This window comes from Vallicoccus soli, assembly GCF_003594885.1.
Classification (GTDB): domain Bacteria; phylum Actinomycetota; class Actinomycetes; order Motilibacterales; family Motilibacteraceae; genus Vallicoccus; species Vallicoccus soli.
Genome location: NZ_QZEZ01000003.1, coordinates 228,527 through 285,385, shown reverse-complemented (window position 1 = coordinate 285,385; position 56,859 = coordinate 228,527). Strand labels below are relative to the sequence as shown.

At 77.1% G+C, this 56,859-nt stretch carries 54 protein-coding genes (2 of these 54 only partly in view); 24 read left to right on the top strand and 30 right to left on the bottom strand.

Translation table 11 applies throughout. The annotated features are described in order from the left end of the window. Positions 1 to 216: the final stretch of an aldehyde dehydrogenase family protein gene (locus D5H78_RS09480; protein ID WP_218566431.1), read on the top strand. Its footprint begins 1,245 nt before the window's first position; only the last 216 of its 1,461 coding nucleotides appear in the window; its start codon lies beyond the left edge, outside the window; it ends in the stop codon at positions 214 to 216. Positions 217 to 226: 10 nt separating this feature from the next. Continuing rightward, positions 227 to 1,006, top strand: a complete 780-nt coding sequence (locus tag D5H78_RS09475) for an SDR family NAD(P)-dependent oxidoreductase (RefSeq protein WP_119950183.1) — start codon at positions 227 to 229, stop codon at positions 1,004 to 1,006. A 165-nt stretch (positions 1,007 to 1,171) separates the two neighbouring features. Here D5H78_RS09475 and D5H78_RS09470 read toward each other — a convergent pair whose 3' ends face one another. After that, positions 1,172 to 1,852 carry a TVP38/TMEM64 family protein gene (locus D5H78_RS09470; RefSeq protein ID WP_165865682.1) on the bottom strand — a complete coding sequence of 227 codons (681 nt, stop codon included), beginning with the start codon at positions 1,850 to 1,852 and terminating at the stop codon, positions 1,172 to 1,174. A 67-nt stretch (positions 1,853 to 1,919) separates the two neighbouring features. Between D5H78_RS09470 and D5H78_RS19080 the strand changes: the two genes are divergently transcribed. Continuing rightward, a complete protein-coding gene (locus D5H78_RS19080; protein WP_133412030.1) occupies positions 1,920 to 2,138 on the top strand; it encodes a hypothetical protein in 219 nt (72 codons plus the stop codon). Here D5H78_RS19080 and D5H78_RS09465 read toward each other — a convergent pair. Continuing rightward, positions 2,135 to 3,061, bottom strand: coding sequence for a universal stress protein (locus D5H78_RS09465; RefSeq protein ID WP_119950181.1), 927 nt, complete (start codon positions 3,059 to 3,061; stop codon positions 2,135 to 2,137). The genes D5H78_RS19080 and D5H78_RS09465 overlap by 4 nt on opposite strands. Further along, complete coding sequence (locus D5H78_RS09460) at positions 3,058 to 4,470, bottom strand: amino acid permease (protein WP_119950179.1); 1,413 nt, start codon at positions 4,468 to 4,470, stop codon at positions 3,058 to 3,060. Before D5H78_RS09460 ends, D5H78_RS09465 begins: the two co-directional genes overlap by 4 nt. On the opposite strand from D5H78_RS09460, the gene D5H78_RS09455 reads away from it, so the two are divergent. Further along, positions 4,469 to 5,989, top strand: a complete 1,521-nt coding sequence (locus D5H78_RS09455) for a DUF2252 domain-containing protein (protein ID WP_119950177.1) — start codon at positions 4,469 to 4,471, stop codon at positions 5,987 to 5,989. The two genes, D5H78_RS09460 and D5H78_RS09455, sit on opposite strands and share 2 nt — an antisense overlap. A 39-nt stretch (positions 5,990 to 6,028) precedes the next feature. Here D5H78_RS09455 and D5H78_RS09450 read toward each other — a convergent pair whose 3' ends face one another. The 3 genes from D5H78_RS09450 to D5H78_RS09440 form a co-directional block, all read right to left on the bottom strand. Next, entirely contained in the window at positions 6,029 to 7,420 is a 1,392-nt protein-coding gene (locus D5H78_RS09450) for a sulfatase-like hydrolase/transferase (protein WP_119950175.1), read from the bottom strand. 72 nt (positions 7,421 to 7,492) lie between these two features. After that, entirely contained in the window at positions 7,493 to 8,113 is a 621-nt protein-coding gene (locus D5H78_RS09445; RefSeq protein ID WP_119950173.1) for a LysE family translocator, read from the bottom strand. A gap of 80 nt (positions 8,114 to 8,193) precedes the next feature. Further along, positions 8,194 to 11,502 carry an ATP-binding protein gene (locus D5H78_RS09440; RefSeq protein WP_165865681.1) on the bottom strand — a complete coding sequence of 1,103 codons (3,309 nt, stop codon included), beginning with the start codon at positions 11,500 to 11,502 and terminating at the stop codon, positions 8,194 to 8,196. A 185-nt stretch (positions 11,503 to 11,687) separates the two neighbouring features. Between D5H78_RS09440 and D5H78_RS09435 the strand changes: the two genes are divergently transcribed. Beyond that, positions 11,688 to 12,551: an ATP-grasp domain-containing protein gene (locus D5H78_RS09435; RefSeq protein ID WP_119950171.1), complete on the top strand. Its 864-nt coding sequence runs from the start codon at positions 11,688 to 11,690 to the stop codon at positions 12,549 to 12,551. A gap of 65 nt (positions 12,552 to 12,616) precedes the next feature. After that, a complete protein-coding gene (locus D5H78_RS09430; protein ID WP_119950168.1) occupies positions 12,617 to 14,392 on the top strand; it encodes a thiamine pyrophosphate-requiring protein in 1,776 nt (591 codons plus the stop codon). Between the two features lie 19 nt (positions 14,393 to 14,411). Here the strand turns inward: D5H78_RS09430 and D5H78_RS09425 are convergent, their stop codons facing one another. Then, positions 14,412 to 16,379 carry an acetyl/propionyl/methylcrotonyl-CoA carboxylase subunit alpha gene (locus D5H78_RS09425; protein WP_119950312.1) on the bottom strand — a complete coding sequence of 656 codons (1,968 nt, stop codon included), beginning with the start codon at positions 16,377 to 16,379 and terminating at the stop codon, positions 14,412 to 14,414. A 5-nt stretch (positions 16,380 to 16,384) separates the two neighbouring features. Next, positions 16,385 to 17,998, bottom strand: a complete 1,614-nt coding sequence (locus D5H78_RS09420) for a carboxyl transferase domain-containing protein (protein ID WP_119950167.1) — start codon at positions 17,996 to 17,998, stop codon at positions 16,385 to 16,387. Positions 17,999 to 18,087: 89 nt separating this feature from the next. On the opposite strand from D5H78_RS09420, the gene D5H78_RS09415 reads away from it, so the two are divergent. The 4 genes from D5H78_RS09415 to D5H78_RS09400 all read left to right on the top strand — a co-directional run bounded on the left by D5H78_RS09415 (position 18,088) and on the right by D5H78_RS09400 (position 22,332). Further along, complete coding sequence (locus D5H78_RS09415; RefSeq protein WP_119950164.1) at positions 18,088 to 18,648, top strand: TetR/AcrR family transcriptional regulator; 561 nt, start codon at positions 18,088 to 18,090, stop codon at positions 18,646 to 18,648. After that, positions 18,645 to 19,181 (top strand): DinB family protein, encoded by a 537-nt coding sequence (locus D5H78_RS09410; protein WP_165865680.1) that lies wholly within the window; start codon positions 18,645 to 18,647, stop codon positions 19,179 to 19,181. Before D5H78_RS09415 ends, D5H78_RS09410 begins: the two co-directional genes overlap by 4 nt. A gap of 9 nt (positions 19,182 to 19,190) precedes the next feature. Next, positions 19,191 to 20,138, top strand: coding sequence for a heme-dependent oxidative N-demethylase family protein (locus D5H78_RS09405; protein ID WP_119950163.1), 948 nt, complete (start codon positions 19,191 to 19,193; stop codon positions 20,136 to 20,138). 67 nt (positions 20,139 to 20,205) lie between these two features. Continuing rightward, positions 20,206 to 22,332 carry a PhoX family protein gene (locus D5H78_RS09400; protein WP_119950161.1) on the top strand — a complete coding sequence of 709 codons (2,127 nt, stop codon included), beginning with the start codon at positions 20,206 to 20,208 and terminating at the stop codon, positions 22,330 to 22,332. Between the two features lie 129 nt (positions 22,333 to 22,461). On the opposite strand, the gene D5H78_RS09395 is transcribed toward D5H78_RS09400, so the two are convergent. From D5H78_RS09395 to D5H78_RS09385, 3 genes are all read right to left on the bottom strand, one after another. After that, positions 22,462 to 23,907: an MFS transporter gene (locus D5H78_RS09395; RefSeq protein WP_218566429.1), complete on the bottom strand. Its 1,446-nt coding sequence runs from the start codon at positions 23,905 to 23,907 to the stop codon at positions 22,462 to 22,464. Next, entirely contained in the window at positions 23,904 to 25,316 is a 1,413-nt protein-coding gene (locus D5H78_RS09390; protein WP_119950160.1) for an NADP-dependent succinic semialdehyde dehydrogenase, read from the bottom strand. The genes D5H78_RS09395 and D5H78_RS09390 overlap by 4 nt, the downstream gene beginning before the upstream one ends. A 68-nt stretch (positions 25,317 to 25,384) precedes the next feature. Further along, positions 25,385 to 26,605: a multidrug effflux MFS transporter gene (locus D5H78_RS09385; protein WP_218566428.1), complete on the bottom strand. Its 1,221-nt coding sequence runs from the start codon at positions 26,603 to 26,605 to the stop codon at positions 25,385 to 25,387. An 83-nt stretch (positions 26,606 to 26,688) separates the two neighbouring features. Between D5H78_RS09385 and mgrA the strand changes: the two genes are divergently transcribed. Beyond that, positions 26,689 to 27,729, top strand: a complete 1,041-nt coding sequence (mgrA, locus tag D5H78_RS09380; RefSeq protein ID WP_119950158.1) for an L-glyceraldehyde 3-phosphate reductase — start codon at positions 26,689 to 26,691, stop codon at positions 27,727 to 27,729. A gap of 18 nt (positions 27,730 to 27,747) precedes the next feature. On the opposite strand, the gene D5H78_RS09375 is transcribed toward mgrA, so the two are convergent. Next, positions 27,748 to 29,478 carry an alkaline phosphatase D family protein gene (locus D5H78_RS09375; protein WP_218566427.1) on the bottom strand — a complete coding sequence of 577 codons (1,731 nt, stop codon included), beginning with the start codon at positions 29,476 to 29,478 and terminating at the stop codon, positions 27,748 to 27,750. 100 nt (positions 29,479 to 29,578) lie between these two features. On the opposite strand from D5H78_RS09375, the gene D5H78_RS09370 reads away from it, so the two are divergent. After that, positions 29,579 to 30,460, top strand: coding sequence for a DUF72 domain-containing protein (locus tag D5H78_RS09370; protein ID WP_119950155.1), 882 nt, complete (start codon positions 29,579 to 29,581; stop codon positions 30,458 to 30,460). 31 nt (positions 30,461 to 30,491) lie between these two features. Then, positions 30,492 to 31,103 (top strand): GNAT family N-acetyltransferase, encoded by a 612-nt coding sequence (locus D5H78_RS09365; RefSeq protein WP_133412029.1) that lies wholly within the window; start codon positions 30,492 to 30,494, stop codon positions 31,101 to 31,103. Positions 31,104 to 31,119: 16 nt separating this feature from the next. Here the strand turns inward: D5H78_RS09365 and D5H78_RS09360 are convergent, their stop codons facing one another. Continuing rightward, entirely contained in the window at positions 31,120 to 31,359 is a 240-nt protein-coding gene (locus tag D5H78_RS09360; RefSeq protein WP_119950153.1) for a hypothetical protein, read from the bottom strand. 104 nt (positions 31,360 to 31,463) lie between these two features. On the opposite strand from D5H78_RS09360, the gene D5H78_RS09355 reads away from it, so the two are divergent. Then, a complete protein-coding gene (locus tag D5H78_RS09355; protein ID WP_119950152.1) occupies positions 31,464 to 32,921 on the top strand; it encodes a M20/M25/M40 family metallo-hydrolase in 1,458 nt (485 codons plus the stop codon). A gap of 120 nt (positions 32,922 to 33,041) precedes the next feature. Further along, positions 33,042 to 33,938, top strand: coding sequence for an SDR family oxidoreductase (locus tag D5H78_RS09350; RefSeq protein ID WP_119950151.1), 897 nt, complete (start codon positions 33,042 to 33,044; stop codon positions 33,936 to 33,938). A 45-nt stretch (positions 33,939 to 33,983) separates the two neighbouring features. Here the strand turns inward: D5H78_RS09350 and D5H78_RS09345 are convergent, their stop codons facing one another. From D5H78_RS09345 to D5H78_RS09315, 7 genes are all read right to left on the bottom strand, one after another. Further along, positions 33,984 to 34,796 carry a putative hydro-lyase gene (locus D5H78_RS09345; RefSeq protein ID WP_218566426.1) on the bottom strand — a complete coding sequence of 271 codons (813 nt, stop codon included), beginning with the start codon at positions 34,794 to 34,796 and terminating at the stop codon, positions 33,984 to 33,986. Next, positions 34,793 to 35,416, bottom strand: a complete 624-nt coding sequence (locus tag D5H78_RS09340; protein WP_119950150.1) for an NADPH-dependent F420 reductase — start codon at positions 35,414 to 35,416, stop codon at positions 34,793 to 34,795. Before D5H78_RS09340 ends, D5H78_RS09345 begins: the two co-directional genes overlap by 4 nt. A 66-nt stretch (positions 35,417 to 35,482) precedes the next feature. Then, positions 35,483 to 36,334: a 5-oxoprolinase subunit C family protein gene (locus D5H78_RS09335; RefSeq protein WP_119950149.1), complete on the bottom strand. Its 852-nt coding sequence runs from the start codon at positions 36,332 to 36,334 to the stop codon at positions 35,483 to 35,485. Continuing rightward, on the bottom strand, positions 36,331 to 36,936 hold the full coding sequence (locus D5H78_RS09330; protein WP_119950148.1) for a 5-oxoprolinase subunit B family protein: 606 nt from the start codon (positions 36,934 to 36,936) through the stop codon (positions 36,331 to 36,333). Before D5H78_RS09330 ends, D5H78_RS09335 begins: the two co-directional genes overlap by 4 nt. 25 nt (positions 36,937 to 36,961) lie before the next feature. Beyond that, the gene (locus D5H78_RS09325) at positions 36,962 to 37,717 is read right to left on the bottom strand and encodes a LamB/YcsF family protein (RefSeq protein ID WP_119950147.1); all 756 of its coding nucleotides are present in this window, start codon (positions 37,715 to 37,717) and stop codon (positions 36,962 to 36,964) included. Beyond that, positions 37,714 to 38,865: an NRAMP family divalent metal transporter gene (locus D5H78_RS09320; RefSeq protein WP_119950308.1), complete on the bottom strand. Its 1,152-nt coding sequence runs from the start codon at positions 38,863 to 38,865 to the stop codon at positions 37,714 to 37,716. Before D5H78_RS09320 ends, D5H78_RS09325 begins: the two co-directional genes overlap by 4 nt. Before the next feature lie 59 nt (positions 38,866 to 38,924). After that, entirely contained in the window at positions 38,925 to 40,289 is a 1,365-nt protein-coding gene (locus D5H78_RS09315) for a hypothetical protein (RefSeq protein WP_119950146.1), read from the bottom strand. 138 nt (positions 40,290 to 40,427) lie between these two features. On the opposite strand from D5H78_RS09315, the gene D5H78_RS09310 reads away from it, so the two are divergent. Both D5H78_RS09310 and D5H78_RS09305 read left to right on the top strand, forming a co-directional pair. Further along, the gene (locus D5H78_RS09310; protein ID WP_119950145.1) at positions 40,428 to 41,186 is read left to right on the top strand and encodes a GntR family transcriptional regulator; all 759 of its coding nucleotides are present in this window, start codon (positions 40,428 to 40,430) and stop codon (positions 41,184 to 41,186) included. Further along, positions 41,183 to 42,079: an EamA family transporter gene (locus tag D5H78_RS09305; RefSeq protein ID WP_218566424.1), complete on the top strand. Its 897-nt coding sequence runs from the start codon at positions 41,183 to 41,185 to the stop codon at positions 42,077 to 42,079. Before D5H78_RS09310 ends, D5H78_RS09305 begins: the two co-directional genes overlap by 4 nt. 3 nt (positions 42,080 to 42,082) lie before the next feature. On the opposite strand, the gene D5H78_RS09300 is transcribed toward D5H78_RS09305, so the two are convergent. After that, on the bottom strand, positions 42,083 to 42,688 hold the full coding sequence (locus D5H78_RS09300) for a DUF7711 family protein (RefSeq protein ID WP_119950144.1): 606 nt from the start codon (positions 42,686 to 42,688) through the stop codon (positions 42,083 to 42,085). Between the two features lie 34 nt (positions 42,689 to 42,722). Further along, positions 42,723 to 44,783 (bottom strand): SpoIIE family protein phosphatase, encoded by a 2,061-nt coding sequence (locus D5H78_RS09295; protein ID WP_119950143.1) that lies wholly within the window; start codon positions 44,781 to 44,783, stop codon positions 42,723 to 42,725. Positions 44,784 to 45,074: 291 nt separating this feature from the next. Here D5H78_RS09295 and D5H78_RS09290 point away from each other — a divergent pair, with 291 nt between their 5' ends. After that, positions 45,075 to 45,518 (top strand): hypothetical protein, encoded by a 444-nt coding sequence (locus tag D5H78_RS09290; RefSeq protein WP_133412028.1) that lies wholly within the window; start codon positions 45,075 to 45,077, stop codon positions 45,516 to 45,518. 7 nt (positions 45,519 to 45,525) lie between these two features. On the opposite strand, the gene D5H78_RS09285 is transcribed toward D5H78_RS09290, so the two are convergent. The 5 genes from D5H78_RS09285 to D5H78_RS09270 form a co-directional block, all read right to left on the bottom strand. Continuing rightward, entirely contained in the window at positions 45,526 to 47,181 is a 1,656-nt protein-coding gene (locus D5H78_RS09285; RefSeq protein WP_119950141.1) for a nitrilase-related carbon-nitrogen hydrolase, read from the bottom strand. Between the two features lie 3 nt (positions 47,182 to 47,184). Continuing rightward, a complete protein-coding gene (locus D5H78_RS09280; RefSeq protein ID WP_119950140.1) occupies positions 47,185 to 48,288 on the bottom strand; it encodes an alcohol dehydrogenase catalytic domain-containing protein in 1,104 nt (367 codons plus the stop codon). Beyond that, positions 48,289 to 49,740, bottom strand: coding sequence for a purine-cytosine permease family protein (locus D5H78_RS09275; protein ID WP_119950139.1), 1,452 nt, complete (start codon positions 49,738 to 49,740; stop codon positions 48,289 to 48,291). Continuing rightward, positions 49,740 to 49,910: a hypothetical protein gene (locus tag D5H78_RS19305; RefSeq protein ID WP_165865679.1), complete on the bottom strand. Its 171-nt coding sequence runs from the start codon at positions 49,908 to 49,910 to the stop codon at positions 49,740 to 49,742. The genes D5H78_RS09275 and D5H78_RS19305 overlap by 1 nt, the downstream gene beginning before the upstream one ends. Positions 49,911 to 50,000: 90 nt before the next feature. After that, on the bottom strand, positions 50,001 to 50,192 hold the full coding sequence (locus D5H78_RS09270) for a DUF2795 domain-containing protein (protein ID WP_119950138.1): 192 nt from the start codon (positions 50,190 to 50,192) through the stop codon (positions 50,001 to 50,003). Positions 50,193 to 50,390: 198 nt separating this feature from the next. On the opposite strand from D5H78_RS09270, the gene D5H78_RS09265 reads away from it, so the two are divergent. The 6 genes from D5H78_RS09265 (at position 50,391) to D5H78_RS09240 (ending at position 55,581) form a co-directional block, all read left to right on the top strand. Beyond that, a complete protein-coding gene (locus D5H78_RS09265) occupies positions 50,391 to 52,487 on the top strand; it encodes a S8 family serine peptidase (protein WP_119950137.1) in 2,097 nt (698 codons plus the stop codon). A 164-nt stretch (positions 52,488 to 52,651) separates the two neighbouring features. Next, positions 52,652 to 53,626, top strand: coding sequence for a multicopper oxidase domain-containing protein (locus tag D5H78_RS09260; RefSeq protein WP_218566423.1), 975 nt, complete (start codon positions 52,652 to 52,654; stop codon positions 53,624 to 53,626). Between the two features lie 19 nt (positions 53,627 to 53,645). Continuing rightward, a complete protein-coding gene (locus D5H78_RS09255) occupies positions 53,646 to 54,155 on the top strand; it encodes a DUF6226 family protein (RefSeq protein ID WP_119950136.1) in 510 nt (169 codons plus the stop codon). 7 nt (positions 54,156 to 54,162) lie between these two features. After that, the gene (locus D5H78_RS09250; RefSeq protein ID WP_119950135.1) at positions 54,163 to 54,681 is read left to right on the top strand and encodes a phosphatase PAP2 family protein; all 519 of its coding nucleotides are present in this window, start codon (positions 54,163 to 54,165) and stop codon (positions 54,679 to 54,681) included. A gap of 31 nt (positions 54,682 to 54,712) precedes the next feature. After that, on the top strand, positions 54,713 to 55,159 hold the full coding sequence (locus tag D5H78_RS09245; RefSeq protein ID WP_218566422.1) for a very short patch repair endonuclease: 447 nt from the start codon (positions 54,713 to 54,715) through the stop codon (positions 55,157 to 55,159). A gap of 161 nt (positions 55,160 to 55,320) precedes the next feature. Further along, complete coding sequence (locus D5H78_RS09240; protein WP_119950134.1) at positions 55,321 to 55,581, top strand: hypothetical protein; 261 nt, start codon at positions 55,321 to 55,323, stop codon at positions 55,579 to 55,581. Positions 55,582 to 55,596: 15 nt separating this feature from the next. On the opposite strand, the gene D5H78_RS09235 is transcribed toward D5H78_RS09240, so the two are convergent. The 3 genes from D5H78_RS09235 to D5H78_RS09225 form a co-directional block, all read right to left on the bottom strand. Continuing rightward, positions 55,597 to 55,998: a type II toxin-antitoxin system VapC family toxin gene (locus D5H78_RS09235; RefSeq protein ID WP_119950133.1), complete on the bottom strand. Its 402-nt coding sequence runs from the start codon at positions 55,996 to 55,998 to the stop codon at positions 55,597 to 55,599. After that, positions 55,995 to 56,255: a type II toxin-antitoxin system VapB family antitoxin gene (locus D5H78_RS09230; RefSeq protein ID WP_245941636.1), complete on the bottom strand. Its 261-nt coding sequence runs from the start codon at positions 56,253 to 56,255 to the stop codon at positions 55,995 to 55,997. The genes D5H78_RS09235 and D5H78_RS09230 overlap by 4 nt, the downstream gene beginning before the upstream one ends. Before the next feature lie 70 nt (positions 56,256 to 56,325). Next, a protein-coding gene (locus D5H78_RS09225; protein ID WP_119950131.1) for a DEAD/DEAH box helicase crosses the window boundary here: on the bottom strand, positions 56,326 to 56,859 show its 3' end. 2,559 nt of this gene lie beyond the right edge of the window; 534 of the gene's 3,093 nt are visible here — the last part of the coding sequence; the start codon falls outside the window, past its right edge; the stop codon is at positions 56,326 to 56,328.

The following is a 56,859-nucleotide window of genomic DNA, read 5'->3' as shown; positions in this document are numbered from 1 at the left end:
CTGCACGCCAGCGTCTTCACCCGCTCGCTGGCGAGCGCCTTCGCGGCGGTGGAGCGGCTCGAGGTCGGCGGCGTCGTCGTCAACGAGGTGCCCGGCTTCCGGTCGGACACCATGCCCTACGGCGGCGTGAAGGACTCGGGGGCCGGTCGCGAGGGCCCGCGCTTCGCCGTCGAGGAGCTCACCGTCACCCGCATGGCCGTCATCCGGCCGGCTTGAGGAGCCCTGCGTGGACCCCGCCCCGGACTACACCCGCCTCTTCCGCCTCGACGGCCGCCGGGCCGTCGTCGTCGGCGCCGGCAGCGGCATCGGCCGCGAGGCGGCGCTCGCCCTCGCCGCGCACGGCGCCGACGTGGTGTGCGCCGACCGGGACGCCGACGCGGCCGCCCGGACGGCGCAGGGGGCGGGCGGCACGGCGTACCCCCTGGACGTCCTCGACCGCGCGGCGGTCGCCGCGGCGCCGGGGGAGCTCGGCGACGTCGACGTGCTCGTCTTCACGGCCGCCACCAACGTGCGCAAGCGCCTGCTCGACTACGCCGAGGAGGAGTTCGACCGGGTCGTCGCGCTCAACCTGCGGGCGTCGTTCGACCTCGTACGGACCTTCGGCGGCGCCATGGCCGAGCGGGGCCGCGGCTCGGTCGTCGGGTTCTCCTCGATCCGGGCGGTGACCGTGGAGCCGGGCCAGGGCGTGTACGCGGCCACCAAGGCCGGCCTCGTCCAGCTGCTGCGCACCGCGGCCGCCGAGCTCGGCCCCCGCGGCGTGCGCGTGAACGCCGTCGCCCCCGGCGTCGTCGAGACCCCGCTCACCGCGCAGATCAAGGCCGACCCCTCCTGGTACGGCGCCTACGCCGCCAAGAGCGCCCTCGGCCGCTGGGCCCGCCCCGGGGAGCTCGCCGGCGCCGTCGTCTACCTCGCCTCCGACGCCAGCAGCTTCGTCACCGGCAGCGTCCTCACCGTCGACGGCGGCTGGACCGCCGTCGACGGCCGGTACGAGCCCCCCGGCGCCTGACCCCCCCCGGGCGGGCTCGGGGGGAGCGCATGGTCGCGGTCCGGGGAGCGCATGATCACGGCAGGAGGGCTGCAGGATCGCGGCCGGGGGGCTGCATGATCGCGCACGTCGTGGCCGCGATCATGCACGACCCCGGCCGTGATCATGCGCTCGTGGCGGGCCGGGTCAGCGGCGGCGGTCGGTGAGCCAGCCGACCCACCAGAGCAGGGCGGCCAGGAGCAGGACGAGGGCGAAGACGGCGGCGGGGCCGGGGAGGAAGCCGACGGCGGCCCCGGCGAGGGCGTACAGCAGCGCGGCCGGCACCGTGCCCAGGAGCGCGGCGAGCAGGGCGCGGCGCCAGCCGAGGGGGCTCGCCCCGGCGAGCACGAGGACGGTCTCGGCGAGCAGCGGGACCGGGCGCGTCACGACGATCGCGAGGGTGCCCCAGCGCTCGAGGAGGGCGTCGGCGCGGCGGCGCTCGGACGCCGGGACGAGCCGGTCGAGCAGGGGCCCGCCGCGCCGGCCGAGCCAGAAGGCCACGACGGCCGCGCCGAGGCCGCCGGCGAGGGACAGCAGCGTGCCGAGCGCCGGCCCGAAGACGGCGCCGTGCGCGGTCATGACCACGCTCGAGGGCACGGGCACGAGGACGTCCGCCACGAGCAGCCCGACCCCGACGACGGCCGCCTGCCCGCGGTGCTCGCGCAGCCACGGCCGCGGGTCGGTCAGCACGTCCAGCCCGAGCGCCTCGACGGCGAGGAAGACGAGCCCGAACGCGACGAGGAGGCCGAGGGCGAGCAGGGCGTACCGGGGGAGCCCGAGGGGACCCGCCCCGCGCCGCCGTCGCAGGTCCTGCACCCCGTCGCCCACCCCTCGATGGTGCACACCCGGTCGCGCCGCCGTGCGGGCGGGGCCCGCGGGCGTGCGACACTGCGGCATGACCCGAGACCGCACGGCCCGCCCCGCCCTGGCCACGAGCCCCTTCGCCGCGCCGCCCGCGGTGGTGCGCGAGGAGTACGCCGTCGACGAGCGGGTCAACCACGACCGCTTCGGCATCGGCACCGTGGTCGGCCTCGAGCCGCGCGGCGTCGTGGTCGTCGACTTCGGCAGCCAGCGGGTGCGCGTGCCCAACGACGCGCGCCTCTGCAAGCTCTAGGAGGCCCCGGCCGGGTGGCCCGCGCGCTCCGCCAGCGACACCGCGGAGCGGCGGGGCACGACGACGACCGGCACGGGGGAGTGGCGCACGACCTTGGACGCCCGCGACCCCAGGAACACCCGGGCGACCGGCCCGACCGCGCTCGAGCCCACGACCAGCACGTCCCCGCCGTCCCACGGCACGTCGCCCAGCGCGGCGCCCCAGTCCGCGCCCTGGCCGACCACGGTGTCGACCGAGGGCGGCACCACGGGGAGCCCGGCGACCCGCGCGAGCACGTCCTGCTGCGCCCGGCGCACCTCACCCACCCACGTCCCGACGACGTCGTCCTCGGCGCGGAAGCCGGCCCCGGCCGTGACGATGGTCGGCCCGTGCACCGCGAACGACGCGACCCGCAGGGGCGCGCCGACCCGGGCCGCCACCCCCGCCGCGGCGACGACGAGGTCGTCGCCGCCGGCCGTGGCACCGTACGCCGCGGTGACCCGCCGGACCCGCTCCTCGCCCCGGTAGCCGCGGGTCGCGAGCGCGACGGGCACCGGCGAGCTGTGCAGCAGCCGGTCGGCGACGCTGCCCAGCGCGACCCGCCCGAGCGGGCCGGCCGCGGACGACCCGAGGACGACGAGCGCCGTGCTCTCGCCCTCGGCGACCTCGAGGAGCCCGGCGGCGGCGGAGCGCGCGTGATGGACGACGAGCCGGGCCGGTACGTCGTCCGGCAGCAGCGTGCGCGCCCGCCCCAGCGCCGCGTCGGCCGACGCCGCGAGGTGGCGGCGGAACTCCGCGTCGACCCGCCCGGGCCCGGGGGGCCACGAGGTGGGCACGACGGCGACGAGGAGCAGGTCCTCGCCGGCGGAGCGGGCCAGCTGCGCGGCGAGGTGGACGACGGCGGCGCACCGCTCGTCGTGGGTGACGCCGACGAGGAGGGTCACCGCCCCACCTCCGTCCCGGCGAGGCGGGAGTGGCGGATGCCGTACGCGAAGTAGAAGGCGAGGACCGCCGCGACCCAGACCGCGAACACGACGAGGGTGATGCCCCGCAGGCTCGAGATGATCCACAGGCAGCCGGCCACCGACGCCAGCGGCAGGACGGGGTAGAGCGGGACCCGGAAGCCGCGCTCCAGGTCCGGCGCCGTGCGGCGCAGCACCATCACGCCGACGGACACCACGAGGAAGGCGACGAGCGTCCCGACGCTCGTCATCTCGGCGAGGAAGTCGATGGGCAGCAGGCCGGCGAGCAGGCCGACGGCGACGCCCACGACGACCGTGCCCGCCACCGGCGTCTGCGTGCGCCGGTCGACGCGCGCGAAGAGCGGGGGCACCATGCCGTCCCGGCCCATCGCGAAGAGGATGCGGGTCTGCCCGTAGAGCACGACCAGCGTGATGCTGAAGATCGACACGACGGCGCCCGCGGCCAGCACGGTGCCGGGCCAGGTCGAACCGGTGACGTCCTCGAGGATGGCGGCGAGACCGGCCTCCTGCCCGTCGAAGCGCTCCTGCGGCTGCGCGGCCACGGCCACCACCGAGACGGCGACGTAGAGGGACGTGACCGTGACGAGGGCGATGAGGATGGCCAGCGGCATCGTGCGCCGGGGGTCCTCGACCTCCTCGCCGGCCGTCGAGACCGCGTCGAGCCCGATGTAGCTGAAGAAGATGATCCCCGCGGCGGTCGTCACGCCGTCCAGCCCGAAGGGGGCGAAGTCGGACAGGTTGTCGCTCTCCCAGCCGGCCAGCGCCACGACGACGAAGAGGAGCAGCACCGCGACCTTGACGACGACCATGGCGGCGTTGGCGCGGGCCGACTCGCTCGTCCCCCGGACCAGCAGCAGCGAGCACAGCGCCACGAGGACGACCGCCGGCAGGTTCACCACGCCGCCCGCCTCGGGAGAGGCGGACAGCGCCTCCGGGATGGCGACGCCCACCACGTTGTCCAGCAGCTCGTTGAGGTACTGCGACCAGCCGACGGCCACCGCCGCGGCGGACACGCCGTACTCGAGGAGCAGGCACGCCGCGACGCCCATGGCGACGAGCTCGCCGAGGGTGGCGTACGCGTACGAGTAGGACGAGCCGGACACCGGCACGGCGCTCGCCAGCTCGGCGTAGCAGATGGCGGTGAGCCCGGCGACGACGCCGGCGATGACGAACGACACGATGACCGCGGGGCCCGCGACCGGCACGGCCTCGGACAGGACGAAGAAGATGCCGGTGCCGACGGTCGCGCCGATGCCGAACATCGACAGCTGCGCCAGGCCGATGGTCCTGCGGAGCCCGCCGGCCTCGCCCTCCGCGGCGTACGCCTCCACGGGCTTGCGTCGCAGGACCTGCTGGAGCAGGGGTGCCATGAGCGTCCTCCGTCTCGCCGTCGGCGGTCGTACGGGGAGGACCCTCCCACCGCCCGGACGCGCCCGTCGAGCGGGCTACCCTCGCGGCGTGCCCCCCATCCGCACCGAGGGACCGTTCCGGGACGTCGTCATCGCCGGTACGGACGACGGCGGGTTCTCGAGCCTGCGGCAGGCGGCGATACCCCGCGAGGAGCGGCGCGCTCTGGGAAAGCGGTTGCGCGAGACCGTACCCCGGTCGTCGCTGGGCGACTGGGAGCCACCGGCCGACCGGGTCGACCCCGTCGAGCAGGTGCGCGCGGCGCACGAGGGCCGGCTGCCCGAGCTCGTGCCGATCCGGGTCGGGCGGATGGTCGCCTCGCCGTACGCGTTCCTGCGCGGGGCGGCCGCCACCCACGCGGCGGACTTCGCGGCGCTGCCGCGCACCGGCATCACGCCCGTCGTGTGCGGCGACGCGCACCTGGGGAACTTCGGCTTCTACGCCTCGCCGGAGCGCAACCTCGTCTTCGACCTCAACGACTTCGACGAGGCGCACCCGGGCGCCTGGGAGTGGGACCTGCGCCGCCTCACCACGAGCGCCTGGGTGGCGGGCCGGCAGAACGGCGCGAAGGAGGGGCACTGCGAGGATGCGGTGCTGACGTGCCTGCGCGCCTACCGCGAGCAGGTGCACCGCCTCGCCGAGCTCCCGCTGGTGCAGCGCTCCTACGAGCGGCTCGACGTGGAGGCGCTGCGCGGCACGAGCGGCTCGGCCCTGCAGGACGAGGTGGACCGGGCGGCGAAGCGGGCGCGCAGGCGCACGAGCGACCGCGCCCTGCCGCGCTTCACCGAGGAGCACGCCGAGCGGGGCCGGCGCATCGTCGAGGAGCCGCCGCTCATCACGCACCCGCCGCAGGAGGTGGCGGAGGGCCTCGCCGAGGCGCTCGACGTGTACCTGGGGACCCTGCCGCCGCACTGGGCCCGCATGCTCGCCGGCTACCGGCTGGTCGACGTCGCGCACAAGGTCGTCGGGGTGGGCTCGGTCGGGCTGCGGGCCTACGTCGCGCTGTGCGAGGGCAGCAGCCCCGACGACGTGGTCTTCCTGCAGCTCAAGCAGGCCCGGCGCTCGGTGCTCGCGCCCTGGGTGCACGGGCAGGTCCCCCGGCACGAGCACCAGGGCCAGCGGGTCGTGGAGTACCAGCAGGCCCTGCAGACGGTCAGCGACCCGCTGCTGGGCTGGGCGACGGCGGGCGGGCACCAGTTCTACGTGCGCCAGTTCCGCGACATGAAGGGCGCGATCGAGGTCGACGGCATCGACCACGAGGCGCTCGTGGACTACGCCGGGGTCTGCGGCGCGCTGCTGGCCAAGGGCCACGCCCGCACCAGCGGCGCGTCGACCATCGCCGGCTACCTCGGCTCCTCCGACAAGGCGGACGAGGCGCTGGCGCGGTTCGCGCGGGCGTACGCCGACCAGACCGAGGCCGACCACGCCGCCCTCGTCCGGGCCGTCGAGCGCGGCGCGCTGCCCGCCGACCGGGACCGCTGAGACCCCCTCCCGCGGTCCCGGCCGGCTGTCCAGGGGCCCTCAGGCCGGGTACGGCAGCAGGGTCGCGTCGACCGCCCGCCAGGCGGCGCGCAGCGCGGCGAGGTCCTCCGGGCGCCGCGCGGCGAGGTCGGCCTGCTCGCGCTGGTCGGCCTCGACGTCGTAGAGGTGCTCGGCCCCCGCGCTGTCGCGGACGTACTTGAGCCGGCCGCGGCGCAGCGCACCCTGGTCGCGCAGGCGCCAGAACAGGTCGCGGCGCGGTGGGCGCCGCCCGAGCAGGAGGTGGTCCACGAGGCTCACGCCGTCGAGCGGGTGGTCGACGTCGGGGCGCGCGCCGCCGAGCTCGAGCAGCGTCGCGTGCCAGTCGAGCGTGCCGACCGGGACGTCGCTCACCTGCTGCCCGTCGAGCCCCGCGGGCCAGGTGAGGATGGTCGGGACCCGGATGCCGCCCTCGAGGACCGTGAGCTTCTCGCCGGAGAGCGGCCAGGTGTTGCTGAAGCGCTCGCCGCCGTTGTCGCTGGCGAAGAGCACGAGGGTGTCGCGCTCCTGGCCGGTGCGGCGCAGCGCCGCGAGGACCCGGCCGAGGGAGCGGTCGAGGTCCTCGACCATCTCGGTGTACTTCTCGACCGAGCCGCCGTCGCGGTGGACCAGGGCCGAGCGGTCGCCGGCGCGCACCCGCGCGCTGAGCTCGTCGCTCACCCCGCGGTCGCGCGGGCCCTCCCAGGGCCAGTGCGGCGTCGTGTAGTTGAGGTTGAGCAGCCAGGGCCGCGCGTGCGGGGCCTCGAGGAACTCCTCGGCGCGCTCGGTGAGGACGTGCGTGTAGTAGCGCAGGTCCTCGTGCTCGACCTCGTCCTCGTAGAGGTCGTAGGCGCCGGACCCGCTCAGCTTGGAGAAGTAGTCGATGCCGCCGCTGAAGTTGCCGAAGAACGAGTCCCAGCCGAGGCGGGTCGGGCTGAACCACGGCAGGAAGCCGCAGTGCCACTTGCCGATCATCGCCGTGTCGTAGCCGGCGTCGCGGAGCAGGGAGGCCAGCGTGGGGTGGTCGAGCGGGATGCCGTCCACCGCGCTCGGTGCGCTGATGGGCTCGCGCAGCCCCGCGGGCAGACGGCCCGGGTAGCGGCCGGTGTAGAGCCCGATGCGCGTCGGGGAGCACACCGGCGCCACCGAGTACCCCTGGGTGAAGCGCACGCCGCGGCGGGCGAGCCGATCGAGGTTGGGGGTGCGGATCGTCGGGGCGCCGTAGCAGGACAGGTCGGCCCAGCCCATGTCGTCGGCGAGGACCACGAGGAGGTTGGGGCGGCGGCGGGGCCGCTCGCCACGGGCGGCGAACGGCCGCTCGGCCGTCGCCGCGGCGGTCGCGCCGGGGGCGAGCGCCGCGGCGGCGCCCGCGCCGGCCGCGCCGAGCAGCGAGCGGCGGGTGACGGGTGGGGTCATGCGGTGGCGGTCCCTTCCCTAGTAACTCGGTGGGGAAACTACACCACGCGGCGTGCCCGGGCAGCACACCCGTCACACGAACGCCGCGACGCCGCCCAGCCCGACGTACACCCCGGCCGTCGTCGTGCCGACCCGGCGGCGCCGGGCGGCGCTGCAGGACAGGTGGGTCGACAGGGCGCCGGCGGCGAGGGCGTACAGCGCGTCCGTCGTCAGCGCGAGCGCGACGAAGCAGAGCCCGAGCACCGCGACCTGCAGCGGGACCGGCCCGCGGGCGGGGTCGACGAACTGCGGCAGGAACGCGAGGAAGAACAGGGCCGTCTTGGGGTTCAGCAGGTCGACGAGGACCCCGTCGCGGAAGAGCCGCAGCCGTGAGGCCGGCGTGGCCCCCGCCGCCCCCGGCGCCGCGTGCCGGCGCAGGAACTGCCGCACCCCCATCAGGACCAGGTACGCCGCCCCGGCGTACCGCACCGCGCCGAGCGCCAGCGGGTGCGAGGCCAGCAGCGCGCCGAGCCCGGCCGTGGCGCCGAGCACGTGCAGCAGCGCGCCCGTCTCGAGGCCGAGCACGGACCAGAGGCCGGCCGCGCGCCCGTGCTCCAGGCTGCGCGCGACGACGTAGACGACGGAGGGGCCAGGCACGACCAGCAGCGCGAGGGTGGCGGCGGCGAAGACGAGGAGCGTGGAGGTGGAGGGCATGCGCGCACGCTGCTCCCGGCGGCGTGCCGGGAGCGTGCGGCGTGCGTGCGCGGGCCGTGCGGGAGCGCGGGCGGCGTGCCTCAGCCCACGGCCAGCCGCGCGCGGGCGGCGAGGTCCAGCCACGGCGCGGCGCCGGCGGCGCGCAGCAGGGCCACCTCCTCGTCCAGGTGCCGGGCCGCGAGCCGCTGGTCGCCGGACACCGAGGCCAGCAGCCCGAGGTACGACGAGGTGGTCGCCCAGACCGCGCCGCCCGCGCCGAGCACCACGGGCCGCCCGGCGTAGGGGAGCAGCAGGGCGTGCAGGTGCCGGGCGCGCCCGACGTCGCCGAGGCGCGCCACCGCGAGGGCGAGGAAGGCCGTGCCGGGCAGCCACACCGCGTCGAACGGCAGGCGCTCCTCCGGCGGCCACACCCGCTCCACCTCCGCGCGCGCCTCGTCCTCGCGGCCGGCGTGCGCGAGCGCGGCCGCGAGACCCGCGCTCCACGCCGGCAGCGCCGGGTAGCCGCGCGCGAAGCGGGTCAGCGCGTCCGCCGCCGGGCCGAGGTCGCCCTGCAGCTGGGCGAAGGTCAGGGCGTGCACGCCGCCGAACTGCAGCGCGTCGGCGCCGCCGCGCAGCTCGCCGAAGGCCGCGACGCGCGCGGAGCCGCGCACCGCCTCCTCCAGCCGGCCGGCGAGCAGGGCGCGCATCGTCGCGAAGACGGCGGCGTACATCTGCTCGTACGGCAGCCGCAGCGCGCCGGCCGCCCGGGCGTGCTCGGCCTCCTCGGCCGCCGCCTCGTCGAAGCGCCCGTCCTCCAGCAGGGCGACCACGCGCCAGCGGCGGGCCAGGACGGCGAGCTCCGGGTCGCCGTGGGAGGTGGCGAGCGCGAGCAGCTCGGCCGCGGTGGCGAGCCGGCCGGGGACGCCGTCGGGGTGCCAGTCCGCCCAGAGCCGCGCCTCCAGCGCCGCGGCGAGCACCGCGGGGTCGCCCAGGTCGCGCGCCGTGGCCTCGGCGTCGCGGGTCAGCGCGCGCACCCGCTCGGGGACGCGCGCGAAGTACAGCGCCACGGCGAGGCGCGCCTGCACGCGGGCGCGCAGGGCGCGCTCGCCCCGTGGCAGCCGGGCCAGGGCGGCGTCCAGGCGCAGGACCGCCGCGTCGTCGACGCGGCCGAAGGACTGCCAGGAGGGACCGGCGAACCCGAGGGCCGCGGCCGCCGCGGCCGCCGGGTCGTCGCGCTCGCCGGCGACCCGCACGGCCCGATCGAACGCGTCGCGCGCCGCCGCGGAGTCCCCGGCGCGCGAGCGGGCGTCGCCGGCGGCCAGCAGCAGCGGGAGCAGCCGGGGGTGGTCCGGCGCGAGGGCGCCCAGCACGGCCACCGCGCGCTCGGCGACGGCGGCGGCCTCCTCGTACGCGAGCTGGGCGACGGCCCGCCGGTGCGCCGCCAGGGCGGCGTCGAGCGCCGCGCCGAGGTGCCGGGGGTCCTGCGCCTCGAGGTGGTGGTGCGCGACCTCGGCGACCCGGCTGCCGTCGGGCGCGACCCGCTCGAGGGCCCGGGCGACGCGCAGGTGCAGGCGGGCGCGCCGGGTGCGCGAGAGCCCCTCGTACACCGCGGAGCGCACGAGCGCGTGCGCGAAGGACCACCGGCCGACGTCGACCTCGACGACGAGGTCGGCGGCGACGGCGGCGTCGAGCGCGTCGAGCAGGTCGCCCTCGCCCTCGTGCAGCGCCTCCAGCAGGGGCAGGTCGGCCTCCCGGCCCACGACCGAGGCGAGCACGAGCGCGTCGCGGGCCGGGGCCGGGAGCCGGGCGAGCCGGCGCCGTACGACGTCCTGGACGCCCGGCGGCACGTCGATGCGCGCCCCCGGCGCGGCCCGGGGCATGCCCCGCAGGACCTCCTCGACGAAGAACGGGTTGCCCTCCGTCTCGTGGTGCAGCGCCCGGACGAGGGCGGGGTCGGCGCCCGGCCCCCGGCGGCGCTCGACGAGCCGGCGCACGTCGTCCTCCCCGAGCCCGCGCAGGTGCGTCTCGTGCAGCAGCCCGTCGCGGCGCAGGTCGCCGAGCAGGGCGCGCAGCGGCGTCGCGGGACCGACCTCGTCCTCGCGGCAGGTCGCCAGCACGCTCACCCGGGCGCCCCGCCGGGTGCGCAGCAGGTGGCGCAGGAGCAGCAGCGTCGAGCGGTCGGCCCAGTGCGCGTCGTCGAGGACCAGGACCACGGGGCGGTCCGCGGCGAGCTCCGCGAGCAGCCCGGCGACGGCCTCGAAGAGCCGCCAGCGCTCGGTGTCGGGCTCCGCACGGTCCGGCGCGGCCAGCGCCGGGTCGCGCCGGCGCAGGTCCGGCAGCAGCCGCGCGAGCTCCGGCCCGGCGTCGCGGGCGAGCCGGGCGGCGTGCTCGTCGTCGAGGTGGGCCACGAGGTGGCGCAGCGCTTCGACCCAGGCGCCGAACGGGAGGATCCCCTCCTCGTCGCAGCGCCCGTGCAGGACGAGCGAGCCGGCCGCGCCCAGCCGCGCCGCCGCGGCGAGGACCACGCTCGTCTTGCCGACGCCCGCCTCGCCCGCCACGAGCAGCACGCGCGGCGCCGGGCCGGGGGCCAGGGCGTCGCCGACGAGCCGGTCCAGCGCGCCGTCGCGCCCGACGAGCCGGGACGGGTCCGCGGCCGCGACCGGCGGCGGCAGCGGCACCGCGGGGTCGGCGGCCGCGGGCCGGGGCGACGGGACGGTGGCCGCGCGGACCCGCGCGACGAGGCGCCGGGTGGTCTCGCCGGGCCCGACGCCGAGCTCGCGCCGCAGCCGCTCGGCCAGGCCGCGGGCCTCCGCGAGCGCGGCCGCGTGGTCGCCGGCGGCGTCGAGCAGGCGCACGACCTCGCGCCCGGCGTCCTCGCTCAGCGGGTCGAGCCGGGCACGGCGCCGCGCCCGGGCGAGCGCGTCGTCGAGCCGGCCCCGCTCCTCGGCCGCCCGCGCCGCGCCGGCCAGCGCCTCCAGCAGCCGGGCCCGGTGCTCGTCGCGGTGCGGCTCCAGCCACTCCTCGGCCCCCGGCACGAGGGGCGGGCCCGGCAGCAGCGGACCCGCGTCCAGGCCCAGGGCCTCCTCCCAGCGCCCGGCGGCGGTGAGCTCCGCGACCCGCCGGACGTCCACCTCGACGTCCTCGCGCAGGCGCAGGTCCTCGCGCCCGGCGACCACCACGGGGCCCGCGCCGCTGCGCCGCAGCTCGGCGAGGGCGCCGCGCAGGCTGGTGCGCGCCGTCGCGTCGAGGACGTCCGGCCACAGGGCCGAGGCCGCCTCGGCCCGGGTGCGGGGCCCGGGGTGCAGCGCCAGCCACGCGAGAAGCGCCCGCGCGCGGCGGCTCGCCGGCAGCGCGACGGGCTCCCCGTCCGCGGCCAGCTCGAGCCGGCCGAGCAGCCGGAGGGCGACCACGGCCGCACCGTACCGCCGCGCGGGCGCCGTGCGTGCGCCGCGCGCGCCCGCCGTCCGGTTCCTCCGCGGACGTCCCCCGCCGCGCGCCGGCGGGAGCGGCGGTACGGTCCGTGCGACCGGGAGGGGACCCGCCGCAGGCGCCCCCGCAGCCGGTCGGACGCCCGCCAGGACCACCGGGAGGCCCCGTGCGCCGCATCGCCCTCGCCACCGCCGAGCACGTCCGCGCCGCGGGCCTCGACGACGACCTCGCCCCCGCCGTCGCGGCCCTGGACGCGCGTGGCGCGGACGTGGCCGTCGAGGTCTGGGACGACGCGTCGGTGCAGTGGGGGGCCTTCGACCTGGTCGTCGTGCGGTCCACGTGGGACTACCTCGACCGGCGCGCGGACTGGCTCGACTGGGCCTCGCGGGTGCCGCGCCTGCTGAACCCGCCGGAGGTCCTGCGCTGGAGCACGGACAAGCGCTACCTCGACGACCTCGCGCGCCGCGGCGTACCGGTGGTCCCGACCGCGTGGGACCCGGCGACCGTCGACGACCTCCCGGTGTCGCCCGCGGGGCAGTGGGTGGTCAAGCCGTCGGTCTCGGCCGGCTCGCGCGACACCGGCCGCTGGAGCGACCCCGCCGAGGCCCTGCGCCACGCGCGGGCGCTCACCGACGGCGGGCGGACGGCGATGGTCCAGCCCTACGTGGCGTCCGTCGACGAGGCGGGCGAGACGGCCCTGCTGCACTTCGCCGGCGCCTTCAGCCACGCGGTGCGCAAGGCGGCGCTGCTCCGCCCGGACGAGGGCACCGACGTCGAGCGCTTCTCGCGCGAGGACCTGCGCGGCGCGACGGCGGGGGAGGCCGAGCTCGACCTCGCACGGCGGGCCCTCGCGGCGGCGGGGGAGGCGCTCGAGGGCGCCGACCTGCTCTACGCCCGGGTGGACGTCGTGCAGGCCGACGGCGGCCCGCTGCTGCTCGAGCTGGAGCTCGCCGAGCCGAGCCTGTTCCTGCCGCACGGCGAGGGTGCGGCCGACCGGTTCGCCGACGCGGTGCTCGCCGCCGTCGGCTGACGCCCGGTTTCCCGCAGCCCGCCCGCGGGCAGCGGCCGCGGGACCCGACCCCGGGAGGTACGCCCGTGCTCGTCGCCGACGCCCTCGTCGCCCGCCTGCGCGCCTGGGGGGTGCAGCGCGTCTTCGGCTACGCCGGCGACGGGATCGACCCCCTCCTCGCGGCGTTCCACCGGGGCGGCGGCGACCCCGCCCTGGTCACCGCCCGGCACGAGGAGATGGCCGCCTTCATGGCGACCGGGCACGCGAAGTACACCGGCGAGGTCGGGGTGTGCCTGTCCACCCAGGGCCCCGGCGCGGTGCACCTGCTGACCGGGCTCTACGACGCGAAGCTCGACCGCAAGCCGGTCGTCGCCGTCGTCGGCCAGGTGGTGACCACCGCCCTCGGCAGCGGCTACCTGCAGGAGGTCGACCTGCACACGCTCTTCAAGGACGTCTGCGGGCAGTACGTCCAGACCGTCCTGGCCCCCGAGCAGCTCGACCACGTGCTCGACGCCGCGTTCCGCACGGCGATCGCCACGTCGAGCCCGACCTGCGTCATCGTCCCGCACGACGTCCAGCGCGCCGAGCTCCCCGAGGAGCCGCCGCACGGGCACGGCGTGGTGCTGACGTCGGCCGTCACCGGGACGCCCCGCGTGCTGCCGCAGGAGCAGGACCTGCGCCGTGCCGCCGAGGTGCTGGGCGCGGGGGAGCGGGTGGCGCTGCTCGTGGGGCAGGGCGCCCGCGGCGCGGAGGCCGAGGTGCTGGCGGTCGCTGACCGGCTCGGCGCGGGCCTCTGCACCTCGCTGCTCGGCAAGCCCTTGCTCGACGAGGGGCTGCCCCGGCACTGCGGGGTGATGGGCCACCTCGGCACGACGGCGTCCGCCGACCTCATGGGCGGCTGCGACACGCTCCTCATCGTCGGCAGCAACGACCCGTGGACCGAGTTCTACCCGGTGCCCGGGCAGGCCCGCTGCGTGCAGGTCGACGTCGCCGCCCGCAACGTCGGGGCCAAGCACCCGGTCGACGCGGCGCTCGTCGGGGACGCGCGGGAGGCCCTGTCCGCCCTGCTCCCGCTGCTGCCGGACCGCAGCGGGGGCGCCTGGGCGGGCGAGGTCGAGGGGTACGTCCGCCGCTGGCACGCCGTCCGCGAGGAGCGGGCCGCCCGCGACGCCGTGCCGCTCGACCCGCAGCGCGTCGTCGACGCGCTGTCGCGCCGCCTGCCGGCCGACGTGCAGGTGGCCGTGGACGTCGGCTCGGTCACCTACTGGTACGCCCGCCACCTACGGCTGCCGCCGCGCGCCCCCGCGCACCTGTCGAGCACCCTGGCGTCGATGGGCTCGGCGATGCCGTACGGGGTGGCGGCCAAGCTCGCCGACCCGTCCCGGCCGGTCGTCGCCATGGCCGGCGACGGCGCGATGCAGATGAACGGGCTGCTCGAGCTCATCACCGTGGCGCACCGCTGGCGGGAGTGGGCCGACCCGCGCTTCGTCGTCCTCGTGCTGCACAACGGCGACCTGTCCGAGGTGTCGTGGGAGCAGCGGGAGATGGAGGGTGACCCGCGCTACCCGGTGTCGCAGGAGGTGCCGCCGTTCCCCTACGCCGGCTACGCCGAGCTGCTGGGGCTGCGCGGGGTGCGCGTCGACGCGCCCGGCGGGGTGGACGCGGCCGTCGAGGAGGCGCTGGCGGCGGACCGGCCCTGCGTGCTCGAGGCCGTGGTCGACCCCGACGTGCCGGTGCTCGCCCCGCGCCGTCCCGGTGAGGAGGTCGAGCAGGTGCTCTCCGCCCTGGGGCAGGAGCCGGGCGGGGAGCACGGCGCGGGGCTGCTGCGCGAGCAGCACGCGCAGGAGTCGCGGGGCGCCTGAGCCGCGCCGCGACCGGCCCTCAGGGCTCGACGGTGGCGAGCAGCTCGTCGAGCGCCACCGCGCCGCCGACCGGCACGCCGGCCAGGGCGACGGTCCCGGCGACGGGGGCGCGCAGCGCGTGCTCCATCTTCATCGCCTCCACGACGACGACGGCCTGGTCCTGCGCGACGCGGGCGCCGTCCTCGACGAGGACGGCGACGACGGTGCCCGGCATGGGGCTGCGCAGCTCGCCGCCCCCGGCCGCGGCGGCCGCGCCGCGGGGCGCGCGGGGGGCTTCGGCGAGGGCCCACGCCGCACCCTCGCGGCCCAGCCAGAGGGTGGCGCCGTCGCGCGCCACCAGCCAGCGGCTCGCCGTGCCGTCGAGGGTGACGAGGAGGCCGTCGCCCGCGGCCCGGACCGAGGCGGCCCGCGCGGGGCCGTCCCCGACGCGCACGTCCGCCGCCTGCGCCCGCCCCCGTACGGCGACGGGGACCGGGTCCGCCCCGGGCGCGGCGACGCGCCACGTCGTCCAGGCCGGTCCGCCCGGGCGCCAGCCGCTCGGGACGTCCCACGGGTCGGCCGGGCCCTGCGGCTCGAGCTCGTGCAGCCGCGCCAGGCCGTACGCCGCCAGGGCGTCCTCGGGCACGTCCCGCGCGACGAGCGCGTCGAGGTCGCGCTCGACGAGCCCGGTGTCGAGCCGCCCGGCCCGCACGTCGGGGTGCGCCAGCAGGGCGCGCAGGAACGGCACGTTGGTGCCGACGCCCAGCACCGCGGTGCCGGCGAGGGCGCGGTCGAGCCGGGCCAGGGCCGCGGCGCGGTCGGCGCCGTGCGCCACGACCTTGGCGAGCATGGGGTCGTACGTCGTCCCGACCTCCGCGCCCGCGACGAGGCCGGAGTCGACCCGGACCCCCTCGCCGGCCGGCTCGCGCAGCAGCAGCACGCGCCCGCCGGTGGGCAGGAAGCCCCGGGCCGGGTCCTCGGCGTACACCCGGGCCTCCACCGCGTGCCCGTCCAGGCGCACGTCCTCCTGGCGCAGGGGGAGGGGCTCGCCGGCGGCGACCCGCAGCTGCAGCTCGACGAGGTCCAGGCCCGTCACCAGCTCGGTGACGGGGTGCTCGACCTGCAGCCGGGTGTTCATCTCGAGGAAGAAGAACTCGTCGGGCCGGTCGGCCGAGACGATGAACTCGACCGTCCCGGCGCCCTCGTAGCCGACCGACCGGGCCGTCTCCACGGCGGCCCCGCCGATCCGCGCGCGGGTCGCCGCGTCGAGCAGCGGTGACGGCGCCTCCTCGACCACCTTCTGGTGGCGCCGCTGGAGGCTGCACTCGCGCTCGCCCAGGTGCACCACGCCGCCGTGCGCGTCGGCGAGGACCTGCACCTCGACGTGCCGCGGGCTCAGCACGAAGCGCTCGAGGAACAGCGTGTCGTCCCCGAACGCGGACAACGCTTCCCGGCGCGCCGAGGCGAGGGCGTCCCGCAGCGCGCCCGGCTCGTGGACCAGGCGCATGCCCTTGCCGCCGCCGCCCGCCGACGGCTTGACGAGCACCGGGTAGCCGACGGCCTGCGCCGCCGCCACGAGCGCGTCGTCGTCGAGGCCCGGCTCGGCGAGGCCCGGCACCACGGGCACCCCGGCGGCGGCGACGGTCGCCTTGGCCCGGATCTTGTCGCCCATGACCTCCACGGCGTGCGCGGGCGGCCCGACGAACACCAGCCCGGCGTCGGCGCAGGCCGCGGCGAACGCGGCGTTCTCCGACAGGAACCCGTACCCGGGGTGCACGGCCTGCGCGCCGCTCGCCAGCGCGGCGGCCACGACCCGCTCCACCGACAGGTACGACGCCGCGGCGGGCGCCGGGCCGAGCCGCACGGCCGCGTCGGCCTCGAGCACGTGGCGCGCGCCGGCGTCGGCGTCGCTGTGCACGGCCACGCCGCGCACGCCGAGCCGGCGCAGGGTCCGCAGGACGCGGACGGCGATCTCGCCGCGGTTGGCGACCAGGACGGTGTCGAACACGCGGCTCACATCCGGAAGACGCCGTAGCGGACGGGCTCGAGCGGGGTGCGCGAGACCGCGGACAGGGCCAGGCCCACGACCGTACGGGTGTCGAGCGGGTCGATGACGCCGTCGTCCCACAGCCGGGCGGTGGAGTAGTACGGGTCGCCCTGGGTCTCGTACTGGGCCCGGACCGGCGCCTTGAGCGCCTCCTCCTCGGCCTCGTCCCACGTGCCCCCGCGCGCCTCGACCTGCTCGCGGCGCACCGTGGCCAGGACGGACGCCGCCTGCTCGCCGCCCATGACGGAGATCCGCGCGTTCGGCCACATCCACAGGAAGCGCGGTGAGAACGCGCGGCCGCACATCGAGTAGTTGCCGGCGCCGAAGGACCCGCCGACCACGACGGTGAGCTTGGGGACCCGGGCGCAGGCGACCGCGGTGACCATCTTCGCCCCGTGCTTCGCGATGCCCGCGGCCTCGTAGTCCCGCCCGACCATGAAGCCGGTGATGTTCTGCAGGAACAGCAGCGGGATGCCGCGCTGGTCGCACAGCTCGACGAAGTGCGCGCCCTTGAGCGCGGACTCGCCGAACAGCACGCCGTTGTTGGCGACGATGCCCACGGGGTGCCCGTGGACCCGCGCGGTGCCGGTGACGAGCGTGGTGCCGTACTCGGCCTTGAACTCCGTGAAGCGGCTGCCGTCGACGAGCCGCGCGACGACCTCGCGGACGTCGTACGGCGTCCGGCCGTCGGTCGGGACCGCGGCGTAGAGCGTGGCGGGGTCGACCGCGGGCTCCTCCGGCGCGGCCACCTCCCAGGCGCGCGGGGGGCGCGGACCGAGGCCCGCGACGATCGCGCGGACGAGGGAGAGCGCGTGGGCGTCGTCGTCGGCGAGGTGGTCGACGACCCCGGAGGTGCGGGCGTGCAGCACCCCGCCGCCGAGCTCCTCCGCCGTCACGACCTCGCCGGTGGCGGCCCGCACCAGCGGGGGCCCGCCGAGGAAGATCGTCCCCTGGTCCCGGACGATGACGGCCTCGTCGCTCATCGCGGGCACGTACGCCCCGCCGGCGGTGCAGGAGCCGAGGACGGCCGCGACCTGCGGGATGCCCCGCGCGGACATCGTCGCCTGGTGGTAGAAGATGCGCCCGAAGTGCTCGCGGTCCGGGAAGACCTCGTCCTGGCGCGGCAGGAAGGCGCCGCCGGAGTCGACGAGGTAGACGCACGGCAGGCGGTTCTGCAGCGCCACCTCCTGCGCCCGCAGGTGCTTCTTCACCGTGGCCGGGTAGTACGTGCCGCCCTTCACGGTCGCGTCGTTGGCCACGACCACGCACTCGCGGCCCGACACCCGCCCGACGCCGGTGATGATGCCCGCGCCCGGGGCGTCGTCGCCGTACATCCCGCCGGCCGCCAGCGGCGAGAGCTCCAGGAACGGGCTCGCCGGGTCGAGCAGGGCGTCCACCCGCTCGCGGGGCAGCAGCTTGCCGCGGGCGACGTGCCGCTCGCGCGACGCCTCCGGGCCGCCCAGGGCGGCGCGGGCCAGGCGCGCGCGCAGGTCGGCCACCAGGGCCCGGTGCGCGGACTCGCGCCGCTGCGCCTCGGCGCTGCGGGGGTCGGTGCGGCTGGTCAGGACGGCGCTGTCCACGGGACCTCACGGGCATCGACTGCTGTTAGCGTTCGCTAACACGGCCCGAGCGTAGGCAGGGCCGCACCGCTTGTCCAGGAGGGGCGGCCGTGGCACGACGGGACGACATCCTGCGGGCCGCCGCGCCGCTGTTCGCCGCCCGCGGGTTCCACGGGGTGTCGATCGAGGACCTCGGCCGCGCCGCCGGCATCTCCGGGCCCGGCGTCTACCGGCACTTCCCGGGCAAGGACGCCGTGCTCACGACGATGCTCGTGGGCACCAGCGAGCAGCTGCTCGAGCGCGCCCGGGCCGTCGAGGGCCCCGACCGGCTCCCGCGCCTCGTCGCGGCCCACCTCGACTTCGCCCTGCGCGAGCCGGAGCTCATCGTCGTGCAGGAGCGCGACCTGCCCTCACTGCCGGAGCCGGAGCGGCGGCGGGTCCGGCGGGTGCAGCGGGCGTACGTCGACCTCTGGGTGGCGGCCCTGCGCGCGGACGTCCCCGGGCTCGGCGCCGAGGAGGCACGGGTGCGCGTGGTCGCGGTCTTCGCCCTGCTCAACTCCACGCCGCGCAGCGCCCGCGGGCGGGCGCGGGCCGGCGCGGTGCTCGAGGCCCTCGCGCTCGCCGCCCTGCGCTGCCCGCCGGCGCTCGGGCAGGGCACCCTGTCCCCGTGAGCGACGACGGCGGCGGAGCGACGACGGGGCGGCGGCACGGCGTCGCCGAGCCCGGGCACCGGGCGGACGAGGCAGGGGCGCTCCTCGGCTTCCTGCAGCGCCAGCGGGACCTCGTGGCGTGGAAGGTCGGCGGCGCCGACGACGCGGCGCTGCGCGCCGTGGCCACGCCGACCGGGCTCACCGCCCACGGCGTGGTGCGCCACCTCGAGAACGTCGAGCGCGACTGGGTCCGCCGCGTCTTCGCCGGGGAGCAGGGCCTCGCCTTCGACTGGACCGACGAGGACCCCGACGGCGAGCTGCACGTGCCCGTCGGCGTCCCGATGGCCGCGCTCCTGGCGGCCTACGCCGAGGAGTCGCGCCGGTGCGACGCCGTCGTCGCCGCGGCGTCGCTGGACGACGTGTCCTCGACGGGCGGCTTCCGGCTCCGCTGGATCCTCCTGCACCTCGTGGAGGAGACCGCGCGGCACCTGGGCCACCTCGACCTGCTCCGCGAGCTCGCCGACGGCGCGGTGGGCGAGGAGCCGAGCGCCTAGGCTCGTCCGGTGCCGCGCTACCTGCCCTTCGAGCCGGGCCCGCACCGGCTCCGGGTGGGCACCCGCACGCTCGACCCGGCGACGTGGGTCGAGCTCGGCCCGGACGCGGACGCGCAGCTCGCCGAGAAGCGCCGGCTGCTCGCCGGGCGGCACGCCGACGTCGTGGCGGTCGCCGACGCCGACCCGGGCCCGGCCGCGGTGCGCGCCGCCGGCCGGGAGCTGCTCGACACCCTCGTCGGGCACCTGCTCGCGCACCACCCCGAGCGCTACGCGCTGCGCGGCGGGGAGGTGGTCGACCCGCGGGACGGGGCGGCGTACCTGCCCGCGGAGCGGGACGGGCTGCACCCGGTGGACCTCGCCGCCCGGCTCGTGCCCGAGGACCTGTGCCTGCACCTGCCCGGCCGCGACGGCGTCCTGCGCCTCGTCGCGGCCAGCGTGGCGTTCCCCTCGCGCTGGGTGCTCGCCGAGAAGGTCGGACGGCCGGTGGCGGAGATCCACGCGCCGGTGCCGGGCTACGCCGCGGCCATCGGCACCCCGGTCGACCGGGTGCTGGAGCGGCTCGACCCCGCGCGGGGGCTGTGGCGGCTCAACGGCAGCGTCCTCGACCACCCCGCGCTCTTCCAGCCGCGGCGGCCGCACCGCGAGGCGCCGCCGCGCGTCCCCGACGACGTCGTGCTGCGCGTCGAGCGCCAGACCCTGCGCCGGATGCCGGTCAGCGGCGCGGTCGTGTTCACCATCCGCACGCACGTCGACCCGCTGGCCGCGCTGGACGGTGACGCCGGGGCCCGCGCCCGGGTGGCCGGCTGGCTGCGGGCGCTGCCGGGGGACCTGGCGGCGTACAAGGGCCTGGGCGCCCTCGCCCCCGCCGTGCTCGCGTGGCTGGAGGGGCCGCGGGCCGCGCCGGCGCAGGGGCCGCCCGGGCGTCACCCCCTGTTCACCGGCCGGACACCGGTCTAGGGTCCTCGGACGCACGGAACGGGGCGGGCGCGACGAGGCGCCCGTCCTGCGCACACCTGGAGGACCCGTGACCGAGACCCCCGAGCGCGCGACCCGCCGGCTCCTGCCGCTCCTGCAGGCCCACTCCGGGCGCAGCCGCACGACCTGCCGCTACCGCTGCGCCGACGCCTGCTTCCACGCGGTGCCCAACACGAGCGGCAACCCGTACTTCGGCGACCTCGTCGCGGAGGCCGTCAGCCGGCGCGGCGTGCTCAAGGCCGGCGCCGCGGCGCTGGTCCTCGGCACGGGCGCCGCGACGGCGGCCGGTGGGCGGGCCGCCGCGGCCGAGGGGGCGTCCGGCGCGGCGGAGGGCGCCGCGGCGGCCACCCGCGCCGGCGGGCTCACCTTCTCGCCGGTCGGGGTGAACACGCTCGACACGCTCGTGGTGCCCAACGGGTACGACTGGTCGGTCCTCGTCGCGTGGGGCGACCCCGTCGAGGAGGGCGCCCCCCACTTCGACCCCGAGCGCCAGTCGCCGCAGGCGCAGGCGAAGCAGTTCGGCTACAACTGCGACTACGTCACCGTCTTCGCCTTCCCGGGCGACCCCGACCGCGCGCTGCTCTGGGTGAACCACGAGTACACCAACGAGGAGCTCATGTTCCCCGGCTGGGAGGGTGCCGCCTCCGCCACGGTGCGCCAGATCCGCACCTCGATGGCGGCGCACGGCGGGTCCGTCGTGGAGATCGAGCGGGTCGGGCGCACGGGGGAGTGGCGCCGGGCGAAGGGGCGGCGGTGGAACCGGCGCATCACCGCCATGACCCCGATGGCCTTCACCGGCCCGGCCGCGGGCTCGCCGCTGCTGCGGACCTCCGAGGACCGCCGCGGCCTGCACCCGGTCGGCATGATCAACAACTGCGCCGGCGGCCACACGCCGTGGGAGACGGTCCTCACCGGCGAGGAGAACTTCAACGGCTACTTCACCGTCCCCGGCCTGGACCAGGACGGCGAGCTCGTCCCCGACTACAGCTCCTTCCCGCCGGACCTCGCCGAGGGCTACGCCCGGTACGGCGTCGGCGCCCCCACCGGCACCGAGTTCGCCCGCGAGTGGGCCAGGGCGGACCGGCGCTTCGACATGACGCAGGAGCCGAACGAGCCGCACCGCTTCGGCTGGGTCGTGCAGATCGACCCGTGGGACCCGACGAGCACCCCGCGCAAGCTCACCGCGCTCGGGCGCTGCAAGCACGAGGGCGCGACGACGGCGATCACGCGCGACGGGCGGGTCGCGGTCTACATGGGCGACGACGAGCGCTTCGAGTACACGTACAAGTTCATCTCCAAGGGCCGGTTCCGCGCGGGCGGCGGGGCGGCCGCCCGGCGCCACAACATGGCGCTGCTCGACGAGGGCGACCTCTACGTGGCGCGCTACGACGGCGACAGCCCGGACCTCGGCGACGCCGGCGACCTGCCCGAGGACGGGCTGTACGACGGCCGCGGCCGCTGGGTGCCGCTCGTGGTCGACGGCGAGAGCCGGGTCCCGGGGATGAGCGTCGACGAGGTCCTCGTCCTGACCCGCACCGCCGCGGACCGCGTCGGCGCGACGAGGATGGACCGGCCCGAGGACATGGAGCGCAACCCGGTCAACGGCAAGGTCTACGTCAACCTCACGAACAACACCCAGCGCGGCACCGAGGGCCGCCCCGGCCCCGACGAGGCGAACCCGCGCCCGGTCAACCGGCACGGGCACACCATCGAGATCACCGAGCGCGACCCGGGGGCCCTCGGCTTCCGCTGGCAGATCTTCCTGCTCGCGGGCGACCCGGCGGACCCGCAGACGTACTTCGCGGGGGCGGACAAGAGCCGGGTCAGCCCGATCTCGTGCCCGGACAACCTCACCTTCGACCCGGCGGGCAACCTGTGGCTGGCCACGGACGGCAACGCGCTGGGCGCCAACGACGGCATGTTCGCCGCACCGGTCAGCGGCCCGGACCGCGGGGTGCTCAAGCAGTTCCTCACGGTGCCGGTCGGCGCGGAGTGCTGCGGCCCGCTCATCACCGCCGACGGGCGCACCGCGCTGTGCGCGGTGCAGCACCCGGGGGAGGGCGACGGCTCGACCTACGCGTCGCCGATGTCCACCTGGCCGTACGGCGGCCTGCCCCGCCCCAGCGTCGTCAGCGTCTGGCGCACCGCCCCGGGGGACCCGCGCATCGGCGCCTGAGCACCGGCAGCGCCATCAGCGCATGATCGCCGCAGGAGCGGTGGGTGGGGCCGTCGCCGCCGCCCCACCCCGCGGCGATCATGCGCGGATGGTGCCCGCGGCGGGCTCAGGGTCGGGGCGCCGGCGGGGTCAGGGCCGGGCGGGGGCCGGGCGGCGGCGGTCGCGGACGAGCTCGGCGACGCCGAGGGCGAGGGCGACGGCGAAGAGCGCGATCGACCAGCGCAGGCCCGTGGCGACGGCCTCGGACCAGTCCCCGCCGCTGGACTCGAGCCGGTTGAACACCACGCCGCCGACGAGCGCGATGCCGATCGCGGCGCCGATGCGCTGGAAGGTGTTGAGCACGCCGCCCGCCGCGCCGCCCTGCTCGACCGGGACGGTCGCCAGCGTGAGCGTCTGGTTCGGGGTGATGACCAGCCCGCTGCCGAGGCCGGCGACGAGCAGCGGCAGCGCGGTGAGCAGGCCCACCCGCTCGGGGTCGCCGGCGATGACGAGGTCCGCGGCGGCGAGGCCGACCGCCACGGTGGCCAGGCCGACGACGACGAGGGCGCGGCCGTACCGCCCGACGAGGCGCCCGCCGGCGGCGCTGGCGAAGGCCGAGCCGACGGCGAAGGGGGTGATGGCCAGGCCGGAGAGCAGGGGCGAGTAGCCCTCGCCGGACTGGAAGTAGAGCGCGAGGACGAAGAAGATCGCCGTGAAGCCGCTGAAGTAGGCGAGCGCCAGGCCGGTCCCGAACGCGTAGGACGCGCTGCGGAACAGCCGCAGGTCGACGAGGGGCTGGCTGCGCCGCGCGTGGTGGCGCTCCCACAGCACGAACCCGGCCAGGACGACCGCCGCCGCCGGCAGCAGCAGCCACTTCGCGGCGCCCTCCCACTCGCGCTGCTCGAGCAGGGGGAGCAGGAGGAGCACGAGCGCGGTGCCCAGCAGCGCGACGCCCACCGGGTCCAGCGACTCGCGGGGCCCGCGGTGCGGGCGCGGTGCGGGCAGGTAGCGCCGGGCGAGGACGAGCGCGACCGCGCCGAGGGGCACGTTGACGAGGAAGATCCAGCGCCAGCCCTGGTCCTCGCCGGCGACGGCGAGGATCACGCCGCCGAGGACCGGGCCGACCGCGGTCGAGAGCCCGATCGTCGCACCGAGCACGCCGAAGGCGCGCCCGCGGTCCGCGCCCTGGAACAGCTGCTGGATGAACCCGCTGACCTGCGGGATGACCGCGCCGGCGGCGGCGCCCTGCACCAGGCGGGCCGCCGTGAGCTGCCAGCTCGTCTGGGCCGCCCCGCAGGCCGCGCTGGCCAGGACGAAGCCCGCGAGCCCGACGAGGTAGACGGTGCGCCGGCCCCGGGCGTCCCCCACCCGCCCGGCGGGGACGAGCGCGAGGGCGAAGGTGAGGGCGTACCCGGAGAGGATCCACTGCAGGTCGCTCTGGGTGGCGCCGAGGCTGCCCTCGATCGAGGGCAGCGCGACGTTGACGATGCTGACGTCGAGCAGCGTCATGAACGACGCGACGAGCGCGACGGCGAGCGCGCGCCACCGCAGGCGCTCGTCGGGCGCCGCCGGGCGGGTCTGCTGCCCGGTCGTCACTCGCTGGCCGCGGTGCCCGCGTCGGGGGCCGCGGCCTTCCCGACCCACACGGTCTTGGCGTTGCAGAACTCCCGGATGCCCAGGTCGGCGAGCTCGCGGCCGTACCCGCTGGCCTTGACGCCGCCGAAGGGCAGCGGCGGGTACGAGGTCGTCATCCCGTTGACGAAGACCTGCCCGGCGTCCAGGCCCTCGACGAGGCGCTCGCGCTCCTGCGGGTCCTCGGTCCAGGCGTTGGAGCCGAGGCCGAAGGGGGTGTCGTTCGCCAGCGCGACGGCCGCCTCGAGGTCCTCGACGACGTAGAGCGAGGCGACGGGCCCGAAGACCTCCTCGTGGTGCATCCGCATGTCCGGCGTGATCCCGGCGACGACCGTCGGCGGGTAGTACCAGCCGGGCCCGTCGAGCCGGGTGCCGCCGCAGAGCACGTCGGCGCCCTTCGCGGCGGCGTCGGCGACGAGCTCCTCGACGTCCGTACGGCCCTGCTCGGTGGCGAGCGGCCCGACGTCGGTCGCGTCGTCGGTGGGGTCGCCGACGACGAGCGCCCGCATCGCCTCGACGAACAGCCGCTGGAACTCCTCCGCGGCGTCGCGGTGCACGATGAAGCGCTTGGCCGCGATGCAGGACTGGCCGTTGTTCTGGCACCGGGCGGTGGCGGCGACCTGCGCGGCGCGCTCGAGGTCCGCCGAGGGCATGACGACGAAGGGGTCGCTGCCGCCGAGCTCGAGCACGGTCTTCTTCAGCTGCCGCCCGGCGACCTCGGCCACGGAGCGGCCCGCGCCCTCCGAGCCGGTGAGCGTCGCGGCCACGACGCGGCGGTCGGAGAGGATCCCCTCGATGGCGGAGGACCCGACGAGCAGCGTCTGGAAGGCGCCCGCGGGGAAGCCGGCGCGGGTGATGAGCTCCTCGAGGCGCAGCGCCGTCTGCGGGACGTTCGAGGCGTGCTTGAGCAGGCCGACGTTGCCGGCCATGAGCGCGGGGGCGGCGAAGCGCACGACCTGCCAGAGCGGGAAGTTCCACGGCATGATCGCGAGCACGGGGCCCAGCGGCTGGTACCGGGTGTACGCCTGCTCGGCGCCGACCGCGTCGGCGTCGTACGGCACGTCGGCGAGGAACCGCTCGGCGTTGTCGGCGTAGTAGCGCGCGCCCGCGGCGCACTTGGCGATCTCCGCCCGCGCCGCCTTGAGGGTCTTGCCCATCTCGAGGGTCATGAGCGCGGCGGTCTGGTCGGCCTCCCCGTCGAGCAGGTCGGCGAAGGCGCGCATCCAGCCGGCCCGCTGCGCGTACGAGGTCCGCCGGTAGGTGCGGAAGGTCTCGTCGGCGCGGGCGAGGCGCTGCTCGAGCTCCTCCGCGCCGAGCGCGTCGAAGGTCGTGACCGTCTCGCCGGTCGCCGGGTCCACGGTGGCGATGGGCATGCTGCTCCTCGAGGGGGTGGGCGGGGACGCCCCGGGTCCTGCCCCGCGGGGCCGCCCGGCGAACCCGCTCAGGCGGCGGCCGGCGCCGGGCGCCGGCTGGCGGCCAGGGCCACGCCCAGCAGGAGCACGACCGCCGCGGCGAGGGGCACCGCGCTGCCGCCGCCGAAGGCGCCGACGACCGGCGCGAGCACCCCGCCGAGGAGGAACTGGAAGACGCCGAGCAGGCCGGACGCGGCGCCCGCCCGCTCGGGGTGGCCCTGCATGGCCCAGGCCGAGGCGACGGGCATGCCCACGCCGACGCTGGTGACCACGACGAGCAGCGGCACCGCGACGCCCCAGAGGCCGAGCGCGCCGGTCGCCGCGGCGGCGAGCATGGCGAGCCCGGCGGCGGCCCCGGCGAGCAGGGCGCCGCGCAGCACCGCGGCGGAGGGCACCCGCGCGACGAGGGCGGCGCTGGCCTGGGTGCCCAGCACCAGGCCGACGGCGTTGACGCCGAAGAGCAGGCCGTACGTGGCGGCGCTGAGGTCGTAGCCGTCGCGGAGCACGAAGGGCGAGACGCTGACGTAGCTGAACATCGCGGCGAAGACCAGGCCGACGACGAGCGCCGGGCCGACGAAGCGCGCGTCGCGCAGCAGCACGCCGTAGCTCTCCAGGCTCCGGCGCACGCCGGAGCGCCGCAGGTGCGCGGGCAGCGTCTCGGGCAGGCCGACGGCGACGAGGACGGTCACCAGCGCGCCGGCGAGCGCCAGGACGACGAAGAGGCCGCGCCAGTCGGTCGTGCCGAGCAGGAGGCCGCCGACCGAGGGGGCGGCGATGGGCACGACGCCGACGACGAGCATGAGGCGGGCGTACGCCCGGGTGAGCTGGTCGCCGTCGGCGAGGTCGCGCACCACGGCGCGGGCCACCGCGGCGCCGATCGCGCCCGCGAGCCCCTGGGCGAGGCGCAGCAGCGTCAGCGTGGTGATCGAGGGGGCGACCGCGCAGGCCAGGGACGCGGCGGACCAGGCGAGCAGCCCGGCGACGACCGGCGCCTTGCGCCCCCGCGCGTCCGACCACGGCCCCGCGACCAGCTGGCCGAGCGCGAGCCCGACGACGCAGGCGGTGAGCGTGAGCTGCACGGCGGCCTCGCTCGTGGCGAGCTCGTCGGCCAGCTCCGGGAAGGCCGGCAGGTAGAGGTCGATGGACAGCGGGCCGAGCGCCGTCACCAGCCCCAGCAGCACCAGCCGCCAGGTCGTCATGCGGTGGCGGGGCGGTGCGGGGGCGGGCGGGGCCAGGGCCGGGGAGGTCACGTACGGGGGCCAACGCGGCCGGGCGGTGGTTGCTTCCCGCACCGGTGGGTCGACCCGCCGGCGCGGCGGGCAGGATGCGCCCCATGGCGATCCTCGACACGTACGTCCCCGACCCCGCCCGCTACGACGGGCGCATGCCCTACCGCCGGGTGGGGCGCAGCGGCCTGCACCTGCCCGCCGTCTCCCTCGGCCTGTGGCACAACTTCGGCGACGACAAGCCCCTGCAGACCCAGCGCGACGTGCTGCGCCGGGCCTTCGACCTCGGCGTGACGCACTTCGACCTCGCCAACAACTACGGACCGCCGTACGGCTCGGCCGAGATCAACTTCGGCCGCGTCTTCTCCGAGGACTTCGCCCGCCACCGCGAGGAGGTGGTCGTCTCGACGAAGGCGGGCTGGGACATGTGGCCCGGCCCGTACGGCGACCTCGGCTCGCGCAAGTACCTGCTCGACTCGCTGGACCAGTCGCTGCGGCGGATGCGCCTGGACCACGTCGACGTCTTCTACCACCACCGCTTCGACCCGGGCACCCCGCTCGAGGAGACGATGTCCGCCCTCGACCGGGCGGTCCGCAGCGGCCGGGCGCGGTACGTCGGCGTCTCGTCGTACTCGCCGCAGCGCACCCGCGAGGCGGTGGCGATCCTCCGGGACCTCGGGACGCCGTTGCTCATCCACCAGCCGTCGTACTCGATGCTCAACCGCTGGGTCGAGGAGGGCCTGCTCGACGTGCTCGGCGAGGAGGGCGTGGGCTGCATCGGCTTCTCGCCGCTGGCCCAGGGGATGCTCACCGACCGGTACCTCCAGGGCGTGCCCGAGGGGTCGCGCGCGGCGCAGGGCAAGTCGCTCGACCCGTCGCTGCTGTCCGAGGAGAACCTCGCGCACGTGCGGGCCCTCAACGACATCGCGCAGCAGCGCGGGCAGACGCTCGCCCAGATGGCGATCGCGTGGGTGCTGCGCGACGAGCGGGTGACGAGCGCGCTCATCGGCGCGTCGAGCGTGCGCCAGCTGGAGGACAGCGTCGCGGCGGTGCAGCGCCTCGGCTTCACCGACGACGAGCTCGCGGCCATCGACGAGCACGCGGTCGAGGGCGGGATCAACCTCTGGGCGGGGCCGAGCGGGGCCTGACCCCCCAGCACCGGCGCGTCAGGGGACGGGCGAGGGCGAGGGGGCGCGGGTCCCCTCGCCCAGCCGCTCCTCGTGCACGACCCGCAGCCCCGGCCCGCGCCCGGCGGGCAGCGCGCGCTCGAGCCGCACGAGGGCGGTGCGCCCCGACAGGCGCAGCGACCCGATGCCGTTGCCGAAGAGCGGTCCGGTGGTGAGGCGCCACGACACCGGGGGCGGGGGCAGCCCGACGCTGCGGCGCAGGGCGCGCCCGACGGCCCGCAGCGGGCCCGAGCTCGCCGCGGCGAACCCGCGCCGCACGGTCCGCGGCACCGCGTTGCGCAGCGGCGAGCTGACGACCTGCAGCACGGGGGCCCGCTCAGCGCCGCCGGCGTAGGTGATCGGCGCGACGTACGAGTGGTGGACGTCGCCGGACAGCACGAGGACGGTGGCGGGTGCGGCGCCGTGGCGCCCCTCCGCGACCTCGCCGAGGCGACCGGTCAGCCGGCGGAACGACCGCTCGAACGCCGCCCAGTGCTCGAGGTCGACCGCCTGGCGGAAGCGCTCGCCGAGCCGGGCGGCCGTACGGCCCCAGGCGCCGGCGCACAGCCGCTCGTTCCACGCCTCCACGTCGTGCAGCGCCGGCTCGAGGGCGAGGGGCAGCGACGAGGCGACGACGAGGTGCTCGACGTCGCCGGTCAGCCACTCCTCGACCTGGCGCCACTCGCCCTCGGACAGCATGTCGCGCCGGTCGTCCTCGAGCACCCGCCCGGAGCGGGTGTCGATGACGACGAGCCGGTTGCGGCCGAGGTGGCGGCGGTACGACCACCGCGAGCGCTTCTCGCCGTCGACCTCCTCGTCCGCGGTGCGGGCGAACTCGCGCAGCACGGCCCCGCCGTCGCCGCTCTGCGCGCCCGCCTCGCAGATGCGCCGCAGCAGCCCCTCCTCCTCGATCGCCGCGGGGGAGAGGTTCCCGAGGTGCTGGTAGACCCAGTACGACATGTAGGCGCCGGTGATGCGCTCCTCCCACCAGGGCAGGCGCTGCACCTCGTCGCGCCACACGTCCGAGGTGTTCCAGTCGTCGCGCACGTCGTGGTCGTCGAAGACCATCGCGCTCGGCACGGTCGCCAGCAGCCACCGCACGTCGGGGTCGCCCCAGCTGTCGCGGTAGAGCCAGGTGTACTCCTCGAAGTCCGCGACCTCCTGCCGCGGGTCGCTGTGCGCCCCGCGGCGGCGGACCTGCCGCTCGCGCACCCGCGGCGACAGGCCCTCGTCGGCGTAGACCTGGTCGCCGAGGAGCAGGAGCAGGTCCGGCACCCGGCGGCGCCCGGCCTGGCAGTCGCGCGAGAGCGCGACGAGCGCGTCCGGCCCCACGCCGTCGGGGTGCTCCTCGGGCTCCAGCGTCCACGGCTCCTCCTGGGGCCGGTCCGCGCGGCAGCTGCCGAAGGCGACGTCGAGGTCGTGGGTGCCGGGCTCGCCGGACTCGCCGAGCGTGCGGATCGTCGGCGGGCGGCGGTCGTCCCCGGGCAGCGGCCAGGCCCGCTCGCCGTCGAGGGTGACGGCGTACGGCTGCTCGCGGTCCGGCTCCAGCCCGTGGAGGACGACGAGGGCGTAGTGGTGCCCCTCGACGCAGAACGTGGCGGCCTCGGCGTGCGCGCCGCCCGCGTCGACGCCGACCGTGCCGGCCCGCGACGCCTCGACCCAGACCGTCGCCGTGCGGTCGTCGACGTGGCGCAGCGCGGGTCCGAGCAGCAGGGCGGGGGCGTCGGTCACCCGCCCACTCTCGCCCATGCCGGCGCGCCGCGCGCGCCCTCCGCCCCTTCCCCTGCCGTGATCATGCGCAGGTGGCGCCCCCCGCGGGCAGGAGGTCCCCGTGGCGGCCTACTACGTGGGGATCTCCGGGTGGACGTACGCCCCCTGGCGGGGCTCGTTCTACCCCCGCGGGCTGCCGCAGCGCCTCGAGCTGGAGCACGCCGCGGCCCGGACGACCTCGATCGAGGTCAACGGCTCGTTCTACTCCCTGCAGCGCCCGGAGTCGTACCGGTCGTGGGCCGAGCGCACCCCGGACGGCTTCGTGCTGAGCGTCAAGGGCGGGCGCTTCATCACGCACCTGCGCAAGCTCGCCGGCGTCGAGACGGCGCTGGCCAACTTCTTCGCCTCGGGGGTGCTGGCGCTGGGCGCCAAGCTCGGGCCGGTGCTCTGGCAGCTGCCGCCGCAGCTGCACTACGACCCGGACCGCCTCGAGGGCTTCCTGCGCCAGCTGCCGCGCACCGCGGGCGAGGCCGCCCAGCTCGCGGGCCGCCACGACGGGCGGCTCGAGGGGCGCGCCTGGACCACCACCGACGACCCCGACCGGCCGGTGCGCCACGCGCTCGAGGTGCGCCACGCCTCGTACGAGGTCCCGGCGCTCGTCGAGCAGCTGCGCGCGCACCGGGTCGCGCTCGTCGTCGCCGACACGGCGGGGAAGTGGCCGCTCGTCGAGGACCAGACGGCCGGGTTCACCTACGTGCGCCTGCACGGCAGCGAGGAGCTCTACGTCAGCGGGTACGACCCCCCGGCGCTCGACGCCTGGGCAGCGAGGGCGCGCACCTGGGCGGCGGGGGAGGACCCGCCGGGGGCCCGGCTGCTCACGCCGCCGCGGCCCGCGGCGCCGCGGGACGTGCACGTCTACTTCGACAACGACGTGAAGGTGCGCGCGCCGTTCGACGCGATGGGGCTGCTGGAGCGGCTGCGCGGACCGGCCGGGGCCCGCTGACAGCGCTCGGCGCCGGTGCCACAGTGGGCCCGTGCCCACGTCGCCCCCCGTGGTCCCGCTGCCGCGCGACCGACGCGCCGCCGCCGCGGCGGTCCTGGCGGCCGCCTTCCGCGACGACCCCATGATGGTCCACCTGGTGCCGGACCCCGAGCGGCGCCGTCGCCGGCTGCCGGGCGTGCTCGGGAGCATCCAGGACTGCTGCCTGCGGTACGGCGAGGTCTCGACGACCCCGGAGGTGGGCGGCGTCGCCTGCTGGCTCCCGCCGGGGGAGACCGAGGTCGGTGCGCTGCGGATGCTGCGCTCGGGGATGGCGCTGCAGACGCTGCGCCTCGGGGCCCGCGCGGTGCGCGGCACGGCCGCCGTCGTCGGGGCGATGGAGCGCGAGCGGCACCGGGCCGTCACCGGGCCCCACTGGTACCTCTGGCTGCTCGGCACCGACCCCGGCCGGCGCCGGCAGGGGGTCGGCGCGGCCCTGCTCGCCCCGGTCCTCGCCCGTGCCGACGCCGCGGGGACGCCGGTGTACCTCGACACCCACCTGCAGCGGAACCTGGCCTTCTACGCCCGCCACGGCTTCGGTCCGGTGTCGAAGCAGCAGGTCGACGGCCTGCGGTGCTGGGGGCTGCTCCGCCCGCCGCGCGGGTAGCGGCGCGGCGCCCCCGTCAGCGCTTCTTGCGCGGGCGCGAGGGGGTGCGGGCGGCGCTGCCGAGCACCTCGGCCATCGGCACGCGCTCGCCCCCGCGCCACCACGAGCGGGTCTCGCAGCGGCTGCACGAGCGCATCTGGGTCGGCTCCTCGCCGGGCGGCGCCATGACGTCGAGCAGGACGACGCCGGGCGCGCCGCAGGCCTCGCAGCGCTCGGTGCTCACGCTGGGCCTGGCCCGGCCGCTCGCGTCGCTCACAGCAACCTCCGGTGCACGGGGACGTGTGGCGCGACCGTCCCCCGTGGCCGGATCTTTACTCACGGTGCATGGACAAGCACGGCGTAGCGCAATACAACCGGCACATGCCTCGCACCCGCACGACCGGCGACGACGCCGGGACCTCCCGCCGCGGCGTCCTCCTCGGCGGCGCCGCGCTCCTCGCCGGCACCGCCGCCGCGACCTCGCTGCCCGCCGGCGCCGCGGTCGCGGTCACGGCGGGCCACGGTGAGGACGCCTGGCCGGCCGGCCCCGGGCGCCCGTACCGGCCCCAGGCCCCGGACGCCGACCTGCGCGCGCTGCTGCGCCGGGTCGACGAGCGGCGCATCGAGGCCACGGTGCGCAAGCTCGCGTCCTTCGGCACCCGGCACACGCTCTCGGCGCAGGACGACCCGCGGCGCGGCATCGGCGCGGCCCGCGACTGGATCCTCGCGCAGATGCAGCGCTACGCGGCGGCCAGCGGCGGGCGCATGACGGTGGAGCTGCAGTCGTACGTGCAGGAGCCCGCCTCGCGCATCCCCGTCGCGACCCGGATCACCAACGTCGTCGCGACCCTGCGCGGCTCCGAGGGGTCGGCCCGCACGTACGTCGTCTCCGGGCACTACGACTCGCGCGCGACGGACGTCATGGACGCCGAGAGCGACGCCCCCGGCGCCGACGACGACGCCTCGGGCGTGGCCGCCGTCATGGAGCTGGCCCGCCTCATGGCCCGTACGCGCCCCGCGGCCACCATCGTCTTCGCGGCGGTGGCGGGGGAGGAGCAGGGCCTCTACGGCGCGAACCACCTCGCCGAGCAGCTCGCGGCCTCGGGCGCGGACGTCCAGGGCATGTTCACCAACGACATCATCGGCGCGAGCCGGGCCGACGACGGCGAGCGCGACCCGCGCAGCGTGCGGCTCTTCGCCGAGGGCGTGCCCACCGCCGAGACGCCGGAGCAGGCGGCGGTCCGGCGCTCGGTCGGCGGCGAGAACGACTCGCCCCCGCGCCAGCTGGCCCGCTTCGTGACCTCCGTGGCGGAGAACGGCGCCACCGGGATGCAGGTGCGCACGATCTACCGGCGCGACCGCTACCTGCGCGGCGGCGACCACATCCCGTTCCTCGAGCAGGGCTGGGCGGCGGCGCGCTTCACCGAGCCCCACGAGGACTTCGCGCACCAGCACCAGGACGTCCGGGTCGAGGACGGCGTGCAGTACGGCGACCTCCCGCGCTTCTGCGACTGGGGCTACATCGCGCGGGTGGCGCGGGTCAACGGGGCGGCGCTGTGGTCCCTGGCGCAGGGCCCGGGCACGCCGGAGGGGGTCCAGGTCCTCACCGCGGAGCTCACCAACGACACCGAGCTGGTGTGGGAGGTGGCCGACGACGCGGCGGCGTACGAGGTGCTGTGGCGCCCCACGGACGCCCCGGACTGGACGCACGTCGTGCGCGTCGGGCGCTCCGGGCGGGCGCGCATCGACCTGTCGAAGGACAACGCGTCGTTCGGGGTGCGCGCGGTCGGGCGCAACGGCTACCGCAGCCCGGCGGTGGCGCCGGTGCCCGCCCGCTGAGCCCGCTGCCGGGACCCCGGTCCCGCAGAAGGCGCCTTCGTGGTGACTAGTTCGCCACAAGGGCGCCTTCTGCGGAACCCGGGGGGTTCCGGGCCCCGGTCCGCGGGGGACGGCTGGGGCATGGCCACCGACCAGTACACGCTCCAGGACCCGACCACGCAGTACCCCGGGCCGCAGTTCCCCGCCGAGCAGCAGCAGGCCCCGGGCCTGGCGTCCGAGATGGACCTGAAGCCGGACCACGGCGAGGCGACGTACCGCGGCACCGGCCGGCTGCAGGACCGCGTCGCGGTCGTGACCGGCGCCGACTCCGGCATCGGCCGCGCCGTCGCCATCGCGTACGCCCGGGAGGGCGCCGACGTCGTCCTGTCCTACCTCCCGTCGGAGGAGCAGGACGCCGACGAGGTGGCCCGCCTCGTCGAGGAGGCCGGCCGCAAGGCCGTCAAGGTGCCGGGCGACCTCTCCGAGGAGTCGACGTGCCGCGAGCTCGTGGACCGCACGGTCGAGGCGTTCGGCCGGGTCGACGTCCTCGTCAGCAACGCCGGCAAGCAGACCGCCGTCGAGGAGATCGCGGACCTCACGTCCGAGCAGTTCGACCAGACCCTCAAGACCAACGTGTACGCGCTCTTCTGGCTGGCGAAGGCGGCGCTGCCGCACATGCGCCCCGGCGCGGCGATCATCGGGACGTCGTCGATCCAGGCGTACCAGCCCTCGCCGAACCTGCTCGACTACGCCACGACGAAGTCGGCGATCAACACGTTCTGCAAGGCGCTCGCGCAGCAGGTCGCGCCGAAGGGCGTGCGCGTCAACATCGTCGCGCCGGGCCCGGTGTGGACGCCGCTGCAGGTCACCGGCGGGCAGCCGCAGGATAACCTGCCGGAGTTCGGCGGGCAGACCCCGCTCGGGCGCGCCGGGCAGCCGGCCGAGCTCGCGCCGGCCTTCGTGTTCCTCGCCTCGCAGGAGTCGAGCTACGTCGCGGGCGAGACGATCGGCGTCACGGGCGGCTCCCCCCTGCCCTGACCGGTCTCCTCCCCGGCCCGGCCGTCCCCTGCGGGGGCGGCCGGGTCAGGGCAGCGCGTACGCCGCGTCGGGCGCGTCCGTGACGAGCATGTGCCCGGGGGCGTGGGTGATCGCGAACGGCGGGCGCGAGGCCATCACCGCCGCCTGCGGCGTCACCCCGCAGGCCCAGAACACCGGCACCTCGTCCTCGGCGACGCGCACCGGGTCGCCGAAGTCGGGCCGGTCGAGGTCGCGGATGCCCAGCGCGGCGGGCGCGCCCACGTGCACCGGGGCGCCGTGCACCGACGGCATGCGCGCCGTGACCTGCACCGCGGTCGGCACGAGGTCCGCGCGCACCGGGCGCATCGAGACGACCAGCGGCCCCTGCAGGCGCCCGGCGGGCCGGCACGGCCGGTCGGTCACGTACATTGCCACGTTGCGGCCCTCCGCGACGTGGCGCAGCGGCACCCCCGCGTCGAGCAGGCGCCCCTCGAAGCTGAACGAGCACCCGACGAGGAAGGCCACGAGGTCCTCGCGCCACAGGTCGACGACGTCGGTCGGCTCGTCGACGAGCTCGCCGTCGCGCCACACTCGGTAGCGCGGCAGGTCGGTGCGCAGGTCCGCGCCGGGGGCGAGCGCGGTCGCGTGCGACCCCGCGTCCGTCACGTCGAGCACCGGGCACGGCCCCGGGTTGCGCTGGGCGAAGAGCAGCAGGTCGTACGCCCAGTCCCGCGGCAGCACCACGAGGTTGGCCTGGGTCAGGCCCGCGCACCAGCCGCTCGTCGGAGCGACGTGCCCGGCACGGAAGCGCTCGCGCGCCTGCGCGCCGGACAGCGCCGCGGTGCCCTGCGGGGACGGTGCCGCGGTGCCCGCGGTCACGGACGCTCCGCGGCGGCGAGGTGGCCGCGCACCTCGGCGGCCGAGCCGTCGGTGCCGTAGACCGGGGTGCCGGGCTGCTGGCGCCAGCTCTCGTCGAGCGTGCCGGCGTCGACGGGGTCGAACCCGAGGTCGTCGACGAGCGCGAGCACGAGCGCCTTGGCCCGCTCGTCGTCACCCGCGACGGGAAGCGCTATCCGGTTCTGGCCCTGCGGGCGCCCGCGCTCGAGCAGGTGCTGGGCCTGGATGTTGTTGAAGGCCTTGACGACGCGCGCGCCCGCGAGGTGATCCGCCATCCACCGGCTCGACGTCGTCCCCTCGGCGAGGGGAGCGATCTCGCCGTCCCGCTGGGGGTAGTAGTTGTTCGCGTCCACGACCACGAGGCCGTCGAAGAGCCCTGCGGGCAGGTCGGGCACGGCCCGCAGGGGCACCGCCACCACGACGAGCGCCGCGTCGCGGGCCGCGTCCTCGACCGTCCCGGCGGTGGCGCCCGTCTCCGCCGCGAGGTCCCGCAGGGACTCCGGGCCCCGCGAGTTCGCGACGACGACCTCGTGCCCGAGCCCCCGGAACCGGCGGGTGAGCGTGCCGCCGATGTTGCCGGAGCCGATGATGCCGATGCGCATGCTGCGTCCTCCTCCTGGTCGGTCCCCTGTGGCCGTGCCCAACCGGGTGCCGCGGCGGGCTGTTCCTCAGCGGGCCCGGCGGAACCGGACCGTCTGGCCGGGCCGCACCTGGGCCGCGCGGTCCACGTCGTCCCGCACGACCACCGCGACCACCGGGTAGCCGCCGGTCACCGGGTGGTCGGCGAGGAACAGCGTCGGCTGGCCGCTGGGCGGGACCTGCAGCGAGCCGGGGACCATGCCCTCGCTCGGCAGCTCGCCGTCGCGGGCCCGCTCGAGCCCGGGCCCCTGCAGCCGCATGCCGACCCGGTTGCTGTCGGCCGTCACCTCGTACGCCCCGCCGAGCAGCGCCCCGAGCGCCCCCTCGGCGAACCAGTCGTCGCGCGGCCCGGGGACGACGCGCAGACCGACCTCGCCGTCCGGCGGTGGCGGGACGGGCGCCACGTCGACGAGCCGGCGCGGCTGGCGCGGCGCACCGACGGGCAGGCGCTGCCCCGGGGTGAGGGCGGGCGGCCCGATGCCGGCGAGCACGTCGGTGCTGCGCGAGCCGAGCACGCGGTCGACGGCCAGCCCCCCGGCGACCGCGAGGTAGGTCCGCAGCCCCGTCGGGGGCGTCCCGAGCTCGAGCACCTCGCCGTCGGCGAGGTACGTCGGCACCCCCGTCCCGGCCGTGCCGGGGCAGGGGGCGCCGGCGGCGGCCACGAGCAGGTCGCCGACGGCCCGCACGGCGAGGCCGCCCAGCGTGACCTCGACGCAGGCCTCGCCCTCGTGGTTGCCGACGACGCGGTTCGCCAGGCGCAGCGACGCGCGGTCCGCGGCGCCCGAGCGGCCGACGCCGAGCGCGGCGAGCCCGGGGCGCCCGAGGTCCTGCACGGTGGCGAGGGCACCGGGCCGCAGCACCTCGAGCGCCCGGGCCGTCACGCCGCCTCCACGAAGCGGACCCGCACGCCCGGGCGCAGCAGCGCGGGCGGGTCGCGGTCGAGGTCGAGCACGGGCAGGTCGGTCCGCCCGACGAGCTGCCAGCCGCCGGGGGACTCGCGCGGGTAGACCCCGCTGAACTCGGCGGCGAGGGCCACCGAGCCCGGGGGCACCCGGGTGCGGGGGCTGCTGCGCCGCGGCACCTGCGGCCACCCGCCGTCCGCGACGAGGTAGCCGAACCCCGGGGCGAAGCCGCAGAAGGCCACGGTCCAGGTGGTGCCGGTGTGCCGCCGCACGAGCTCCGGGCCGTCCCAGCCGAGCAGGGCGGCGGCCTCCTCGAGGTCGGCCCCGTCGTACGTGACCGGCACCTCGACCTGGTCGACGGCGGCGGCGCCGGGCGCGAGCGGGCGGGTGGCCCGCACGGCCGCCGCCACCGCGTCGAGCGCCCCGGGCGCGCACCGCACGAGCACCGTGCGCGCCGCGGGGACCACCTCGTCGACGCCGGGCGGGGGCGCGGCCCGCAGCGCCGCGCTGATCCCGAGGACCTCGTCGAGGTCCGCGAGCTCGACGAGCAGCGCGGCGTCGCCGCAGGGCAGCACCCTCACGGCGCGCTCCCTCCCCGCCGGCGCGTCACGCGAACGAGCCCAGCTCGACGCCCGCGCCGGTGAGCGCCTCGCGCACCGAGCGCGCGATCGCCACGGCGCCGGGGGTGTCGCCGTGCACGCAGATCGACTGCGCGTCGACGGCCACGACGCTGCCGTCGACCGCGACGACCTCCCGCTGCGTGGCCATCCGCACGCAGCGCCCGGCGATCTCGTCGGCGTCGTGGAGCACCGCCCCCGGCTCGCGCCGGCTCACGAGCGTCCCCTCGGGGGTGTACGCCCGGTCGGCGAACGCCTCGCCGACCGTGCGCAGCCCGGCCTCGCCGGCGAGCCGGAGCCACTGCGAGCCCGGCAGGCCGAGGACCGGCAGGGAGGGGTCGTACCGCCGGACGGCCTCGACGACCGCCGCGGCCTGGGCCTCGTGGTGGACGATGGTGTTGTAGAGGGCCCCGTGCGGCTTCACGTAGGCCACCCGGGTGCCGGCCACCCTCGCGAACGCCTCGAGGGCGCCGATCTGGTAGAGCACGTCGTTCGTGAGCTCGTCCGGCGCCACGTCGACGAACCGCCGGCCGAAGCCCGCCAGGTCGTGGTAGCCGACCTGCGCGCCGACGACGACGCCCCGCTCCGCCGCCCGCTCGCACGTGCGGCGCAGCACGGTCGGGTCGCCGGCGTGGAAGCCGCACGCGACGTTGGCGCTGGTGACCAGCTCGAGGACGGCGTCGTCGTCGCCGAGCGTCCAGCGCCCGTACGACTCGCCGAGGTCGCTGTTGAGGTCCACCCTCACTCCCAGATCGTGCTGACCGCGGACAGGGACTTGTACGCCAGGTAGAGCGACACCAGCCAGGCGAGCAGGCCGAGCCCCACGAGCCACCGCGGGTAGGCGTACCCGCCCATGAGGTCGTTGCGCCGCAGGGCGACCCAGAGGACGACGACGATGCCGATCGGCAGGATGAGCCCGTTGAAGGCGCCGGCGAAGACCAGCAGGTCCGCCGGCGGTGCGCCGATGACGAGGAACAGCACGGTCGTCAGCACGATGAAGCCGACGGTGAGCAGGTTGCGGGTCCGCGGCGCGGTCGCCGAGGTCGTGAGGAACGAGACCGACGTGTACGACGCCCCGATGACCGACGTGATCGCCGCCGCCCACAGGATGACGCCGAAGAGCCGCAGGCCGACCTCGCCCGCCGCGGACTCGAAAGCGCTTGCCGCCGGGTTGCCCTCGGCGAGGGTCACGCCGCCCGCCACCACGCCCAGGACGGCGAGGAACAGCAGGACGCGCATGACCCCGGTGATGATGATGCCGGTGACCGATCCCCGGGTGATCTCCCCGAGGTTCTCGCGCCCGGTGATGCCGGCGTCGAGGAGGCGGTGGGCGCCGGCGTAGGTGATGTAGCCGCCGACCGTGCCGCCGATGAGCGTGGTGATGGCGAGGAAGCCGATCTCCTCGGGCAGCACCACGTTCCGCAGCGCCTCGCCCACGGGCGGGTCGGAGATGACGGCGACGTACGCCGTCATGACGATCATCAGCAGGCCGAGCACGACGACGATGCGGTCCAGGGCGACGCCCGCGGCCTTGCTGAGGAAGATGCCGATGGCGATCGCCGCCGACACCGTCGCCCCGACCTCCGGGTCCAGGCCCATCATGGCGTCGGTGCCCAGCCCGGCGCCGGCGACGTTGCCGATGTTGAAGACGAAGCCGCCCACGACGATGAGCAGGCTCAGGAACCAGCCGAGCCCGGGGAGCACGCGGTTGCCGAGCTCGTGGGCGCGCAGGCCGGAGAGGCCGACGACCCGCCACACGTTCAGCTGCAGGGCGATGTCGACGAGGATCGACACGAGGATCGCGAAGGCGAACGCCGCGCCGAGCTCGGCGGTGAACGTCGTCGTCTGGGTGATGAAGCCCGGGCCGATGGCGCCCGTGGCCATGAGGAACATGGCCCCGAGCAGCCCCCGGGAGGCGAGCGGGCGGCGTCGCGGCGCCGTCGAGGTGCTGCTCACCGCTCGTCCACCGCCGCACCGGCCGCGGCCACGAGCGCGATGGTCTGGTCGACGACGGCCTTGCGGTCCGCCTCGAAGGCCGGGTCGGTCAGCAGGTCGAGGTCCGTCGGGTACTGCAGCGCCGAGATGTGCAGGTGCCCGCCGGGGACGTCCCAGGCACGCATGCCGAGGCGCAGCCGGTTGGAGCGGTACATGCTCTCGTTGGACAGGTAGCTGCCGCCGGGGCCCGACGCCGCCGCGCTGCCCGGCGAGGGGTCGTCCTTGCAGACGAGCTCGGTCGGGTCGGGCAGGTCCGGCGCGCCCGTGGTGTCGTCGAACGTGCCCGCCGGCCACTCGCAGATGCCGTCGTTGAGCACGACGGGCCACGGTCCGGTGCCGGCGTCGATCATCGCCTGGTACGGCAACGTGGTCTCGATCCAGTTCGGCGAGGTGTACGGCTGCGGCCAGTACGACGGCCGCGACACCGGGCCGAACTGCTGGTTGCGGTTGTTGTCGGGGGAGCCGCCGCGGGCGTTGGCCGCCCACTGCTCGATGTCCATGCGGCCACGGCCCGTCTGGCTGATGGTCATGATGAGGTCGGCGCGGTCCTCCCCGGTGCGCAGCACCTGGCCGAACGCGTCCTCGACGACGCCTTGGTCGAAGTCGGTGTAGTTGACGGGCAGCACGACCGCCTGGACGGTGACCGGGCCCTCGGGGGTGTCCAGCGTGCGCCCGTCGAGCTGCAGCGCGGTCGCGCCCGACGGGTTGGAGTTCCGCAGGCTGGCGTCGAGGCTGTAGGTGTCGAAGCCGCTGATCATCACGCGCTCCGCGTCCCCCGCGGGCCAGGCGATGGACTCGTGCCCGCGGGACGTGCGGTCGAGGATGCGCAGCAGGGCCTGGCGCTGCAGGCCGGACTCGAGGTAGTCAGCGTCGAGGCTGCGCACCGCGGCGCTCATGGTGGTGCGGGCCCAGTAGAGCGGGCGGTCGTCGTAGCGGTCGATGGTGCCGAGGCCGTTGCCGCCCTGCGCGCGGGCGACGGCGACGTCCCAGAGCCGCTGGCCGTGGAAGCGGACGACCCGCTCGGCGGCCGCGAGGGACGTCGCGCCGCAGAGGCGGTCGTAGAAGCGCTGGACGAGGCCGTCGAACCCGGCGGCCTCGACGAAGCGCCGGGCGGCGGGCTCGCCACCGGGCAGGAGGGGCTCGCCGAGGCGGCTCTCCTCGACGGTGAGCACCGCGTCGGTGCGCAGGCAGGGGGCGGCGGGCGTGACGGGCTCGTCGGCGACGGCGCCGCCGAGGCTCACCGCGGTGGCGCCGCTCGCCACCACGGCGACGGCGGCCGCGCCGGCGAGGGAGCGGCGCAGGGACGGGCGGGGGAGGGCCATGACGACGACCTCTCGGGAGGAGGGGGAGGGCGGGCCCGCGCTGCTGGGGCCGGTTCGTCCTCGTCTGGGTGGCCGTCAACGTAGGAGTTGTTCAACGATCCGACAAGGGGGTGCCGTGGAACCAGTATGTTTCGGGCCATGGGACCCCAGGGAGCGGCGGCGGCGCGCGAGCCGCTCGACGGGCCGGGCGCCGGGCCGGGCAGCGACCCCGACGCCGCTCTCCCGGCGCGCCTGGTCGCCGCGCGCGACGGGCTCCTGCGCGGCAGCACGGCCGACCGGGTCGCCGACGCGCTGCGCGAGATGGTCGTCGACGGCGTGCTCGTCCCCGGGGCGCGGCTGCGCGAGGACGCGGTGAGCGGGTCGCTCGGCGTCTCGCGCAACACGCTGCGCGAGGCGTTCCGGCTGCTCGGGCGCGAGCGGCTCGTCCGGCACGAGCTGCACCGCGGGGTGTTCGTGCGCTCGCTCGAGCGCGAGGACGTGGCCGACGTCTACCGGGTGCGCCGGCTGCTGGAGCAGGCCGGGGTGGCCGCGGCGGACCCCTCGCCCGCGGCCCTGGCACGGGTGCGCGCCGCCGTGGACGAGGGCTGGGCCGCCTCGCGCCGCGACGACTGGTCCGGCGTCGGCACGGCCAACATGCACTTCCACCAGGCGCTCGTGGCGCTCGCCGGCAGCCCCCGCATGGACGAGTCGATGCGCCACCTGCTCGCCGAGCTGCGCCTCGCCTTCTCCGTCATGGCCGACCTGCGCCCGTTCCACGAGCCGTACCTCGAGGACAACGCCCGCCTGGCCGGGCTGCTGGAGGCGGGGGACCGCGCGGGCGCGGCGGCGCGGCTCGCGGACTACCTCGACCGCGCCGAGCGCCAGCTGCTCGACGCGCACGGGCAGGCCGCCCCGTGAGCGGGGTCCGCACGGCTCCCGCCGGCCGGGGCCTGGACGCGGTGCCGGCGCCGCTGCTCGTCCTCGTCGCCATCGCGTCGGTGCAGACCGGCTCGGCCGTCGCCCGCACCGCCTTCGACGAGGTCGGCGCCGCGGGCATGGTGCTGCTGCGCCTCGGGCTGTCGAGCCTGCTGCTCCTCGCGCTGCTGCGCCCCGCGGTGCACCGCTGGACGCGGCAGCAGTGGGGCGCGGTGCTGCTCCTCGGCTCGGCGATGGCCGGCATGAACCTCGTCTTCTACCTGTCGCTGCGCACCGTGGACCTCGGGGTCGCGGTCACCGTGGAGTTCCTCGGGCCGCTGCTCGTCGCGCTCGTGCAGACCCGGCGCTGGCGCGACGCCGGCTGGGCCCTGCTCGCCGCGGCGGGCGTCGCCCTGCTCGGGCTCGGCGGCGTGGACGACCTGCCGGTGGGCGGGCTCGTGCTGGCCTTCGTCGCGGGCCTCTTCTGGGGCGGCTACATCCTCGCCAGCGCCCGGGTCGGCTCGCTCGTGCCGGGGACCAGCGGCCTCGCGGTCGCGCTCGCCGTCGCGGGCCTCGTGGCGCTGCCGTTCGGCGCGTCGGGCGCCTCCGCGGTGGGCGGGGACCCCTCGCTGCTGCTCGTCGGGCTCGCCGTCGCCGTGCTGTCCTCGGTCGTCCCCTACTCGTTCGAGCTGGCGGCCCTGCGCCGCATCCCCACCCGCGTCTTCGGCGTGCTCATGGCCCTCGAGCCGGCCGCCGCAGCCCTCGCCGGGCTCGTCGTGCTCTCCCAGGCCCTCGGCCCGCGCGAGCTGGTCGCCCTCGTGCTCGTCTCGCTGGCGAGCGTCGGGGTGACGCTGTCCTCGCGGGGCGCGTCGGCGCCCGCGCCGCCGCTCGACTGAGCGCTACGCGAGCGCCAGCCCCGCCAGGCCGTCGAGGACGTCGAGGTAGCCGGCGCTGGCGCGGGCGAGCCGGTCCGCGTGCGGCTCGAGCTTGCCGGGCGCCCAGCGCCTCTCCTCGTACGCCGCGGTGGCGGCGGCGAGCTCGGCGAGGCTCACCGCGCGCTCCCGCTCGAGGCGGTCCCGCAGGGCGTCGGGCGGGGGTGCGGGCGCGCGCAGCGCCTGCGCCGCGCCCTCGGCCAGGGCTCCCAGCGCGTCCTCGCGGGGGCCGCCGGGCGCGTCCCACACCAGCAGGGGGCGCTCGACGCGGTGGTTCCACACCGGCGCGTGCACCGAGCGCCAGCGCGGCGTGAAGGGCGTGCGCGACATGCGGGTCGCGTCGGCCCAGTGCTGCGCCCCCTTGGGCTCGCCCAGCCAGGGCACGTCGGCGGCGGGGAGGTCGACCGCGAGGGCGACGCCGACCCGCTCGACGTCGCGGCCCGGCTCCAGCGCCCCGCCCCAGACCCACAGCTCCTGCACGCGCAGCGGGAAGATCGTCGCCGGGCGGCCGGCCATCGCGGCGCAGGCCTCGGCGAGGGTCCGGACGTGGTGCGCGGCGCGGGAGGGCTTCACCCGTCGATCCTGCCGGACCCGCCCCCCGCCCGGTTCACCCGCGGGGGAGCAGCAGCTCCGCCCAGACGGTCTTGCCGCCGATGCGCGTCCGGGTGCCCCACCGCGTCGACAGCGCGGTGGTGAGCGCGAGGCCGCGCCCGCCCTCGTCCGCGGTGCCCGCCCGGCGCGGCATCGGCAGCGCCACGCCGCGGTCGCTGACCTCGACCACCGCGCGGGCGCCGGTGACCCTCAGGTGCAGGTCGACGGGCGGGGCGCCGTGCTCGAGGGCGTTGGCGAGCAGCTCGCTGACGACGTGCTCGACGGCGCTGCCTAGGGCGCGCCCGGCCACCGTACGGACCTCCTCGCCGGCGCGCGACCGGGCGGCCGCGACCTCGCGCGGGTGCGTGACCCGCTCGTCGAGGCGGGCGAGGACGCCGGCCACCGCCTCGAGGCGCACGAGCACGAGCGCGACGTCGTCGGGCGCGTCGTGCCCCGGGGCGAGGGCGGCGAGCACGGCGTCGGCCTGCGCGTCGAGGTCCGGCTCGCCGTGCAGCCGCTCGAGCTCGCCGGCCAGCAGCGCCAGGCCCTGGTCGAGGTCGCGGCGGCGGGACTCCACGAGCCCGTCGGTGAACAGGGCGAGCGTGGACCCGGGCGGCGCGAGCACCAGCGCGTCCTCGTAGCCGCCCAGCCCCAGCCCGAGCGGCGCCCCGGCGGGCAGCGGCGCGACCGACACCCGCCCGTCGGGGCCGCGCACGAGCAGGGGCGGGTGCCCGGCGTTGGCGACCCGGAGCACGTCCACGCCGGGCTCGACGACCGCGTAGCAGGCGGTGGCGAAGCGCGGGCCGTCGCCGTCGGCCGGTGGCCCGTCCGGCGGGTCGACGAGCTCGACGAGCTGGTGGTCCAGCAGCGAGAGCACGGCCGACGGGGGCAGGTCGGCGTAGCCGGCGGCGCGCATGGCCGCGCGGGCGTGCCCCATGACGACGGCGGCGGGGACCCCGCGGCCCGACACGTCCCCGACGCCGAGGGCGATGCGCCCGGCGCCGAGGTCGCTGACGTCCCACCAGTCGCCGCCGACCTCCACGTCGGCGGCGCCCGCCACGTAGCGGGCGGCGACGGTCGCCTCGGGCAGCCGGGGCGGCGCGGCGGGGAGCAGGGCGTGCTGCAGGTCGTGGGCCACCTGCCGCTGCCGGCGCCGCCGCCCGGCCTCGCTGACGGCTGAGCCCGCCCGCGCGGCGACGTCCTCGAGGAAGGCCAGGGCGTCCGCGTCGAGCGGCCCGCGGGCGCGGGTGGTGAGGAGCACGAGCCCGCCGGTGAGCACCCCGGCCACGACCAGCGGCAGCACGACGACGCTGCGCGCGTCGACCGCCCGCAGCCAGGCACCGGTCGCCGCGTCCCCGGCCACCACGTCGAGCGGCTGCTCGTCGAGGTCGAGCACCACGGTCTCGCCGGCCGACACGGCGGCGTCCCACGGCGGGGCCTCGTCGCGCGCCGCGGGCGGCGGCGGGTGCCCGGCGGCCGCGAGGTCCGCGGCCAGGGCGAGCGCGACGGGCCCCTCCGGCACCGCCCCGTGGTCGGACAGCGACCCGTCGCCGCGGGAGGCGAACACGGCGGCGACGTCCGCGGTGCCGGGCACGAGCGCGTCGGCGAGCGCCTGCAGCGCGGCCACCGGGTCGGCGGCGCGGGCCATGGCGTCGGAGATCTCGCCGAGCAGCCGGGCCCGCGCCGACGCCTGCTCCGCGCGCACCGCCGCGGTCACGTCGACCGCGGTCACGACGACGCCGCACGGGCGCCCCTCGCCCCACGGCGCGAGGACGTACGTCATGACGACCCCGCCCCCGTCGGCCCGACGGACGCGCAGCGCGCGGCGCGCCACCTCGACGACCTCCCCGGTGGCCAGCACCCGGTCCAGGGCCTCGCGCGAGCCCTCGGGGAACGCCGCGAGCACCGGCTCGCCCACGTGGTCGCCGAAGGCCTCGCGCGACCGCGCGTTCTGGTACGCGACCACGTGCTCCGGCCCCTCGGTCGCCATGACGTGGACCGGCGCCGTCTCCCACGCCGCCCGCAGCGGCCCCAGCACGTCCCCGAAGCGGGCGCCCGCGACCACCCGCTCGACCATGCGGCTCACGCTAGCGCCCCCGGGCGCCCTCCCTCCCCGTGTCGGCCCTCCCCGTGCCGCGCCTCCCCGGCTCGCGCCCTTCGTGCGTCGCCCTGACGTGTCGACCACGTGAAGCACCCGTACGGGTGCCGGACCAGCCCGACGAGCCTCGGTGGGCACCCGTACGCCTTGGCCGGCAGGCTCCGCACGGGGCCGCGGCCCGGTCGTCCACAGGTCCGCGGGACCCGCCCCGACGGCCCGCCTGTGGACGGCGCCCGCGGCGGGTCGCCGCACCGGTGCACGCTCCGGCCCATGGCGACCTGCGAGCACTGCGACCGCGAGACGACGACCGCCGCCTCCTGCCGGCCCTGGGCCGTGCGGACCGCGCGCGGCGACCTGCCGACGCTGCGCCTCGGGCGCGAGCGCGTCCACGTCGTGGGCCTGGAGGACCTGTGGGAGGAGGACCTCGACGAGCTGGACGAGCTGGACGAGCTGCACGAGCTGGACGGGCTGGACGGGGCGGGCGCGTACGACCCGCACCGCCCGGGCCGCCGTGCGCGCCCCCGCCCCCGGCGCACGCCCGCGCTCGTCCGCGTGCCCCTCCCGCGCCGCTGCGGCGACTGCGGCACCCTGCCCGGCGGCTACCACCACCCGGGATGCGACGCGGCGGAGTGCCCGGCGTGCGGGCACCAGCTCTTCACCTGCGGCTGCGCCGAGGACGAGCCGGTGCCCCTGGACGGCGCCCGTGCACTGTGACGGCGGTTCAGGCGAGCAGCGGCCGGGAGAAGACGTCGGTGCGCCGGCGCGTCAGCTGCGGCTTCTCCTCGCACTGGCGCCCCAGGGCCGTCGGGCCGCGCAGCGGGGCGAGCACCGACGCCCAGCCCGGCGCGGGCGCGAGCACCTCCGCGCGGGGTACGGCGACGTGGTCGGGGGCGAAGACCCCGCTCGTCGTCGGCCCGTCGTTGGCCAGGGCGACCCACACGTGCGAGTCGCCGGCCCGAAGGCGCGCCGGGTGGGCGAAGGTGCGGTCGGGGCCCGTGAGCCCCTCGCCGAGCGGCACCCGCGTGCCGGGGTAGTCCACCGGCCAGGGCCACGCGACGGCCGCCGGCACGGCGACGACGTCGGCGCGGCGCACGGCGAGCACCCGCGACGTCTCGGGCACCGCGAGCTCCTCGCCGCTGAGCAGGCCGAGCCGTCCCCACGGGCGCTCCAGCGGCAGCAGCTCCTCCTCGTCCCCGGGCTCGGCCCAGGCGGCGTACGGCCCGAGGTGGGTCGCGTGGCGCACCTGCGTCCCCCGCGGGCCGGCGGCGACGAGCGCGAGGCGCAGCCCGCCGCCCACCCGCTCGACGAGGGAGGTGACGGCCTCGCAGCCGTGCCGCGCCGCCCAGGCCCCGAGCGCGGCCAGCGCCTCGTCGTGCCGGTCCGCCGCGCGCCCGGCGGCGTCCGCGTCCGCGGGCGCGCCGCCGACGAGGTGGAGGGCGGGCAGCACCGCGAGCTCGGTGCCGGCGGGCGGCGCCGGCGCCTCCCGCGCGGGCGGGCCGTGCAGCACGGCGACGTGCAGCGCCTCCTGCTGCGGCGCCTCGCCGTAGAGGCGGTCCCGGTCCGGCCTGGCCCACCGGGTGGTGAGCGCCAGGGGCCGGTACGCCCGCGGCCGTCGCTCGGCGAGCACCTCGCGGCGGCGCCGGGCCGCGGCGTCGAGGTCGAGCGTGGCGACGACGACGCCGGGCCCGGCGTCGACCGCGTCGAGCACGCTCCCGGCGTGGTCGAGCACGCACGTCCCCCCGCTGAACTGCACCCCCAGCTCGCGCCCGGCCATGTCGGCGGCGACGACGGGCAGCGCGTCCTCCCAGGCGCGCAACCGCCAGGTCGCGCTCGGCGCGGGCTCGTCGACCCACGCGGTGGCGAGCGCCAGCCAGTCGACGCCGGCGAGCGCGACGGCGCGCGGTGGCTCCGGGTAGTCGACGTCGGCGCAGACCAGCGGGCTCACCCGCCCCGCGGGCGTCTCCCAGACCGGGGGGAGGCGGTCCCCGTCGACCGACCAGAAGGGGTCGGCGAGGAACGGCTGCACCTTCCGGTACGCGCCGAGCGGCCCGTCCGGCCCGACGAGGACGCAGGTGTTGTGCAGCAGCCCGGTGCCCTCGTCGACCTCGGGCATCCCCACCACGAGCCAGGTGCCGGTGCTCCGGCACAGCCGTGCGAGGCGCCGGGTGCTGGGGCCGTCCACGGGTTCGGCGAGCGGGCGCACCTCGGCCTCGTCGGGCCAGCAGTAGCCGGTGGTCGCCATCTCCGGGGCGACGACGACGCGCGCGCCGCGGCGGGCGGCTGCGGCGACGAGCTCCTCGAGCGCCTGGAGGTTGGCCTCCTTGTCGCCGCGGGCGGCGACGAGCTGGACGGCCCCGACGGTGGCGGTACGGACCACGGCTCAGTCCAGCACGATGACGCTGCGGGTCCGCTCGCCCGCGCGCATCGCGTCGAACGCCTCGTTGACCTCGCCGAGCCCGATGCGGTGCGAGACGAGCTCGTCGAGGGGGAGGCGACCGCTGAGGTAGAGGCGGGCGAGCCGCGGGAAGTCCAGGCTCGGCACGGCGCCGCCGTAGTTCGAGCCGATGAGGGTCTTGCCCGACTCGGCCAGCTCGAGGACGTCGATGCCGGCGACGGCGCCGACCGGCGGCAGGCCGACGAGCACGCCCGTGCCGCCCGGGGTCAGCAAGGCCGGGAGCATCTCGATGGTCGGCACCCGGCCGATCACCTCGAAGGCGTAGTCGGCGCCGGTCCCGGTGATCCCGCGGACCGCGGCGGCCACGTCGGTGTCGGCGCGGACGAGGTGCGTGGCCCCGAACCGCTGCGCCGTCGCGAGCTTCTCGTCGCTGAGGTCGACCGCGACGACCGGGTCGGCGCCGACGAGGGCGAGCCCCATGACGACGGACAGGCCGACGCCGCCGCAGCCGACGACCGCCGCCGACGCGCCCGCGGGCACCTTCGCGTTGTTGGTGACGGCGCCGACGCCGGTGGTGACGCTGCAGCCGATGAGGCTGGCGACGTCGAACGGCAGCTCGGCGGGCACCTTCACCGCGGCCGACTCGGCGACGACGGCGTACTCGCTCATGGTGCCGACGGCGAGGTAGGGGTAGAGCGCGGTGCCGTCGGCGTCGGCGAGCGGCGTGCTGCCGTCGGGGAGCAGGCAGTCGTTCGAGCGGGTGCCGGTGCAGGCCCACGCCCGCCCGGCCGCGCAGGCGGCGCAGCGGCGGCACGGGTAGTACCAGGACAGGACGACATGGTCGCCGGGCGCGACGTCGACGACGCCGTCGCCCACGGCCTCGACGACCCCGGCGCCCTCGTGCCCCATCACGGTCGGGCTGGGCAGCTGCCACTCGCCGTCGAGGACGTGCCGGTCCGACCCGCAGACGCCGGACGCGCGCAGGCGCACGAGCACCTGGCCGGGGCCGGGGTCGGCGACCCGCACCTCCCGGACGTCGAGCCGGTCGGACCGTCCGTCGTGGACGGCGGCGAGCGAGGTGCGCGGCACTCAGGCCTCCGTGGTCTGGTTCGGGCGGGCGGGGTCGGCCGGCGCGTACCCGCCGCGCCCGGCCCGCAGGTTGAGCAGCCACGACAGGACGAGGTGGCCGACCCCCGCGACGAGGACGGCGGGCACCGAGGCGGTGACGAAGGCGAAGGCCGAGCGCGTGTCCAGCGTCTGGGGGTTGTAGAGCAGCACGTACGTCAGCGCGCCGAGGCCCGTCGACAGCAGCGCGGCGACGTTGGCGCCGCCGGTGAAGTGGTACGCGCTCGCCGAGCCCGGCGCGTAGAGCTGGGTCAGGGCGATGCGCTGGCGGCGCAGGACGAAGTAGTCCGCGAGCACCGTGCCGCAGATCGCCGCGAGGAACGCCCCGGTCCAGGTGACGAAGAGCAGGAAGTCGTCGTAGAGCAGGCCGGGGAAGAAGCTCAGCGCGGCCGGCAGCACGAAGAACCCGGCGCACAGCCACTCCCACCGGACCCTGGTCATCGCGCTGCCCCCGGCCTGGCGCAGCGCGAGGCAGGTGGAGTAGACGATCGACGCGAGCGAGGTGAGGTTCGCGAAGGCGATGAACACCAGGGCCGCGGCCCCGAGCCAGGCCCCGCCGAGGGGGACCATCCAGACGGTCGGGTCGGAGTCGCCGAGGGTGAGCGCGGCGGCCATGCCGACGGCCTGGGCCAGCACGGTCGCGCCGAACAGGCCGATGAAGCTCGGCCACATCGCCGCGCGCGGGCTCGTCGTCAGCCGGGCGAGGCTGCCCATCACGGGCCACCACGAGAAGCCCACGCCGAGGTTGAACTCGACGGCGAGCGCGAAGTTGAGCCGCTCGTCCTCGAACGGCGCGAGCGGTGCGGCGTCGAGGATCTCGCCGACGCTGGTCTCGGTGAGCAGCACGACGGCCATGCCGACGGTGAGCAGCGCCAGCCCGGGGGCGACGACCCGGTTGAGGAAGCGGATCGTCAGCGGGCCCTTGGCCAGGACGACCCAGGCCACGGCGATCGCGACCAGCGCGAACAGGGTCACCGGCAGGGCGTTCGGCCCGATGTCCGTGCCCAGCACCTCGTTGGAGACCTGCGTCGTGGCGCGGCCGAACATCACCGCGAGCAGCGAGGACCAGCCCATCTCGGTGAACAGCACCACGGTGAACACGAGCAGCGCGACGCCGCCGAAGCCGTAGACGCTGCGCAGGACCGTGTACTGCTCGACGCCGTAGCGCTGGCTGGCGACGACGCTGGCCAGCAGCATGAGCACCACGCCGATCGCGTTGCCGATGAGCATCGCGAGCAGGCCGTCGGCGAAGCCGACGAGCGAGGCGGTGGCGCCGCCGACGAGGAAGGCCCACGTGGCGATGGCCAGGCCGACGTTGACCCAGGTGAAGTCGCCGAAGCCCCAGACGCGCTCGGAGCGCACCACGGGCAGCGAGCCGAAGGTCGCCTCGCGCGCGACGTCCTCGTGCGCGGGCATCAGAGGGCCACCAGCGCGCCGACGAGCAGCGCCACGACGACGATCGCGGCGAGCGCCCAGAGGTCCCCGGCCGGCAGGGCGCCGTGCGCGACGTCCCCGGCCTCGTCGTGCTCGATGGCGCTCAGCCGCCGCTCGAGCTCCACCCGCACCTGCGGGTCGCCAGCATCCATGCCGCACCTCCTCCTCGGCGGCCGGGCGGGCCCGGCCGGGTGGGGGTCACCGTACGAGCCCGCCGCGGCGCCGCGGAGGCGCCCCGCCGATCAGGTCGGGGTGACGCCCGCGGAGCGCGCGACCTCCTGCCCGCTCGCGTACTCGACCGGCGGCAGCGCGCGCAGCGCCCGCACCACGTCGTCCGGGGCCCCGCCCTTGACCGCGCCCTCGATGATGGCGTCCTTGTCCGCCGGGAAGTCGACCTCCCCGAGGTGGCCGATCACGTCCTCGTACGTCGCCACGGGTCCCGCGCCTCCTCTCCGCGCCGGCGGGTGCCGGCCGCGCCCCCTCCTTCACCGCTGGCGGGGCGCTGACACCTGCCGCTCACCCGATCGGGTGATGCGGAGTCCACGGGACGGGGCCGATGGACGGGTGCCACGCTGCACCCGGCACCCCGGCGGCCCCGCCCCGCCCCCATGACGCGACCAGGAAGGTCGGACGTGACGAAGAACCTCCCACGCCCCCCGCGCGCGGTCCTCGCGGCCGCCGCCGTCCTCGCGGGGCTGCTCGCGCCGGCGGGCGCGGCGGCGGCGGCCGGCCCGGCGGCCCGGCCGGCGCCGCCGCCGGTCCCCGGGCCCGCCGTGGCGGCGCCGCGGCAGGCCCCCGAGGACCAGGCGCGGATCACGGTGCGGCTCGAGGCCGGCGCGCCCGTGGCGCGCTCGGCGGCCGCGGCCGACGGCCTGGCCGCGCTCGACGCGGCCGGCGCGCAGGACGCCCGGCCCGTGGCGGGGGAGCGGGCGTACCAGGTCGTGCTCCCGGCCGACGAGGCGACGGGCGCCGCGACGGCGCTCGAGGACCAGCCGGGGGTCGCCTCGGTGTCGGTGGGCTACCGGCGCTCGGCGCACCTGGTCCCCAAGGACCCGCTGTGGAGGTACCAGGAGCCGTACATGACCGCGCTCAAGGCGCCGACCGCGTGGGACACCGCGCGCAGCGGCCCGGGCGTGAAGATCGCGGTGGTCGACACCGGCGTCGCCGTCGGCCACCCGGACCTCGCGGGCAAGGTCGTCGCGCGCCGCAACGTCGTGCACGGCGACGCGGACGTGCGCGACGCCGAGGGCCACGGCACCGCGGTGGCGAGCGTGGCGGCGGCCGCGCCGCACAACCGGGTCGGCATGGCCGGCGCCGGGTGGGGCGCGAGCATCATCGCGGTCAAGGTGGCCGACGACGCCGGCGGCATGTGGAGCGACGACGTCGCCCGCGGCATCCGGTGGGCGGCGGACCAGGGCGCGGACGTCATCAACCTGAGCCTGGGCGGCCCGACCGTCGAGCCGTACGAGCGCGAGGCCGTCGCGTACGCGCGCAGCAAGGGCGCCGTCGTCGTGGCGTCCGCGGGGAACGAGGGCACCAAGGTCCCGAACTATCCCGCGGCCCTGCCGGGCGTGATCTCCGTGGGCGCGTCGAACCACTACGGCACCGGCCGGCCGTCCTGGAGCAGCTTCGGCGCCTGGGTCGACGTCGCCGCGCCCGGCTCGAGCATCGCCGCGGCCAACACCGACGGCACCTGGGGTCCCTGGGACGGCACCTCGTTCTCCTCGCCGCTCGTGGCGGGCGAGGTCGCGCTGCTGGTCGGCGCGGCACCCGACGCCACCGAGCCGCAGCTCACCGCGGCGGTGCTCGGCGCGACGCGCGGCGGCGGCCTCGGCTTCGCCCGGGGCATCGTCGACTTCCCGGCGGCGCTGGCCTCGCTGACGCAGACGCGGGCGACCTCGCCGCGCGCCGGCGCCGTGGTCTCCGGCGCCGTCGCGGTGACGGCGAGCTCGGCGTCGCCGTACGTCCGCTTCGCCCTGCCCGGCCAGTCCGCCGTCGTCGCGCGGGTCGCGGGCGGCGTCGCCAGGGCGTCCGTCACCTCGTACGGCCTCTCGGGCGCCCAGCCGCTGCGGGTCTCCGGCTGCACGTCGCCGACGTCCTGCTCCCCGAAGCAGACCGTCACCACGGTGACGGTGCGCAACCCCGCGCCGGCCGTGACGGTGCCCGCGGAGGAGGTCCGGACCACCGCCGCTGCGGTCTCGGCGACCGCGCCGGGCGGCGCGGTGCGCTTCCTGCTCGACGGGCGGGTCGTCAGCACCGACGCCTCGGCGCCGTACCAGGCGAGCCTGCCGGTCTACAACGTCGCCGACGGCCCGCACACGGTCCAGGCGGTGCTCTGCTCGAGCGCGGCCACCGTCTGCGACACCGCCCACCCCTCGCCGGCCCGGACGATCCAGGTCCGCCGCCTGCACCCGGCGATCACCTCGCTGGCGCCGGCCGTGTTCACGCCGGACGGGGACGGGCGCGACGACGCGTCGCGGCTGATCTTCACCCTCGAGCGGGCGCAGGCCGTGCGCATCGACGTGCGCGACGCCGCCGGCACCTCCGTGCGCGAGGCGGTGTGGGCGTCGCTGCCCGCCGGGAAGCACGTCTGGTACTGGGACGGGCGCCGTACCGACGGCACCCCCGCGCGGGCCGGCAAGCACGTCCTGACCGTGTCGACGAGCGCGACCGTCGGCGGCGTCGCCCTCGAGGGGCTGGCGCGGGCCGGGGTGACGCTGCAGCGCTGAGGCCGCGCACGACCGGATGTTGACCCGGGCACCCTTCCCTCCGCGGGTGGTCAGGACGTAGCGTTCTCCGCGCTCCTCCTGCCACCCGCGGGGCGGGGGTGTGCCCGCTGCGGGTGAGCCGCAGCGCGCCCGGCCGCGGGACCTCGACGAGGAGGACCCACCGCGTGAGCGCCCTGCCCACCCGCCCCGACGCCCCGACCGAGCAGGCGCGGGGGAGCCGCGTACGCCGGCGCTCCCTCCTCACGGGCCTGCTCGCCACGCCGCTCGCGGCGGTGGCCGGTCCGGCGCAGGCCGAGGAGGCGCCCCGCGTGGCGGTCGCCCGCAGGCCCCGCCGCAAGCCCCGCGAGGTGACGCTCTACGCGGCGGACCTGCCGGACGGCGCCGGCTGGGGCTTCGGCCTCGAGCCGGGCGAGCCCACGGTGCCCGGCCCGACGCTGGAGATGGTCGAGGGCGAGACGCTGCGCGTCACCGTCGTCAACCAGGCCACGACGACGGTGAGCCTGCACGTGCACGGCGTCGACTACGACATCGACAGCGACGGCACCCCGATGAACGGCGGCACCGTCGCGCCGGGCGCCGAGCGGACGTACGTCTGGCGCTCGCACGCCCCGCACCGCCGCCGCGACCGCACCTGGGCGTCGGGCAGCGCCGGCTACTGGCACTACCACGACCACTCGGTGGGCTCGGACCACGGGACGATGGGCGTGCAGAAGGGCCTGTACGGCGCCCTCGTCGTCCGCCGCCCCGGCGACCCGCTGCCGGACCAGCAGATCGTCTGCGTCTTCGCCGACGTCATCGTCAACGGGATGCCGGCCGGGCAGGCGCCGACGTTCCACTCGCGCCTCGGCGACCGCGTCGAGTGGATCATGATCACGCACGGCGAGCTGTTCCACACCTTCCACCTGCACGGGCACCGCTGGGCCGACAACCGGACCGGGCTCGTGCAGGACGCGCGGGACGAGTCGCGGCTGCTCGACACCCGCGTCACCGGCCCGGCCGACTCGTTCGGGTTCCAGGTCATCGCGGGGGAGCGGGTCGGCCCGGGCGCGTGGATGTACCACTGCCACGTCCAGCACCACTCGGACTTCGGGATGGCCGGGCACTGGCACATCGCCGACGAGGGGCACCCGCACCACTGAGGGCGCCACACTGGGCCCCGTGAGCAGGTGGGGCCCGGAGGGGCCGCCCGACGAGGCGTACGAGCGCGTCACCGACCCGGAGCGGTTCGGCGTGCTGCACGGCGTGGCGCGGGCGCTGGTGGCCGACCTCGAGCGGCGCTTCGCCGTGCGCACCGAGCAGGTCGCGGGCGGCGTCCGCCTCGTCCCCGACGGCGGGGGCACGCCGCTCGAGGTCGAGCTCACGCCGTTCCCCGGGGTCAGGCTCCGGTACGGCCGCTCCGGCGGCGGGGCGTTCCCGCTGTGCGGTTGCGACGCCTGTGACGAGGACCCGCAGGAGGTCGCCGAGCAGCTGCGGGAGGCCGTCGAGGACGTCGTCGGCGGACGGTACGCCGAGGAGCTCGCGTGCGAGCCCGGCAAGGCGACGGTGACGACGCGGACGCCGGGGAGCACGGGCTGCTCGTCCTACGACGAGGAGGAGGCCGAGCCCTACGGCCCGCCCGGGCTCCGCTGGCAGCACGCCTGGCCCGCCTGGCCGGCCCGCGGGAGCTGAGCGGCGCGTGCGGCTACCGGGGGAGCGCGAGCTGCTGCTGCGGCTGCGCCCTGCCGACGGCGGTGCCGTCGAGGACGTGGCGGTGCTGGTGCGCGACGCGACCGACGGGGTCGTGCTGGCGGGGGTGGCCGGGGCCGCCGCCCTCGTCCTCGCGGTGCGGCGCCGGCGGTGCGAGGCCCTCCTGCTCCTGGCCGCGGCGCTCCTGCCGCTGCTGCTGAACCCGCTGCTCAAGCGGGCGTTCGCGCGTCCCCGCCCGGAGCTGTGGGCGGCGGCGGACGAGGCGTCGGCGTACGCCTTCCCGTCCGGCCACGCCGTCGGGACCGCGGCGCTGCTCGGCGGCCTGCTGCTCGTGGCTCGCCGGCCGCGGTTCGTCGTGGCCGTCGGTCTCCCGCTCGTCCTGCTCGTCGGGGTCGCCCAGCTCGTCGCCGGCGTGCACTGGCCCTCGGACGTGCTCGCGGGGTGGGTCGTCGCCGCCGCGTGGGTCGCCCTGGTGGCGGTGATGGCGCGGCGCCTGCGGTCCGACTGACCTGTCGGACCGGACCGGCAGGGTGGCGCCCGTGCTCCTCCCGCCCGCGCCGCCGGCCTCGTCGCCGGGCGTCGCGCGGATCATGCGGCGCAACCGCTGCCGGGACACGGCAGCGGAGCTCGCCGTGCGCCGCGAGCTGCACCGCCGGGGCTACCGGTTCCTCGTGGACGCCACCCCGGCCGGCACCAACCGGCGGCGCCGCGCCGACGTCGTCCTGCGCGGCCCGCGCATCGCCCTCTTCGTCGACGGCTGCTTCTGGCACTCCTGCCCCGAGCACCTGCACCTGCCGAGGGCCAACGCGGACTGGTGGCGGGCCAAGCTCGCCTCGGTCGTCGCCCGCGACCGCGACACCGACCGGCACCTGCTGGAGCACGGCTGGTGGCCGACGCGGGCGTGGGAGCACGAGGACCCGGCCGACGTGGTCGACGACGTCGCGGTCGCCGTACGGCTGCGCCGCATCCTCGCCGCGCTAGCGTGACGGCATGGGAGCGGGACCGTACGAGGCGCTGGCCGCGCTGCGCGCCGCCGCCGACGACGGCCGCCTCGACGCGCGCTGGCCGACCGGCACGGGCTGGCGGTGCTCACGGTGTTCGGCAGCACCGCGCGGGGGAGCCCCACCCGCGGGACCTCGACGTCGCTGTGGCGACCAGACCCGGCGCCGGCCGGCTCGACGTGCTCGCGCTGCTCAACGACCTCGCCGTGCTGACGGGCAGTGACGACGTCGACCTCATGGTGCTCGACGCGGCGCTGCCGGTGGCGCGGGAGCGTGCCCTGGTGGGCGCGGTGGCGCTCTACGAGGACGAGCCGGGCCGGTACGACCGCCTGCGCGCCCACGCCGTCGTCGAGCGCTTGGAGACGGCGTGGCTGCGCGAGCTCGAGCTGCGCCAGTTGCAGCGATGACGCACGTCTGCCGGCTCAGCCCTGCGGCACGGCCGGCTCGACGTCGGTGTGGACGAAGTCGTCGCCCTTGAAGAGCAGCGGTTCGTCGAGGTCCCTGGCCAGCGCGTAGGCGAAGCAGTCCCCGAAGTTCAGGTTGGCCGGATGCCCACTGCCCCGACCGAAGTCCCGGTATGCCTCACGCGCGAGGCGTGCCTGCCGCTCGGTGACGGGCTCGACGACGACACGCAGCAGCTCGACGAGGCGGTCGAGTTGTCGGGAGGCGACCGGATCGCGCCGCCGGTCGACCACGATGCTCGCCGCAAGGAGGTTCGCCGCTGACATGCGGAGCGGCCGCGCCTCGACAGCGGCGCGCAGGTAGCGGTCTGCGTCGCTCTCCTCAAGTGCGATGGCGACGACGGCCGACGAGTCGATGATCACCGGGGCAGGCCGCGCTCGTCGTAGAGCAACGCGTCGATGTCGGCCGATCCGGGGCCGTCCTCGAGGCGCTTCGCCAGGTCGCCGGTGATGGCCTTCACGGCGTCGATCGTGGCCTGCACGTCGCGCCCGCCCGGTCGGGCGTCGATGCGCTCGAGGCGCTCCCGCAGAGCCTGGGTGATCGCGCCGGTGAGGGTCTCCCCGGTGCGCGCGGCGACCTGGCGGGCGAGCGCCTCGGTCTCGGGGTTCTTGATGTTCATGCTCACGGCAGCATCCTGGGTAGAACGGTGTACACCTCGTTCTACCTGTACCCCTTCGCTCGCGGGGACGTCAACCAGCGACCACCGACGCCGTCAGGTACGTCTCCGCCGGCATCGGCCGGTCGAGCCGCCAGGTGATGGCGATGGGCCGCTCGCCGCGGTGCTCGACGTACGACGCCTGCCCGAGGCACAGGAACGGTGCCGCCCCGAACTCGTTCTCCGGGGCGTCGCGGACGAAGAGGACGACGTGCGTGCCGAGCTCGCAGTGGTTGAGGTAGCGCTGCCCCGCCGGCGAGGTGAGCGACGTCGCGTTCTGCGACTCCCAGTGGAACAGCTCGGTGCTGAGCGCGTAGTCGCGGTACATCGTCGTCGGCGAGAAGTCCTTCTCCGACTTCTGCAGGTTGATGAGCAGTGCGTCGGTCTGCGTCTCCTCGGCCCACGCGACGCCGGTGATGTTGCCGCGCGCGCTGCGCTCGAGGGACGCCCAGCCGAGCGCCGCGAGGATCTCCTCCCGGCGGTAGCGCGCGTGGCTGGCCAGCGGCACGTGCTGCAGGCCGTCGCCGAGCGAGCGGGGCGTGTGCCGGGCGGAGTCGAGCCCGAGGGC

Bases quoted from the DNA above. Each gene is read 5' to 3' on its own strand.
- D5H78_RS09290 (WP_133412028.1), top strand. From the start codon at position 45,075: ATGGCGACCTGCGAGCACTGCGACCGCGAGACGACGACCGCCGCCTCC.
- D5H78_RS09315 (WP_119950146.1), bottom strand. From the start codon at position 40,289: ATGGCCCTCCCCCGCCCGTCCCTGCGCCGCTCCCTCGCCGGCGCGGCC.
- D5H78_RS09350 (WP_119950151.1), top strand. From the start codon at position 33,042: ATGGCCACCGACCAGTACACGCTCCAGGACCCGACCACGCAGTACCCC.
- D5H78_RS09275 (WP_119950139.1), bottom strand. From the start codon at position 49,740: ATGCCCGCGCACGAGGACGTCGCGCGCGAGGCGACCTTCGGCTCGCTG.
- D5H78_RS09310 (WP_119950145.1), top strand. From the start codon at position 40,428: ATGGGACCCCAGGGAGCGGCGGCGGCGCGCGAGCCGCTCGACGGGCCG.
- D5H78_RS09230 (WP_245941636.1), bottom strand. From the start codon at position 56,255: ATGAACATCAAGAACCCCGAGACCGAGGCGCTCGCCCGCCAGGTCGCC.
- D5H78_RS09340 (WP_119950150.1), bottom strand. From the start codon at position 35,416: ATGCGCATCGGCATCATCGGCTCCGGCAACATCGGCGGCACGCTCACC.
- D5H78_RS19080 (WP_133412030.1), top strand. From the start codon at position 1,920: ATGACCCGAGACCGCACGGCCCGCCCCGCCCTGGCCACGAGCCCCTTC.
- D5H78_RS09295 (WP_119950143.1), bottom strand. From the start codon at position 44,783: ATGGTCGAGCGGGTGGTCGCGGGCGCCCGCTTCGGGGACGTGCTGGGG.
- mgrA (WP_119950158.1), top strand. From the start codon at position 26,689: ATGGCGATCCTCGACACGTACGTCCCCGACCCCGCCCGCTACGACGGG.
- D5H78_RS09320 (WP_119950308.1), bottom strand. From the start codon at position 38,865: ATGTTCCTCATGGCCACGGGCGCCATCGGCCCGGGCTTCATCACCCAG.
- D5H78_RS09445 (WP_119950173.1), bottom strand. From the start codon at position 8,113: ATGCCCTCCACCTCCACGCTCCTCGTCTTCGCCGCCGCCACCCTCGCG.
- D5H78_RS09390 (WP_119950160.1), bottom strand. From the start codon at position 25,316: ATGCCCATCGCCACCGTGGACCCGGCGACCGGCGAGACGGTCACGACC.
- D5H78_RS09355 (WP_119950152.1), top strand. From the start codon at position 31,464: ATGCCTCGCACCCGCACGACCGGCGACGACGCCGGGACCTCCCGCCGC.
- D5H78_RS09460 (WP_119950179.1), bottom strand. From the start codon at position 4,470: ATGGCACCCCTGCTCCAGCAGGTCCTGCGACGCAAGCCCGTGGAGGCG.
- D5H78_RS19305 (WP_165865679.1), bottom strand. From the start codon at position 49,910: ATGGATGCTGGCGACCCGCAGGTGCGGGTGGAGCTCGAGCGGCGGCTG.
- D5H78_RS09450 (WP_119950175.1), bottom strand. From the start codon at position 7,420: ATGACCCCACCCGTCACCCGCCGCTCGCTGCTCGGCGCGGCCGGCGCG.
- D5H78_RS09455 (WP_119950177.1), top strand. From the start codon at position 4,469: ATGAGCGTCCTCCGTCTCGCCGTCGGCGGTCGTACGGGGAGGACCCTC.